The organism is Mycobacterium sp. IDUB_1 (assembly GCF_055419625.1).
Genome location: NZ_JBVAYA010000008.1, coordinates 1 through 57264 on the forward strand (window position 1 = coordinate 1; position 57264 = coordinate 57264).

At 66.5% G+C, this 57264-nt stretch carries 54 protein-coding genes and 1 pseudogene (1 of these 55 only partly in view); 32 read left to right on the forward strand and 23 right to left on the reverse strand.

What is annotated here, in order from left to right; translation table 11 throughout:
- A pseudogene (locus ACZYYX_RS29020) lies at positions 1 to 279 on the reverse strand (HNH endonuclease); the annotation flags it as partial.
- A 146-nt stretch (positions 280 to 425) separates the two neighbouring features.
- On the opposite strand from ACZYYX_RS29020, the gene ACZYYX_RS29025 reads away from it, so the two are divergent.
- The gene (locus tag ACZYYX_RS29025; RefSeq protein ID WP_463818294.1) at positions 426 to 668 is read left to right on the forward strand and encodes a hypothetical protein; all 243 of its coding nucleotides are present in this window, start codon (positions 426 to 428) and stop codon (positions 666 to 668) included.
- A gap of 12 nt (positions 669 to 680) precedes the next feature.
- Here the strand turns inward: ACZYYX_RS29025 and ACZYYX_RS29030 are convergent, their stop codons facing one another.
- Positions 681 to 1781 carry an ROK family transcriptional regulator gene (locus ACZYYX_RS29030; RefSeq protein WP_463818295.1) on the reverse strand — a complete coding sequence of 367 codons (1101 nt, stop codon included), beginning with the start codon at positions 1779 to 1781 and terminating at the stop codon, positions 681 to 683.
- A gap of 145 nt (positions 1782 to 1926) precedes the next feature.
- Here ACZYYX_RS29030 and xylA point away from each other — a divergent pair, with 145 nt between their 5' ends.
- Genes xylA through ACZYYX_RS29050 form a run of 4 tightly spaced genes read left to right on the forward strand, consistent with a single transcriptional unit; the run spans position 1927 to position 6391 of the window.
- The gene (gene xylA / locus ACZYYX_RS29035) at positions 1927 to 3165 is read left to right on the forward strand and encodes a xylose isomerase (RefSeq protein ID WP_463818296.1); all 1239 of its coding nucleotides are present in this window, start codon (positions 1927 to 1929) and stop codon (positions 3163 to 3165) included.
- 56 nt (positions 3166 to 3221) lie between these two features.
- The gene (locus tag ACZYYX_RS29040) at positions 3222 to 4301 is read left to right on the forward strand and encodes a sugar ABC transporter substrate-binding protein (protein WP_463818297.1); all 1080 of its coding nucleotides are present in this window, start codon (positions 3222 to 3224) and stop codon (positions 4299 to 4301) included.
- 6 nt (positions 4302 to 4307) lie between these two features.
- On the forward strand, positions 4308 to 5102 hold the full coding sequence (locus tag ACZYYX_RS29045; protein ID WP_463818298.1) for an ATP-binding cassette domain-containing protein: 795 nt from the start codon (positions 4308 to 4310) through the stop codon (positions 5100 to 5102).
- A 23-nt stretch (positions 5103 to 5125) separates the two neighbouring features.
- Positions 5126 to 6391 (forward strand): sugar ABC transporter permease, encoded by a 1266-nt coding sequence (locus tag ACZYYX_RS29050; protein ID WP_463818299.1) that lies wholly within the window; start codon positions 5126 to 5128, stop codon positions 6389 to 6391.
- Between the two features lie 3 nt (positions 6392 to 6394).
- Here the strand turns inward: ACZYYX_RS29050 and ACZYYX_RS29055 are convergent, their stop codons facing one another.
- The 5 genes from ACZYYX_RS29055 to fadD3 are packed head-to-tail and all read right to left on the reverse strand — an operon-like array spanning position 6395 to position 12120.
- Positions 6395 to 7549, reverse strand: coding sequence for a pyridoxal phosphate-dependent aminotransferase (locus ACZYYX_RS29055; protein WP_463818300.1), 1155 nt, complete (start codon positions 7547 to 7549; stop codon positions 6395 to 6397).
- Positions 7550 to 7558: 9 nt separating this feature from the next.
- Positions 7559 to 8518, reverse strand: coding sequence for an acyl-CoA dehydrogenase IpdE2 (ipdE2, locus tag ACZYYX_RS29060; protein WP_463818301.1), 960 nt, complete (start codon positions 8516 to 8518; stop codon positions 7559 to 7561).
- Positions 8515 to 9468 carry an acyl-CoA dehydrogenase family protein gene (locus tag ACZYYX_RS29065; protein ID WP_463818302.1) on the reverse strand — a complete coding sequence of 318 codons (954 nt, stop codon included), beginning with the start codon at positions 9466 to 9468 and terminating at the stop codon, positions 8515 to 8517. Before ACZYYX_RS29065 ends, ipdE2 begins: the two co-directional genes overlap by 4 nt.
- A gap of 7 nt (positions 9469 to 9475) precedes the next feature.
- Positions 9476 to 10600, reverse strand: a complete 1125-nt coding sequence (locus tag ACZYYX_RS29070; protein WP_463818303.1) for an acyl-CoA dehydrogenase family protein — start codon at positions 10598 to 10600, stop codon at positions 9476 to 9478.
- A complete protein-coding gene (fadD3, locus tag ACZYYX_RS29075; protein WP_463818304.1) occupies positions 10600 to 12120 on the reverse strand; it encodes a 3-((3aS,4S,7aS)-7a-methyl-1,5-dioxo-octahydro-1H-inden-4-yl)propanoate--CoA ligase FadD3 in 1521 nt (506 codons plus the stop codon). Before fadD3 ends, ACZYYX_RS29070 begins: the two co-directional genes overlap by 1 nt.
- A 56-nt stretch (positions 12121 to 12176) precedes the next feature.
- Here fadD3 and ipdE1 point away from each other — a divergent pair, with 56 nt between their 5' ends.
- From ipdE1 to fadA6, 4 genes are read left to right on the forward strand one after another with little or no spacing between them, the layout of a single operon-like run.
- The gene (gene ipdE1, locus ACZYYX_RS29080) at positions 12177 to 13337 is read left to right on the forward strand and encodes an acyl-CoA dehydrogenase IpdE1 (protein ID WP_463818305.1); all 1161 of its coding nucleotides are present in this window, start codon (positions 12177 to 12179) and stop codon (positions 13335 to 13337) included.
- Entirely contained in the window at positions 13337 to 14125 is a 789-nt protein-coding gene (gene ipdF, locus ACZYYX_RS29085; protein WP_463818306.1) for a (5R,7aS)-5-hydroxy-7a-methyl-1-oxo-2,3,5,6,7,7a-hexahydro-1H-indene-carboxyl-CoA reductase, read from the forward strand. The genes ipdE1 and ipdF overlap by 1 nt, the downstream gene beginning before the upstream one ends.
- The gene (kstR2, locus tag ACZYYX_RS29090; protein WP_463818307.1) at positions 14122 to 14730 is read left to right on the forward strand and encodes a TetR family transcriptional regulator KstR2; all 609 of its coding nucleotides are present in this window, start codon (positions 14122 to 14124) and stop codon (positions 14728 to 14730) included. The genes ipdF and kstR2 overlap by 4 nt, the downstream gene beginning before the upstream one ends.
- Complete coding sequence (fadA6, locus tag ACZYYX_RS29095; RefSeq protein ID WP_463818308.1) at positions 14723 to 15883, forward strand: steroid 3-ketoacyl-CoA thiolase FadA6; 1161 nt, start codon at positions 14723 to 14725, stop codon at positions 15881 to 15883. The genes kstR2 and fadA6 overlap by 8 nt, the downstream gene beginning before the upstream one ends.
- Here the strand turns inward: fadA6 and ACZYYX_RS29100 are convergent.
- Both ACZYYX_RS29100 and ACZYYX_RS29105 read right to left on the reverse strand, forming a co-directional pair.
- Positions 15867 to 18566 carry a molybdopterin-dependent oxidoreductase gene (locus ACZYYX_RS29100; RefSeq protein WP_463818309.1) on the reverse strand — a complete coding sequence of 900 codons (2700 nt, stop codon included), beginning with the start codon at positions 18564 to 18566 and terminating at the stop codon, positions 15867 to 15869. The two genes, fadA6 and ACZYYX_RS29100, sit on opposite strands and share 17 nt — an antisense overlap.
- The gene (locus ACZYYX_RS29105; protein ID WP_463818310.1) at positions 18563 to 19399 is read right to left on the reverse strand and encodes an FAD binding domain-containing protein; all 837 of its coding nucleotides are present in this window, start codon (positions 19397 to 19399) and stop codon (positions 18563 to 18565) included. Before ACZYYX_RS29105 ends, ACZYYX_RS29100 begins: the two co-directional genes overlap by 4 nt.
- An 85-nt stretch (positions 19400 to 19484) precedes the next feature.
- Between ACZYYX_RS29105 and ACZYYX_RS29110 the strand changes: the two genes are divergently transcribed.
- A complete protein-coding gene (locus ACZYYX_RS29110; protein ID WP_463818311.1) occupies positions 19485 to 20849 on the forward strand; it encodes a guanine deaminase in 1365 nt (454 codons plus the stop codon).
- Here ACZYYX_RS29110 and hpxO read toward each other — a convergent pair.
- The 7 genes from hpxO to ACZYYX_RS29145 form a co-directional block, all read right to left on the reverse strand.
- The gene (hpxO, locus tag ACZYYX_RS29115) at positions 20839 to 21993 is read right to left on the reverse strand and encodes an FAD-dependent urate hydroxylase HpxO (RefSeq protein WP_463818312.1); all 1155 of its coding nucleotides are present in this window, start codon (positions 21991 to 21993) and stop codon (positions 20839 to 20841) included. The two genes, ACZYYX_RS29110 and hpxO, sit on opposite strands and share 11 nt — an antisense overlap.
- A gap of 6 nt (positions 21994 to 21999) precedes the next feature.
- Positions 22000 to 22317, reverse strand: coding sequence for a hydroxyisourate hydrolase (gene uraH / locus ACZYYX_RS29120; RefSeq protein WP_463818313.1), 318 nt, complete (start codon positions 22315 to 22317; stop codon positions 22000 to 22002).
- 24 nt (positions 22318 to 22341) lie between these two features.
- Positions 22342 to 22842: a 2-oxo-4-hydroxy-4-carboxy-5-ureidoimidazoline decarboxylase gene (uraD, locus tag ACZYYX_RS29125; protein ID WP_463818314.1), complete on the reverse strand. Its 501-nt coding sequence runs from the start codon at positions 22840 to 22842 to the stop codon at positions 22342 to 22344.
- Positions 22839 to 24743 carry a solute carrier family 23 protein gene (locus ACZYYX_RS29130; protein WP_463818315.1) on the reverse strand — a complete coding sequence of 635 codons (1905 nt, stop codon included), beginning with the start codon at positions 24741 to 24743 and terminating at the stop codon, positions 22839 to 22841. Before ACZYYX_RS29130 ends, uraD begins: the two co-directional genes overlap by 4 nt.
- Before the next feature lie 140 nt (positions 24744 to 24883).
- A complete protein-coding gene (locus ACZYYX_RS29135; RefSeq protein ID WP_463818316.1) occupies positions 24884 to 25996 on the reverse strand; it encodes an NDMA-dependent alcohol dehydrogenase in 1113 nt (370 codons plus the stop codon).
- 54 nt (positions 25997 to 26050) lie between these two features.
- A complete protein-coding gene (locus ACZYYX_RS29140) occupies positions 26051 to 26812 on the reverse strand; it encodes a hypothetical protein (RefSeq protein ID WP_463818317.1) in 762 nt (253 codons plus the stop codon).
- Positions 26812 to 27459: a SatD family protein gene (locus ACZYYX_RS29145; RefSeq protein ID WP_463818318.1), complete on the reverse strand. Its 648-nt coding sequence runs from the start codon at positions 27457 to 27459 to the stop codon at positions 26812 to 26814. Before ACZYYX_RS29145 ends, ACZYYX_RS29140 begins: the two co-directional genes overlap by 1 nt.
- A gap of 81 nt (positions 27460 to 27540) precedes the next feature.
- Between ACZYYX_RS29145 and ACZYYX_RS29150 the strand changes: the two genes are divergently transcribed.
- Positions 27541 to 28983, forward strand: a complete 1443-nt coding sequence (locus tag ACZYYX_RS29150; RefSeq protein WP_463818319.1) for an HNH endonuclease signature motif containing protein — start codon at positions 27541 to 27543, stop codon at positions 28981 to 28983.
- 59 nt (positions 28984 to 29042) lie between these two features.
- On the opposite strand, the gene ipdC is transcribed toward ACZYYX_RS29150, so the two are convergent.
- From ipdC to echA20, 4 genes are all read right to left on the reverse strand, one after another.
- Positions 29043 to 30113, reverse strand: a complete 1071-nt coding sequence (gene ipdC / locus ACZYYX_RS29155) for a (3aS,4S,5R,7aS)-5-hydroxy-7a-methyl-1-oxo-octahydro-1H-indene-4-carboxyl-CoA dehydrogenase (RefSeq protein ID WP_463818320.1) — start codon at positions 30111 to 30113, stop codon at positions 29043 to 29045.
- Positions 30110 to 30856, reverse strand: coding sequence for a cholesterol ring-cleaving hydrolase subunit IpdB (gene ipdB, locus ACZYYX_RS29160; protein WP_463818321.1), 747 nt, complete (start codon positions 30854 to 30856; stop codon positions 30110 to 30112). The genes ipdC and ipdB overlap by 4 nt, the downstream gene beginning before the upstream one ends.
- Positions 30853 to 31734 carry a cholesterol ring-cleaving hydrolase subunit IpdA gene (ipdA, locus tag ACZYYX_RS29165; RefSeq protein ID WP_463818322.1) on the reverse strand — a complete coding sequence of 294 codons (882 nt, stop codon included), beginning with the start codon at positions 31732 to 31734 and terminating at the stop codon, positions 30853 to 30855. Before ipdA ends, ipdB begins: the two co-directional genes overlap by 4 nt.
- 72 nt (positions 31735 to 31806) lie before the next feature.
- Entirely contained in the window at positions 31807 to 32562 is a 756-nt protein-coding gene (gene echA20 / locus ACZYYX_RS29170) for a (7aS)-7a-methyl-1,5-dioxo-2,3,5,6,7,7a-hexahydro-1H-indene-carboxyl-CoA hydrolase (RefSeq protein ID WP_463818323.1), read from the reverse strand.
- Between the two features lie 54 nt (positions 32563 to 32616).
- Between echA20 and ACZYYX_RS29175 the strand changes: the two genes are divergently transcribed.
- Both ACZYYX_RS29175 and ACZYYX_RS29180 read left to right on the forward strand, forming a co-directional pair.
- Complete coding sequence (locus ACZYYX_RS29175; protein ID WP_463818324.1) at positions 32617 to 33399, forward strand: SDR family oxidoreductase; 783 nt, start codon at positions 32617 to 32619, stop codon at positions 33397 to 33399.
- A 14-nt stretch (positions 33400 to 33413) separates the two neighbouring features.
- Positions 33414 to 34319: an SDR family oxidoreductase gene (locus tag ACZYYX_RS29180; protein WP_463818325.1), complete on the forward strand. Its 906-nt coding sequence runs from the start codon at positions 33414 to 33416 to the stop codon at positions 34317 to 34319.
- 1 nt (position 34320) lies between these two features.
- On the opposite strand, the gene ACZYYX_RS29185 is transcribed toward ACZYYX_RS29180, so the two are convergent.
- The 3 genes from ACZYYX_RS29185 to ACZYYX_RS29195 are packed head-to-tail and all read right to left on the reverse strand — an operon-like array spanning position 34321 to position 36359.
- Entirely contained in the window at positions 34321 to 34800 is a 480-nt protein-coding gene (locus ACZYYX_RS29185; protein WP_463818326.1) for a nitroreductase family deazaflavin-dependent oxidoreductase, read from the reverse strand.
- A gap of 9 nt (positions 34801 to 34809) precedes the next feature.
- Complete coding sequence (locus ACZYYX_RS29190) at positions 34810 to 35196, reverse strand: DUF8021 domain-containing protein (protein ID WP_463818327.1); 387 nt, start codon at positions 35194 to 35196, stop codon at positions 34810 to 34812.
- Positions 35196 to 36359 carry a steroid 3-ketoacyl-CoA thiolase gene (locus ACZYYX_RS29195; RefSeq protein WP_463818328.1) on the reverse strand — a complete coding sequence of 388 codons (1164 nt, stop codon included), beginning with the start codon at positions 36357 to 36359 and terminating at the stop codon, positions 35196 to 35198. The genes ACZYYX_RS29190 and ACZYYX_RS29195 overlap by 1 nt, the downstream gene beginning before the upstream one ends.
- Before the next feature lie 121 nt (positions 36360 to 36480).
- On the opposite strand from ACZYYX_RS29195, the gene ACZYYX_RS29200 reads away from it, so the two are divergent.
- The 19 genes from ACZYYX_RS29200 to ACZYYX_RS29290 form a co-directional block, all read left to right on the forward strand.
- A complete protein-coding gene (locus ACZYYX_RS29200; RefSeq protein WP_463818329.1) occupies positions 36481 to 37743 on the forward strand; it encodes a cytochrome P450 in 1263 nt (420 codons plus the stop codon).
- A 26-nt stretch (positions 37744 to 37769) separates the two neighbouring features.
- Positions 37770 to 38771: an acyl-CoA dehydrogenase family protein gene (locus ACZYYX_RS29205; protein ID WP_463818330.1), complete on the forward strand. Its 1002-nt coding sequence runs from the start codon at positions 37770 to 37772 to the stop codon at positions 38769 to 38771.
- Positions 38772 to 39935, forward strand: coding sequence for an acyl-CoA dehydrogenase FadE29 (gene fadE29, locus ACZYYX_RS29210; protein WP_463818331.1), 1164 nt, complete (start codon positions 38772 to 38774; stop codon positions 39933 to 39935).
- On the forward strand, positions 39932 to 40882 hold the full coding sequence (locus ACZYYX_RS29215) for a bifunctional MaoC family dehydratase N-terminal/OB-fold nucleic acid binding domain-containing protein (protein ID WP_463818332.1): 951 nt from the start codon (positions 39932 to 39934) through the stop codon (positions 40880 to 40882). Before fadE29 ends, ACZYYX_RS29215 begins: the two co-directional genes overlap by 4 nt.
- Positions 40879 to 41292: a MaoC family dehydratase gene (locus tag ACZYYX_RS29220; protein ID WP_463818333.1), complete on the forward strand. Its 414-nt coding sequence runs from the start codon at positions 40879 to 40881 to the stop codon at positions 41290 to 41292. The genes ACZYYX_RS29215 and ACZYYX_RS29220 overlap by 4 nt, the downstream gene beginning before the upstream one ends.
- Positions 41293 to 41300: 8 nt before the next feature.
- Positions 41301 to 42455: a lipid-transfer protein gene (locus ACZYYX_RS29225; protein WP_463818366.1), complete on the forward strand. Its 1155-nt coding sequence runs from the start codon at positions 41301 to 41303 to the stop codon at positions 42453 to 42455.
- Between the two features lie 400 nt (positions 42456 to 42855).
- The gene (locus ACZYYX_RS29230; protein WP_463818334.1) at positions 42856 to 43719 is read left to right on the forward strand and encodes a LuxR C-terminal-related transcriptional regulator; all 864 of its coding nucleotides are present in this window, start codon (positions 42856 to 42858) and stop codon (positions 43717 to 43719) included.
- A gap of 475 nt (positions 43720 to 44194) precedes the next feature.
- The gene (locus ACZYYX_RS29235) at positions 44195 to 45025 is read left to right on the forward strand and encodes a LuxR C-terminal-related transcriptional regulator (protein ID WP_463818335.1); all 831 of its coding nucleotides are present in this window, start codon (positions 44195 to 44197) and stop codon (positions 45023 to 45025) included.
- 227 nt (positions 45026 to 45252) lie between these two features.
- On the forward strand, positions 45253 to 46167 hold the full coding sequence (locus tag ACZYYX_RS29240) for a LuxR C-terminal-related transcriptional regulator (RefSeq protein WP_463818336.1): 915 nt from the start codon (positions 45253 to 45255) through the stop codon (positions 46165 to 46167).
- Positions 46168 to 46481: 314 nt separating this feature from the next.
- Positions 46482 to 46919, forward strand: a complete 438-nt coding sequence (locus tag ACZYYX_RS29245) for a hypothetical protein (RefSeq protein WP_463818337.1) — start codon at positions 46482 to 46484, stop codon at positions 46917 to 46919.
- Between the two features lie 62 nt (positions 46920 to 46981).
- Entirely contained in the window at positions 46982 to 48511 is a 1530-nt protein-coding gene (locus tag ACZYYX_RS29250) for an AMP-binding protein (protein WP_463818338.1), read from the forward strand.
- A complete protein-coding gene (locus ACZYYX_RS29255; protein ID WP_463818339.1) occupies positions 48508 to 48729 on the forward strand; it encodes a phosphopantetheine-binding protein in 222 nt (73 codons plus the stop codon). The genes ACZYYX_RS29250 and ACZYYX_RS29255 overlap by 4 nt, the downstream gene beginning before the upstream one ends.
- Positions 48726 to 50111 carry a flavin monoamine oxidase family protein gene (locus ACZYYX_RS29260; protein ID WP_463818340.1) on the forward strand — a complete coding sequence of 462 codons (1386 nt, stop codon included), beginning with the start codon at positions 48726 to 48728 and terminating at the stop codon, positions 50109 to 50111. The genes ACZYYX_RS29255 and ACZYYX_RS29260 overlap by 4 nt, the downstream gene beginning before the upstream one ends.
- Entirely contained in the window at positions 50111 to 51682 is a 1572-nt protein-coding gene (locus ACZYYX_RS29265) for a KamA family radical SAM protein (protein ID WP_463818341.1), read from the forward strand. Before ACZYYX_RS29260 ends, ACZYYX_RS29265 begins: the two co-directional genes overlap by 1 nt.
- Before the next feature lie 99 nt (positions 51683 to 51781).
- On the forward strand, positions 51782 to 53248 hold the full coding sequence (locus tag ACZYYX_RS29270; protein WP_463818342.1) for a sugar transferase: 1467 nt from the start codon (positions 51782 to 51784) through the stop codon (positions 53246 to 53248).
- Between the two features lie 25 nt (positions 53249 to 53273).
- Entirely contained in the window at positions 53274 to 54713 is a 1440-nt protein-coding gene (locus ACZYYX_RS29275) for a glycosyltransferase family 4 protein (protein ID WP_463818343.1), read from the forward strand.
- An 8-nt stretch (positions 54714 to 54721) separates the two neighbouring features.
- Positions 54722 to 55744, forward strand: coding sequence for a GDP-mannose 4,6-dehydratase (gmd, locus tag ACZYYX_RS29280; protein WP_463818344.1), 1023 nt, complete (start codon positions 54722 to 54724; stop codon positions 55742 to 55744).
- Positions 55745 to 55786: 42 nt separating this feature from the next.
- On the forward strand, positions 55787 to 56914 hold the full coding sequence (locus ACZYYX_RS29285; RefSeq protein WP_463818367.1) for a glycosyltransferase: 1128 nt from the start codon (positions 55787 to 55789) through the stop codon (positions 56912 to 56914).
- Positions 56911 to 57264, forward strand: the 5' portion of a protein-coding gene (locus ACZYYX_RS29290) for an SGNH/GDSL hydrolase family protein (RefSeq protein ID WP_463818345.1). 351 nt of this gene lie beyond the right edge of the window; the window shows 354 of its 705 coding nt (coding positions 1–354); the start codon lies at positions 56911 to 56913; its stop codon lies off the right edge, out of view. Before ACZYYX_RS29285 ends, ACZYYX_RS29290 begins: the two co-directional genes overlap by 4 nt.

Consider the following 57264-nt stretch of genomic DNA (forward strand, 5'->3'; position numbering starts at 1 on the left):
CATCTCCTCGACCAGCGCCCGAGCGAACCCGAGGTGTTGACCACCGCGGGCCGGGGAATCCAGGCGCGCCAACGCAATCTCCGAGGCCAACCCGCGACCCCGTTTGGCCGCAGGCATCCCGGACGCCTCTTCGGCGGCGCGGCGTTTCTGCGCCCACAATGCGGTCGCCCGCGCCTGCGCCGCGGCCGCCTCCGCCTTCAATCGTTCGCAGCGGGTCACGACCTCGCGCAGCTCAGCCTCTGAGGCCGACCCATCGAAATCGAACACCTGTGCGAACATGTCACCGACACTAGCGCGCCCCACCGACAAGTTCCGTCCGCGATTCCCGCTAGCTGTACCTGACACATGGCGGTCAGCCATGGCGACGACGGCGCGGCCGCGCGCGACGATCGAAGAGTCACGATCCGCCACGTCAGGAGAACGCTATGACCACGAAGGTCGCCCTCACCGCCGCCGTCGCAGGCCTGCTGATCGCCTTGGCACCCGCCGCTGCCGCGGACCCCACCGCCATGGCCGACGGGCGTTCGGGCGGTCCCGGTCAGCCCGTCGGCGCCGACCCGCTCATCCCGTTCGGCACGCTACCGATATCGCCGGTGCGGCTGGGCTACGTCGACAGCGACCATGACGAGGCCAACACCTCTGGCGGCGGAGTCGACACACCGTTCTGAGCGCCTGTCCCGTCAGGACCGCGCTGGATCCGCCAACACAGGAGCGAATGCCAGCTCGGCAGCCCCGATGACGACGGTCTCGCGACCCAGCGTCGCCGGCATGATGCGCACGAGATCGCGGGGGCCGCCCATGCTGCGGCGGCCCAACTCCTCCCGCAGGATCTCGCCCGCGTAGGCGGGGAAGGCACGTAGGAACCCGCCCAGCACCACCAGTCGCGGGTTCAGCATGTTGATCGCATTACCCAGCGCGATAGCCAACGCCCGGGCCTGTCGATGTAGCACTTCGCGTTCGGCATCGGTCGGGCACGGTTGAGCATCGCCGGGTTGGACTCTTTCCAGTTCGGCGATCAGCCTGGCCAAAGGCGCCTGTGTCACTTCGGTTTCCAGGCACCCCGTGCTGCCACAGTGGCAGCTCTCCGCTCCGCCGGTGAAGGTGTGGCCCAGTTCGCCCGCGTACCCCGCGACTCCCTCGAGAAGTCCACCGGCGACGACGAATCCGGCGCCGATGCCCGTGGTTCCCCCGTTGACGTAGATGAGGTGATCGGCGCCCTGGTGCTGCCCGAACAGATGCTCTGCGATAGCCCCGGCATTCGCGTCGTTGGCCGCGTACACCGGTAAACCTGTTGCGGTGCTGAGGAGTTCACCGATCTTGACGTCGTGCCAGTCCAGATTCGGCGCGAGCTGGACCGTCGACTCCGGAGCGTGCACGAGCCCCGGTACCGCGACGCCGATCGCGGTGAGCGCGCTGGTATCCGGCAGCTCGCGCGCGACGCGGTCCACCACGTCGGCGGCCAACGCAACGGTCTCGGCCGGTGTCGGCACGCCCTTCGTCACGCAGCGAACCACCTCCAGCACGTTGCCGCCCATGGCCACCACCCCCACCGTGACGGCGTCGAGTTCCGGAATCACGGTGGCAGCCAGGACGCGCCTGCCGGGGCGCACCACAGGGCTGGGTCGACCCACCTGCGACAGCGGAGCGGCCGGCAGTTCCTCAGCCAGCCCGCGGGCCACCAGTTCCTCGACCAGATCCTTGATGGTCGACCGCGACAACGCCGTGCGGCGGGTCAGTTCGGCGCGGCTCAGCGCACCGTGACGATGTACGAGCGTCAACACGTTCGAAAGGTTCCGCTGGCGCACACCGTCGGCGCCCGCGCCTGGGCGAGTCGATGTCACAGGTCACCTCCCGGCCTTGACAGTGGCACAGGCCACATCTTATGTTCGCGCAGAGAACAAACTACCGTCTCCGAAGGGATTCGACATGACCTCGGTGGAGTCCGGGGCCGAAACGACCCAGAGCCTCACGCCGACAGCGGCGGACAAATTCTCTTTCGGGCTCTGGACGGTCGGCTGGACGGCCAGCGATCCGTTCGGCGTGCCGACCCGCCCGGCACTCGATGTGGTCGAAGCGGTCGAGCGGCTCGCCGAACTCGGCGCCTACGGCCTGACGTTCCACGACGACGATCTGTTCCCGTTCGGTAGTTCCGATGCCGAGCGCCGACGGATGATCGACCGGCTCACCGCCGCACTGTCGGCGACGGGCATGACCGTGCCGATGGTGACCACGAACCTGTTCAGCCAGCCGGTGTTCAAGGACGGCGGATTCACCAGCAACGACCGTGCGGTGCGCCGCTTCGCGTTGCGCAAGGTGTTGCGCAACCTCGATCTGGCCGCCGAACTCGGCGCGCGGACATTCGTGTTGTGGGGTGGGCGCGAGGGCAGCGAATACGATTCCTCCAAGGACGTCCAGGCCGCCTTCGAACGCTATCGCGAGGCACTGAATCTGTTGTGCGAGTACGCCATCGACCAGAAGATGCAGCTCCGCTTCGCGATCGAACCCAAACCGAACGAGCCGCGCGGTGACATCCTGCTGCCGACGGTCGGACATGCGTTGGCCTTCATCGACACGCTGGCTCACCCGCAGATGGTGGGGGTCAATCCGGAGGTGGGTCACGAGCAGATGGCCGGCCTGAACTTCATGCACGGCATCAGCCAGGCGCTCTACAGCGGCAAGCTGTTCCACATCGACCTCAACGGTCAGCGCGGCATCAAGTTCGACCAGGACCTCGTGTTCGGTCACGGCGATCTCGCCAACGCGTTCGCCCTCGTCGACCTCTTGGAGCACGGCGGTGTCGACGGCGCTCCCGCCTACACCGGTCCGCGCCACTTCGACTACAAGCCCAGCCGGACCGAGGACGTCGACGGCGTCTGGGCCTCCGCGGCGGCCAACATGCGGATGTATCTGTTGCTCAAAGAGCGGGCGGCGGCATTTCGCGCCGATCCCGCGGTGGCCGAGGCGATGGCGCAGGCAAAGGTCGATGAGTTGCGAACGCCGACACTGAATCCCGGCGAAACCTACGCCGATCTGCTGGCCGACCGCTCGGCCTATGAAGATTTCGACGCTGACTCCTACTTCGGTGCAAAGGGTTTCGGCTTCGTCGCACTACATCAGCTGGCTCTCGAACACCTTATTTGCGCACGCGGAGGCTATGGACGGTGACGTGCATCACGTTATAAGTTGCCCACGACAACAAAACTGCACCGGAGGCGAATCCCGTGAAACGATCGAGCGCTCTGCTGTCTGCCTTGCTCACCACCACCGTGGTGGCGGCCACCCTCACCGGGTGTAGCAGCTCCGACTCCGGAGGCAACAACGCCCAGGGCGGGCCCGGCAAGATCGGCGTCATCCTGCCCGACACCAAGTCCTCGGTCCGGTGGGAGTCCAAGGACCGCCCCGCGCTCGAGGCCGCGTTCAAACAGGCCGGGGTGCAGTACAACATCCAGAACGCCGAGGGCTCGGCCGATCAGATGGCCACGATCGCCGACGGCATGATCGCCGACGGCGTGACCGTCCTGGCGATCGTCAACCTCGACTCCGACAGCGGCGCCTCCATCCAGCAGAAGGCAGCCGCCCAGGGCGTGAAGACCATCGACTACGACCGGCTCACCCTCGGTGGTTCGGCCGACGCCTACGTCTCGTTCGACAACACCAAAGTCGGTGAGCTGCAAGGCCAGGGACTCGTCGACTGCCTCGGCGGCAAGCCGGCCAACGTCGTGTTCCTCAACGGCTCGCCCACCGACAACAACGCCACGCTGTTCTCCTCCGGCGCGCACTCGGTGATCGATGCCACGCCGAGCATCACCAACGTCGGCGAGCAGGCGGTGCCCGATTGGGACAACGACAAGGCGGTCACGATCTTCGAGCAGCTCTACACCGCGGCTGGCGGCAAGGTCGACGGTGTGTACGCCGCCAACGACGGCCTCGCCGGTTCCGTGATCTCGATCCTGGACAAGAACAAGCGGGCCGGACAGGTGCCGGTCACCGGTCAGGACGCCACGGTCGAGGGGCTGCAGAACATCCTCGCCGGGACGCAGTGCATGACGGTGTACAAATCCGCCACCGAGGAGGCCGGTGCGCTGGCCAAGGTGGCGATCGCCCTCGCCAACGGCCAGAAGCCGGAGACCAACGGCACATCGCGCGACGATCAGGGCAACCGTGACGTGCCGTCGGTGCTGCTGACCCCGAAGTCGATCACCAAGGACACCGTCGACGTCGTGTTCACCGACGGCGGGCAGTCCAAGGACGAGGTGTGCGCGGGGCAGTTCGCGGCGATGTGCTCGGCGGCAGGGGTCTGAGCACACATGAGTGACGGGCTCTCGCGGAACGAGCCGATCCTCGAACTGCGCGGCGTCAACAAGAGTTTCGGCGTCGTGCATGTCCTGCACGACATCGACTTCCGGGTCTATCCCGGGCAGGTCACCGCCCTCGTCGGAGACAACGGCGCCGGCAAGTCGACATTGGTGAAAGCCATCGCCGGGATCCACCCCATCGACAGCGGCACGTACCTGTTCGACGGCAACCCGGTCACCGTGCACGGACCCACCGACGTCTCGGCGCTCGGGGTCGAGGTGGTCTACCAGGATCTCGCGCTGTGCGACAACCTCGACATCGTCGAGAACATGTTCCTGGGGAGGGAACTCACGCGGCGCGGGATGCTGGACGAGGCGCGGATGGAGACCATGGCGCGTGACGCACTCACGTCGCTGTCGGTGCGGACGGTCGCCTCGGTGCGGCAGACCGTGGCGAGTCTGTCGGGTGGCCAGCGGCAGACCGTTGCGATCGCGAAGTCGGTCCTGTGGAACTCGAAAGTGGTTCTGCTGGACGAGCCGACGGCAGCACTCGGGGTCGCGCAGACCCAGCAGGTGATCGAGCTGGTGCGTCGCCTGGCCGATCAAGGGGTGGGGGTCGTGCTCATCTCCCACAATCTCGCCGACGTGTTCGCGGTCGCTGACCGGATCTGCGCGCTGTACCTGGGTCGGGTCGCCGCCGACGTCAAGGCCAGCGAGGTCACTCATGGCCAGGTGGTCGAGTTGATCACCGCCGGCCGGTCGGGCTCTCTCGGGCTGGCCCCGGCCGAAGCCGCCGAATCTCTGTGACACCCGGGAAGGACACCACCGCCATGGCGACAGTCACCGGCGCCACCTCGCACTCGGACTTCGCGATCGACGCACGCTCAGATGCCGGTTTCGCGGACGCGGTGCGCTCTTATGTCCGCCGGGTCCGCGGCGGTGACATGGGTTCTTTGCCTGCGGTTCTCGGCTTGATCGTGCTTTTCGTCGTCTTCGGCCTCGCCAACGACCGGTTCATGTCGGCGTTGAACCTGGCGAATCTCATCACCCAGGCCGGCGCCATCTGCGTGCTCGCGATGGGCCTGGTGTTCGTGTTGCTGCTCGGCGACATCGACCTGTCTGCCGGTGTCGCGGGCGGGGTGTCGGCGTGTGTGATGGCGCTGATGATCGTCGATCTGCGCTGGCCGTGGTGGGCTGCGGTGCTCGCCGGCATCATCTGCGGTGCGGTCATCGGGCTGTGCATCGGGGTGCTGCGGGCCAGGCTCGGAATCCCCTCCTTCGTCGTCACATTGGCGTTCTTCCTCGGGTTGCAGGGTGTGACGCTCAAGCTCATCGGCGAAGGCGGTTCTGTTCGGGTCGACGATCCGGTGATCCGCGGGCTGACCATCGCCAACCTGGCGGTTCCGGTGGGCTGGACGATCGCCGGACTCGTCGTGGTGGGGTTCGCCGCGCTCGAAGTGGTTCAGTACCAACGGAAACGCTCACTGCACCTGGCGCATGCGCCGCTCGGGGTGGTCGCGGCCCGGGTCGTTGCGGTCGCGGCCGTGGTGCTCGGAGTGACGCTCGTCATGAGCGTCAACCGCAGCGTCAACCCGAACGTGCAAATCCGCGGGGTGCCCTACGTCCTGCCGTTGATCGTGGTCCTGCTGATCGTCATGACGTTCGTGCTGCGGCGCACCTCCTACGGCCGGCATGTCTATGCGGTCGGCGGTAACGCCGAAGCTGCTCGCCGCGCCGGCATTTCGGTGAACCGCATCCGTGTGTCGGTGTTCATCGTCTGCTCGTCGATGGCGGCGCTCAGCGGCATCATCGCGGCGTCCTACGCCGGTAAGGTGTCGGCATCCTCGGGCGCGGGCAACACGCTGCTCTACGCGGTCGGCGCCGCGGTGATCGGCGGCACGAGCCTGTTCGGCGGGCGCGGTCGCGCCGTCGACGCTGTGATCGGCGGCGTCGTGGTGGCGACCATCGCCAACGGTCTCGGCCTGCTCAACCAGTCGTCCTACATCAACTTCCTGGTCACGGGTGGTGTGTTGCTGCTCGCCGCGAGCGTGGATGCGATCTCGCGGCGACGACGCTCGTCGACCGGGCTGGGCTGAGCCTCACCGCAGCCACGCGCCGATGCGCCGCAGCGCTTCCTCGATGTCGGCGGTTGGGCCGGCGAAGGACAGCCGCACCGATGCGCCACCGCGCACCGTGTCGAAGTCGACCCCCGGTGCGATGGCAACGCCGGTGTCGGACAACAACGTCGAGCAGAAGCGCAGCGATTCGGTGGTCAGGTGTGAGATGTCGGCGTAGACGTAGAACGCGCCGTCGGTGGGCGCAAGCCGATCGATGCCGAGTGCACGGAGGCCGTCGAGGAGCAGTGTGCGATTGGCCGCGTAGCCGTCGAGCAACGCCTCCGACTCGGCGATGGACTGCTCGGTGAACGCGGCGACGGCCGCCAGCTGCGGAAGGACCGGCGGGCAGATGGTGAAGTTCCCGGTCAGGCGGTCCACCGCCCTGCGCAACTCCTCAGGCACCAGGAGCCACCCCAGCCGCCACCCGGTCATCGCGAAGTATTTCGAAAAGCTGTTCGCCACAACGGCTTCCCGCGACGTCTCCCATGCGCAACTGGTCTCGGGCGCGCCGGGGTACACCAGGCCGTGATACACCTCGTCACTGATCAGGCGCACGCCGGAGCCGGCGCACCACGCCGCGATCGCCGCGAGTTCCGCCGGCGGGATCACGGTCCCCGTGGGGTTGGCGGGGCTCGCCACGATCACTCCGGCGACGGGCGGGTCGAGAGCGGTGAGCATCTCCAGTGTCGGCTGGAACCGGGTGTCGGGTCCACAGGGCAGTTCCACGACCTCGCACCCCAGCGCGGTGAGGATGTTGCGATAGCAGGGATAGCCGGGGCTGGCGATGGCGACGCGATCACCAGCGTCGAAACAGGCCAGGAACGCCAGCAGGAATCCGCCCGAGGAGCCGGTGGTGATCACCACGTCGTCGGGATCGACCGCGAGGCCGTGGCGGTGGTCGTAGGTCGCCGCGATCGCCGTGCGCAGCTCGGGGATACCGAGGGCGACGCTGTATCCGAGCCGGTTGTCGTGAAGCGCTGCAACGGCCGCGTCGCGGACCGCGCTCGGCGCGCCCGCGCTGGGCTGCCCGGCGGACAGGTTGACGAGATCCCCGTGTGTGCGCTGCCGCTCGGCCGCGGCCAGCCAGACATCCATCACGTAGAACGGGGGGATGCCGGACCGCAGGGACACGCTCATCCCGTCAGGCTAGAACAGTTCCGATTCGAGGCGACGCACCTGTTCTCGCACAGACCCGAGCAGCTGCGCGCTCCCGTGGGCGCGCTTGAAGTACAGCTGGATGTCGCTCTCCCAGGTGATCGCGATTCCGCCGTGCATCTGGACGGCCTCGGCAGCGACTCCGGTGAGCGCCTCGCTGGCGGCCAGCCGGGCGCGCGCTGCCGATACCGGGGACGGCCCCCCGGTGCACTCCTGGACGGCCTCGTCGACGATCGCGCGGGCCGCCTCCACGGCAACGTACTGATCGGCCATCCGGTGCTTGAGCGCCTGGAAGCTTCCGATCGGCCGACCGAACTGCACCCGGTCTTTGGTGTAGGCGACGGTCAGGTCGAGGCAGCGCGACGCGGCGCCCACCTGTTCGGCGGCGACGAGGATGGCGGCCAGGTCGGCCAACCCGGGGTCGGGTCCGAGAACCACGGTGTCCGAGGGGGCCACGGCCGCGAGCGGGCGGGTGATGTCCATCGCCACCGCCGGGGTGGTGCTGAAAGTCCGCCAGTGAGTGAGCTTCTCCCCGTCGGCGGCGATCACGACGTCGGCGACGTTGCCGTTGACGACGTAGCCCGGGTCGAACACGACGGTGCCGATGGAGCGTCCTTCGGCCAGCGCCTCGAGCAGATCTGCCGGCGGCTCGTCGAGGGACAGCAATGCGAGCTGGGCGAGTGTGGTGCCCAGCAGCGGCGTGGGCACCAGCCGCTTACCCAGTTCACCCAGCACCACCGCCGCGTCGGCGAGTTCACCGCCGGCGCCGCCGAGTTCCTCGGGTACCACCAGGGCCGCTGCGCCGACCTGCTCGCACAGCATGGTCCACAGCGCCTCGTCGTACCCGCATTCCGATGCGGCCGCCGTGCGGACCGCCTCTGGGGAGGCGTGTTTGTCGACCAGTGCTGCGACGGTGTCGCGCAACAACTCTCGTTCGTCACTCGACGTCACAATGCCTCCAACAGTCGTCGACGATGCCACGTGGGGTCACCCCAGGCCGGCCGCAGGGCCTGCGCCCGCAGCAGCAGCAGCGACAGGTCGTGTTCCTGGGTGTATCCGATCGCGCCGTGGGTCTGCAGAGCCGACCGCGCGGCGAGCAGTGCCGCGTCCGCCGCGGCGACTTTCGCGGCGCTGACGTCGCGCGCCGTATCGGGTGAACTGTCGGCCAGGGCCAGCGCGGCCCCGTACAGAAGGGGGCGCGCCATCTCGACGGCGATCAGCACGTCGGCCAGCTTGTGTTTGATCGCCTGGTAGGTACCGATGACGGCGCCGAATTGGCTGCGCTGCTTGGCGTAGGAGACCGAAGCGTCCAGCATGGCCTGCGCCGCTCCCACCAGCTGCGCGGCGGTCGCCAGAGCGCCGAACTCGAATGCGCGCGCCACGTCGGCGGGGCGTGTGTCGCCCGCCGCGGTCACCTCGAACAGGTGCCGGCTCGGGTCGACGGATGCGTGCCGCTCACCGGGTGTGGTGTCCCCGACAGTCCCGTCGGCAGCCAGCAGCACGAGCCCGGCGGTGTCGGCGTCCACGGCGCGGGGGACCCGCGGGGGTGCGGCGACCGTGGCGATCAGTTCACCAGAGGCCAGTGCGCCCGAGCGCTCGTCGTCTGCGAGCAGAATCGGCGCGACGGCAATGGATTCGGTGACCGGTCCGGGAACGTTCCACCGGCCCAGGCGTTCCAGCGCCACCACGAGGTCCACCGGGTGGGCGTCGATGCCGTCGTACTGTTCGGCCACCATCAACGCGGTCACGCCCAGATCGGACAGCTGCGCCCAGATCTTGCGGCCGGGTGCGGTGTCACCGGCCGCCCACGCTCGGACAGCGTCCGGAATGTTGGCCGCACCCAGGGCGGCGTCGATACTCGCGGCGAAGTCCCGCTGCTGGTCGTCGATCTCGAAGTTCACGTCTCGTCTACTTTCGGGGCAGGCCTAGCAGCCGCTCGGCGATGATGTTGCGCTGGATCTCGTTGGTGCCCGCGTAGATCGGGCCGCCGAGCGCGAACAGCAACCCCTCGGTGACGCTGTCCATCAGCTCTCCGTCCGCACCCCGCAGGTCCAGCGCCGTCTGGTGCAGTGCCACGTCCAGGTCGGACCAGAACACCTTGGTGATCGACGACTCGGCGCCGAGCTCGCCGCCCGCCGCCACCCGTGTCACGGTGCCGAACGTGTGCAGCCGGTAGGCCTGCGCCTTGATCCACGCGTCGGCCACGCGATCGATGAACTCCGGCTTCGGATCGTTCTTCCACTGCGCCACAAGACGTTCGGCGGGCGCGAGGAACCGTGCGGGGCTGCGCAGCGACATGCCGCGCTCGTTGCTCGACGTGCTCATCGCGGCGCGCCAGCCGTCGTGCACACCGCCGATGACGTCCTCATCGGGGACGAACACGTCGTCCAGGAAGATCTCCCCGAAGCCCGTGGCACCGCCGAGTTGCGCGATCGGCCGTACCGTCACGCCGTCGGCCTTCAAGTCGAACATCACGTACGTCAGGCCCTTGTGCCGCTGTGCCTCGGGATCGGAGCGGAACAACCCGAACGCGCGCTCCCCGAACACCGCGCGCGAACTCCAGATCTTCTGGCCGTTGAGCAGCCAGCCGCCGTCGGTGCGGGTGGCGGTCGAGCGCAGTGACGCGAGGTCACTGCCCGATTCCGGCTCCGACCATGCCTGGGCCCAGATCTCCTCGCCGCTGGCCATTTTCGGCAGGATGCGCTTCTGTTGCTCTTCGGTGCCGTGCGCGAACAACGTGGGCGCGAGCATCGAGGTGCCGTTGGCGCTGGCCCGTCCCGGCGCACCGGCGCGGAAGTACTCCTCCTCGAACACGATCCACTGCAGCAGTGTGGCGTCGCGGCCGCCGTAGCTCTGCGGCCAGGTGATCACCGACAGTCCGGCGTCGAACAGGATCTTGTCCCAGCGGCGGTGCTGTTCGAATCCCTCGGCGATGTCGTAGGACTCGGTGGGGAAGTCGCCCGTGTGGGCCTCGAGGAACTCGCGGACCTCGGCGCGGAACGCCTCGGTGTCCTCATCGATGTGGAGGTCCATCAGTTCCCCTCTCGCAGTTGCGGTTTGACCACCTTGCCGCCCGGGTTGCGCGGCAGCGCGTCGAGGAACTCGACCGAGCGTGGGGTCTTGAAGTTGGCGAGGTGGGCGCGCGCGTGGTCGATCACCGTCTGAGCGTCCAGCGCGGCGCCGGGCAATGTCACGACAAAGGCCTTGCCGACCTCGCCGAGACGCTCGTCGGGCACGCCGATGACGGCGACCTCGGCGACACCGGGAAGCCGCGCGAGGACCTGCTCGATCTCGGCGGGGTAGACGTTGAAGCCGCCGCAGATGTACATGTCCTTGAGACGATCGGTGATCTTCAGGTTGCCGGCGTCGTCCAGCTCGCCGACGTCTCCGGTGTGTAGCCACCCCTCGGCGTCGATCGCCGCGGCGGTCGCATCCGGATCGTCGAGGTATCCGAGCATGACGTTGGGTCCGCGGAGCAGCACCTCTCCGTGGTCGGCGATCCGCAGGTCGAAGTCGGCGATCGGGCGGCCCGAGGTGGTCGCGACCGTCACCGCGTCGTCGTCGGCGCGGCACATCGTCCCGAAGCCGGCCGCCTCGGTGAGCCCGTAGGCGGTCAGGACGATGTCGATGTCGAGTTCGTTCTGCATCCGCTCGATCAGCACGACCGGGATGGTGGCGGCGCCGGTGACCGCGAAACGCAGAGAACCCAGGTCGAATTCGGCACGGCGAGGGTGGTCGAGCAGGGTCTGGTAGATGGTCGGTGGCCCAGGCAGCACGGTGATGCGGTGTTCCTCGACGGCTCGCATCGCGGCCTCGGGGTCGAAGGTCAGGGCGGGGAACAGGGTGGCTCCGGTCTGCAGGCAGGCCAGGATGCCGGCCTTGTAGCCGAAGTTGTGGAAGAACGGGTTGATGCAGAGGTATCGGTCGGCGCTGGTGAGCTGTCCGCACGCCGCCCATGCCGCCGATGCGTCGAGCGATTGCCGGTGCGCGCAGCGCACACCCTTGCTGCGTCCGGTGGTGCCGGAGGTGAACAGGATGTCGGAGACGTCGTCGGCGCCGACGGCTGCCGCACGCGCGTCGACGTCGGCCAGATCCGTTCCGGTGGCGACGAACTCGTCCCAGGTGCCGTCGTCGGTGTCGATCGGGATGCGGACGACGTTGCGCAACGCAGGCAGTGCCGGACGCTCGATGCTGGCGGCCTTGTCCGCGCCGAGGAACTGACCCGAGGCGAACAGCAGCGGCGCGGCAGTGCGCGCCAGGATGTCGGTGGCCTCGCTGGCGGTGTAGCGGGTGTTCAACGGGACGAGCACGCCGCCGGCGTGGTGGATCGCCAGACAGGCGACCACCCAGTGCCACGTGTTCGGTGACCAGATCGCGACGCGGTCGCCCGGCTCGATGCCGGCTGCGATCAGCGCGGCCGCAGCCTGGCGGACCTCGGTGCGCAACTGCGCGAATGTCAACGTTCTGGCGGGCGTGACCACCGCGGGGTGGTCGGGGAGTTCGCGTGCGATGTGGTCCAGAACCGCGGGAGTGGTTCTCGCGGCGGTGGTCATGGAACTCCTTGGGGATCGGTTACCCGAGCAAGTGCTTGGTAGGTTAGCCTACAGGGGTGATTGAGGTCCAGGAGTTCAGGGCGCAGGTCCGCGACTGGCTGGCCGAGAACCTGGTCGGCGACTACGCGGCACTCAAGGGGTTGGGCGGTCCGGGTCGCGAGCACGAGGCCTTCGAGGAACGGCTGGCCTGGAACCGGCATCTGGCGGCCGCGGGTCTGACGTGTCTCGGCTGGCCGGAGGAGCACGGCGGCCGCGGGCTGTCGGTCGCGCACCGCGTCGCGTTCTACGAGGAGTACGCGAAGGCCGATGCGCCCGACAAGGTCAACCACCTCGGCGAGGAGCTGCTCGGCCCGACGCTGATCGCCTACGGCACCCCCGACCAGCAGCAGCGCTTCCTTCCGAAGATCCTCGACGTCACCGAGTTGTGGTCGCAGGGCTACTCCGAGCCCGGCGCGGGCAGCGATCTGGCCAATGTGTCGACAACGGCCGTGCTCGACGGTGACCACTGGGTCCTCAACGGGCAGAAGGTGTGGACGTCGCTGGCGCACTGGGCGCAGTGGTGTTTCGTCGTCGCGCGCAGCGAGAAGGGGTCCAAGCGGCACGCTGGACTGTCCTTTCTCCTGGTGCCGCTGGATCAGCCGGGCGTCGAGATCCGCCCGATCATCCAGCTCACCGGCGACTCCGAGTTCAACGAGGTGTTCTTCACCGACGCCCGCACCGATGCCGACCTCGTGGTCGGCGAACCCGGTGACGGGTGGCGGGTGGCGATGGGACTGCTGACGTTCGAGCGCGGGGTGTCCACCCTGGGACAGCAGATCCGTTATGCGCGTGAGCATTCCAACCTGGTCGAGGTGGCAAAGAAGACCGGCGCCGCCGACGATCCGCTGATCAGGGAGCGGCTGACCCGGTCGTGGGCGGGGCTGCGCGCGATGCGCTCGTACGCGCTGGCCACGATGGACGTCGGACAGGACAGCCAGGCCGCCGGAAAAGACTGTGTATCGAAGCTGCTGTGGGCCAACTGGCACCGCGAGCTGGGGGAGATCGCGATGGACGTGGTCGGAATGGCGGGCCTGACGCTGCCCGAGGGAGAATTCAGCGAGTGGCAACGGCTGTTCCTGTTCTCGCGCGCCGACACGATCTACGGCGGCTCCAACGAGGTGCAGCGCAACATCATCGCCGAGCGTGTGCTCGGCTTACCCAGAGAGGCCAGACCCTGATGGACCTGTCCGTCGCCCCGGCGGAGATCGAGGGGCACAACCTGCTGGCCGGCAAAGTGGTCCTGGTCACCGCTGCTGCGGGCACCGGGATCGGGTCGACGACTGCCCGGAGGGCGCTGGCCGAAGGCGCCGACGTCGTCGTCTCCGACTACCACGAGCGCCGATTGGGGGAGACCCGCGACGAGCTGGCCGGTCTGGGGCTCGGCTCGGTGCACTCGGTGGTCTGCGACGTGACGTCCACCGAGGCGGTCGATGCGCTGATCGCCGGCGCCGTCGAGAAGGCGGGGCGTCTCGATGTCCTGGTCAACAACGCCGGGCTCGGGGGCCAGACCCCGGTGATCGACATGACCGACGACGAGTGGGACCGCGTTCTCAACGTGACGCTGACGTCGGTGATGCGCGCGACGCGCGCCGCGCTGCGCCACTTCCGCGACGCCGGGCACGGCGGTGTGATCGTCAACAACGCCAGCGTGCTGGGCTGGCGGGCGCAGCACTCCCAATCCCATTACGCCGCAGCCAAAGCCGGTGTCATGGCGCTGACGCGCTGCAGCGCGATCGAGGCGGTCGAGTACGGCGTGCGCATCAACGCGGTGTCGCCGAGCATCGCCCGGCACAAGTTCCTCGAGAAGACGTCGAGCTCCGAGCTGCTCGATCGACTGTCGCAGGGTGAGGCGTTCGGCCGGGCCGCCGAACCGTGGGAGGTCGCAGCCACCATCGCGTTCCTGGCCAGCGACTACTCCAGTTACCTCACCGGCGAGGTGATTTCGGTGTCGAGTCAGCACCCATGAGCGCAGGAGCCACCAACACCCGTCGCGACGAGCTCCTCGCGCTCGCCGCGACGATGTTCGCCGAACGTGGGCTGCGCGCCACCACCGTTCGCGACATCGCCGACTCTGCAGGAATCCTCTCGGGCAGCCTCTATCACCACTTCTCGTCGAAAGAGGAGATGGTCGACGAGGTGCTGCGCGGGTTCCTCGACTGGCTCTTCGACAGGTACCGGGAGATCGTCGAAACCGAGACGAACCCGCTCGAACGGCTCAAGGGGCTGTTCATGGCGTCGTTCGAAGCCATCGCGACCCGGCACGCCGAGGTGGTGATCTACCAGGACGAGGCCAAGCGGCTCTCCGCGCAACCCCGGTTCGCCTACGTCGAAGAGCGCAACAAAGAGCAGCGCAAGATGTGGATCGACGTCCTCACCCAAGGCATCGAGGAGGGGTGCTTCCGCCCCGACGTCGACGTCGACCTCGTCTACCGATTCATCCGCGACACCACCTGGGTGTCGGTCCGGTGGTATCAACCGGGCGGCCCGCTGACCGCGCATGAGGTTGGCCGGCAATACCTTTCGATCGTTCTCGGTGGCATCACCCCCACAGAAGGAGTTCACAATGGCTGAAGCGTATGTCATCGACGCCGTCCGCACCGCCATCGGCAAGCGCAACGGATCGTTGGCCGGGGTACATCCGGTCGACCTCGGTGCAGCCGGATGGCGCGGCCTGTTCGACCGCAACGACGTCGATCCCGGCGCGGTCGACGACGTGATCGCCGGCTGCGTCGATGCGATCGGCCCGCAGGCCGGCAACATCGCGCGGCTGTCGTGGTTGGCGGCCGGCTTCCCCGAGGAGGTGCCGGGCGTGACCGTCGACCGGCAGTGCGGGTCCAGCCAGCAGGCCATCTCGTTCGGAGCGCAGGCGATCATGTCGGGCACCGCGGATCTCATCGTGGCCGGCGGCATGCAGAACATGAGCCAGATCCCGATCAGCTCGGCGATGACCGTCGCCGAGCAGTTCGGATTCACCTCGCCCACCAACGAATCCAAGAGCTGGCTGCATCGCTATGGCGACCAGGAGATCTCTCAGTTCCGCGGGGCCGAGCTGATCGCCGAGAAGTGGGACATCAGCCGCGAGGACATGGAGCAGTTCGCGCTGACCAGTCATCAGCGCGCGCAGGCCGCGATCCGCGCCGGTCATTTCGACAACGAGATCCTCGACGTCAAGACCGATGCGGGTGGCTTCCGGGTGGACGAGGGACCGCGCGACACGTCCCTGGAGAAGATGGCCACACTCAAGACGCTCGTCGACGGTGGCCGGCTGACCGCAGCGATGGCCAGCCAGATCTCCGACGGCGCCAGTGCGGTGCTGCTCGCCTCAGAGCAGGCGGTCAAGGATCACGGGTTGAAGCCCCGTGCGCGCATCCATCACATCAGCGCACGCGGCGCCGATCCGGTGTTCATGTTGACCGGCCCGATTCCCGCGACCCGCTATGCGCTGGACAAGGCGGGGCTCTCGATCGAGGACATCGACACGGTCGAGATCAACGAGGCGTTCGCGCCGGTGGTGCAGGCCTGGCTGAAGGAGACCAAGGCCGACCCCGAGAAGGTCAACCCCAACGGCGGGGCGATCGCGCTCGGTCACCCGCTCGGTGCCACGGGGGCAAAGCTTTTCGCGACCATGCTGAACACGCTGGAGCGCACCGGCGGCCGCTACGGCCTGCAGACGATGTGCGAGGGCGGCGGCACGGCCAACGTCACGATCATCGAGCGGCTCTGACCGCACGCCACACCCTGGCCGGCGTCATCGGAAGCCGGTGCAGCCGTGCGCCGGTCGCGCGTGCGATGGCGTTGGCGATTGCGGGGGCGACGGGGTTGTAGGGCGATTCACTCATCGACTTGGCGCCGAAGGGTCCCAGGGTGTCGTAGGTGTCGGCGAAGTAGACCTCCGTCACCGGTACGTCGGCCAGCTGCGGCAGATGGTAGTTGCGCAGGGTGGTCGTCGACACCGCACCGTCGGGACCGACGTGCATCTCCTCGTACAGTGCCGAGCCGATGCCCTGTGCCACACCGCCTTCCACTTGACCGCGGCACTGCTGCGGGTTCATCACCACCCCGGCGTCGGCGGCCTGCACATTCTGCAGGATGCGCACCTCACCGGTCTCGACGTCGACGGCGACGCGGACGGCGTGCACGTTGAACGCGACGGAGCGGGGGGTTCCGCCATGCCGCCCGTGGCCGACCAAAGGCACTGGCAGTTCCGCGAAGTCGATCAGCTGCCCCGCGCAGTGCACCCCGTTTCGGGTCAGTGCGCACGCACCGCGAGGAACGCCGGTGAGCTCCGAGGCGGCCGCCTCCAGCTGGGAGCGCAGCTTCTGCGCGGCCACGAGCGTGGCCTGTCCCGCCACCACTGTTCCGGCGGAGCCGAACGCGCCGGTGTCGTATCCGGTTGTCGCCGTGTTGGATTGATCGATCCGGATGTTGCCGACGACGGTGTTGAGCGCGGTTGCCGCGATCTGTGTGTGCACGGTCGTGGTGCCGTTGCCGAACTCGGCGGTCCCGACACGCAGCGTGTAGATCCCGTCTGCGTCTATGCTCACCGCGGCCTCGGCGTGGTGGCCCCGCGGCGGGATCGTGGCGATCATCGCGATCGCCATTCCCTCACCCGTGCGCCACTGCGGCCCGGTCGGCGTGGGGACGCCGTTGCCGCGGCGCAGCGCCGCCTGAGCGAGATCGAGGCACTGGTCGAGCCCGTAGCTACCGAAAATCAGGTCGTCGTCGAGCACGTGGGCGTCGACGAAGTCGTCGCCCGGCACGACCACGTTGCGTCGGCGGAAGTCGAACGGGTCGATGCCGAGGCGCTCGGCGAGCTGGTCCATCGCGGATTCGATCGCGAAGATCAGCTGACCCAGCCCGTAGCCGCGGAAGGCACCCGACGGCAGGTTGTTCGTGTACACCGCGCGAGCGTCGACTCGCTTGTTCGCGCACCGGTAGACCGACATCGATTCCCCGCAACCGTGGAACATCACACCGGGGCTGTGGTTGCCGTAGGCGCCGGCGTCGAGGAGCACGTCGACCGCGAGTGCGGTCAGTGTGCCGTCGGCGTCGGCGGCCGCGGTGACGTCCACCCGGAACGGGTGCCGGCACGGCGCGGTGGTGAATTCGTCGCTGCGAGTGAATTCGTAGCGCACCGGCTCGCCCAATCGCAACACCGCCAACGCGACCAGGTCCTCGACGAGCATCTCCTGCTTGCCGCCGAATCCGCCGCCGATGCGTTTGGTGAACACCTGCACCTCGTCGGTGGGCAGCCCGAACAGGTGGCACAGTTCGTCGCGCACCAGGAACGGGACCTGTGTGCTGGTGCGGATCACCAGCCGGCCGGTGTCGTCGCGCCATCCGGTGCAGCCGTGAGTTTCCAAGTGGGCGTGCTGGACCCGTTGCGTGTGCCAGCGGCCGCGCACCACCGCACCGCCGTGCGCTGCCGTCAGTCCGGCGTCGATGTCGCCGACCCCGCCGTGCAGCTCGGCGACCAGGTTGCGGCCCGGGTCGGCGATCCTGGAGTCCGCCCCCTTGTCGCCGTGCAGCAGCGGGGCACCGGGTGCCGTGGCCTGCTCGGGGTCGAGCACGGTGGGCAACTCCTCGTAGGTGACGACGAGTGCGCGACAGGCCTTTTCAGCCGCAGCCGGGGTCTCCGCCACCACCGCGGCCACCCGTTGCCCGACGAATCTGACGACGTCGTCGAGCAGCACCGTGTCGTCTGGATCGTCCTCACGGTTCTCGTGTCGCGCGGTTGAGAAGCGCACCGGAGGACTGTCGGCGTGGGTCAGCACCAGTCGGACACCGGGAACGGCTTCGGCAGCGGAGGTGTCGATGGCCACGATGCGCGCATGCGGCACCGGGCTCGTCAGCACCGCAAGGTGCAGCAACCCCGGCGGCGCGAAATCCATGGTGTATTCCTCGGTTCCGGTGACCACCCGCACCGCAGCCGGTGCGCTGATCGACCGTCCGGCGTCCTGGCCGTCGGATTTCTCGACGTTCACCGTCCCCGCGAGCGCATCGGTGATCGCCCGATATCCGGTGCAGCGGCAGAGATTGTTCTTCAGCTGCTGAGGGAGTTGCCCGGGGTCCGCGGTCGGCAGCGAGGCGGCGGTGGTCACCATGCCGGCCGTGCAGAAACCGCACTGGAACCCGGCTGCCTCGACGAAGCGGCGCTGCATCGGATGCAGGTCGCCGGGGTCGCCGAGACCCGCTGCGGTGGTCACCTCCCGACCGGCCGCCCGGAACGCCGGATACACGCATGAATGCACGGCCGCGCCGTCGACGAGCACCGAGCACGCTCCGCAATCGCCGGCGTCACAGCCTTTCTTGACCTCGAAGTGGCCTCGCTCCCGCAGAAAGGTGCGCAGGCACTGCCCGGGGCGCGGATCGTCTTCGTGGGCGCGGCCGTTGACGGTGACCCTCATGTCAGCTCAGCGACGATCTGGTCGGCCAGCTGCTGTGTCATCGCGGCCCGCCAGTCGGGATCACCATGGGCGTCACGGGTCCACGCGTCGTCCGGGATCACCGACAGCGCTGCGCGCAGCGCGTCGGGAGGTGGCGAGGTGGCGAACCGCATGACGTATGGCCGGACCGTCGAGGCCGTCACCGAGATCGTGAGTGCGCCGCCGTCGGCCGGGGTGTCGCGGCGACCGATGACGACCACACCGGAGCGCCCCAGCGGTGACGTCGCCAGCTTGCGGTACGCGACCCGGCCGCGCAGCGCCGCCGCGGGGATGTGCACCGAGCGCAGGATCTCGCCGGTGTCCAGCACGTTGGTGGTGACGCCGGTGACGAAATCGGCGACGGGCACGGTACGGGTGTCGCCGCCCGGCCGCCAGATCAGCGCTGTGGCGTCCAGCGCCGTGGTCAGCGAGATCATCGAGCCTGCGGGCAGAGACAGGCAGATGTTGCCACCCACCGTTGCGGTGCGCCAGATCTTGAATCCGGCCACCAGTGCGGTGCAGCACTGCGCGAACAGCGGCGCAGCGGTCCAGTCGTCGGGCAGGGTGGTCGACGACCTCGTGGACAATTCGGTGACCTCTGCCAGGGTGGCTGTGGCGGCGATCTCGATGCCGTTGTCGGACAGGGTGATCGGTGGCCACCTCAGCGCGGTGATGTCGATCAGACGGGTGACGTGCGGCTGTGGTTCGGAGAAGAGCCACGTGCCGCCGGCGAGGATCGCGTCCGTGGGCCCCAGCGGCCACACCTCGTCGCGCGATCGCGGGGTGTGCACCGCCTCGACGGTGTTGAGGTCCATGACTGCACCGTAGATCGCGGGGGGTCGCGGTGCAGGCCAAGCCGCCGAACTGCGGGGATGCGGCAACGCTGGGACAATCGGAGGTGTGCGTGCCTACCGCGGTCATCTGGTGCACGTCGGCGGCGCGCCCGAGCTCGGGCAGGCGAGCGAGCATCTCGTGTCGGTGCCCGACGGCGTGCTGGTCGTCGACGACGACGGTGTCATCGTGTTCAGCGGTGCGTACGCGCGACTGCCTGCGGAGGCGGCCGGCGCCGACGTGATCGACTGCCGGCCGGGTTTCCTGCTGCCGGGGTTCATCGACACACACATCCATTTCCCGCAGACCTACTGCACCGACTCCTATGGCGGCGGGCAACTGCTGGACTGGTTGCAGCGCTGCATCTTTCCCGCCGAGGCGAGGATCGCTGACGCGGAGCTGGCCCGCCGGACGGCGCGCGACTTCTGTCGGCGCAGAGTCGAGGTCGGGACCACGACGGCGCTGGTGTTCGGGTCGGCCTTCCCCGACGCGCAGGACGCCTTGTTCGAGGAGTCCCTGCGGGTCGGGCTGCGCACCATCTCCGGTCGCGGTATTCAGACGGTGGGTCCCGACGCGGCGGGCCCGCTGCTCACCGACGAGTCGACCGCGATCGAGCTGTCGGCGAGGGAGATCGACCGGTGGCACGGGGCCCATCCGCTGCTGCAGGTCGCCGTGGTGCCGCGATTTGCGCTGTCGGTGACCGCGCACACCCTGGCGGCGCTCGGCGAGCTCTACGATTCGGTGCGCGCCGCGGGGGTGTACTTCCACAGTCACCTGTCCGAGAACCTCCTCGAGATCGATGCTGTCCGTACCTCGTTGGACGTGTCCTGCTACCTCGACGCCTACGACGGGCGGATCGGCCGGACGGGCGCGCCGACGCTGCTCGGGCCACGCAGCGTGCTCGCGCACGGCGTGCACTGCACCGACGGCGAGTTGGCCCGGCTGGCCGACACCGGCACCTCGATCTCGCACTGCCCGACCTCGCAGCAGTTCCTGGGGTCGGGCACCATGCCGTGGCAGCGGACCACTGGGAGCGGGGTGACGGTGGCGTTGGGCAGCGATGTCGGCGCCGGTGACGAGTGGTTGATGGCCCGCGTCGCCAACGACTGCTTCAAGGTGCACATCAGCGAGCCGGGGGCTGCAGGGTTGTCGATCCCGCCGGCTCAACTGTTGTTCACGGCCACTCTGGCGGGGGCCAGGGCTCTTGACATCGAGGATCGGGTGGGCAATCTGGATGCCGGCAAGCAGGCCGACTTCCTGGTGATCGATCCGCAGCGCCAGCCGCTGCTGCCCGAGCTGCTCGAGCGGGTGGACCCCGAGGATGCAGACCGGCTGCTGTTCACCCTGCTGCTCGGCATGCGGGAGGCCGCGATCGCGGAGGTCTTCGTGCAGGGTCACCGGCTCATGGCGGACGCGTCGATGCCTACCGCGTGAGGGGCCCACCCATGATGTTCCCCACGATCCCGCGAATGATGTTGCTGCCGTCCTCGTTTCGGAGCTCGTCGTACCAGGCGGCGGTTGCCTCCGGATCTTTGGCGTGGGTCACGTCGCACCGGCGCCGCGCACGCAGCACCAGATCCCCGGCCCGCTCGCTGCGCGCGTACTGGTAGGACAGCAGTGCGGTGTGCACATCGCCGGGGTGGTCACGCAGCGCCCACTGCAGCGCCACCGCGTCCTCCATCGCCGAGCAGCCGCCCTGCCCGATGTCCGGTGTCGTGTTGTGGGCGGCGTCGCCGAGCACCGCTACGCGCCCCTTGACCCAGGTGTCGAAGGGGTCGAGGTCGAGGATCTCCACGCGATTGGTGGTGGCGGGATCGAGGACGTCGATCAGCCGGTGCACTCCGGGCGCCCAGCCTTCGAAGTGCCGTCGCAGCATCTCCTTGACGTCGCCGCCGATCGCGGATGGCGCTCCGACGATGTCGAAGAAGAAGTAGAACCTGCCACCGGCCACCGGCATCACCGAAACCCGTTGTCCGTCAGCCACATAGGTGGTCCACTCGGTGGCCGGGCCGATCTCCTCGTCGACCGGTACGAGCCCGTTGACGTTCACGTAGCCGGCGTAGCGGCGGGTGACCGGCCCGCCCAAGACGTACTCGCGGGTGATGGAGTTCGCGCCGTCGGCACCGATGATCAAGTCCGCGGACACGGTGGTCCCGTCGGCGAACGTCGCTACCGCGGCATCGACCCCGTCCTCGACGGACACCATCTTCATGCCGAATGCGATGTCGTCCATGCCGTAGTGATTCATCAGCATCGACTGCAGCTCCGCGCGGGCGATGGGGTAGGGCCGCTGTCCCACCTCGTCGATCAGCGGTTGCATCGAGAATCGGCACATGGTCGCCCCGCTGTGCCCGTCGATGTAGCTCATCGTCTCGACGCGCCCGCCCAGGGCGGCCGTCTCCTCGGCCAGGCCCAGGTAGTTCAGGCACTTGACGCCGTTGGACCACACCGAGATCGCCGCGCCGACGGGCTTGTTCTCGGTGACGCGCTCGTAGACGTGGGTCTCGACGCCGATCTCCCTCAACGCGATCGCCGCGCTCATGCCACCCATCCCCGCACCGATGATCACGGCCTTCACAACTGATCAGCTCCCTCTGTAGGTGGAGTAGGCGTACGGCGACAGCAACAGCGGAACGTGGTGGTGGGCCTGGGCGTCGGTGACCTCGAAAGTGATCACGACCTCGGGGTAGAAGCCGGTGACTCCCTGAGCGGTGAAATAGCCTGCGGTGTCGAACCGTAACCGATACGTACCGGCCTCGAGGTCGGCGGCCAGCTCCCCGATGCGGCCGTCGTCGTCGGTCACGCCGGCGGCCACCTCGCCACCGGAGCTGCGCAGCGTCACCGCGACGCCGGTGGCGGGCCGGCCCGTGGTGGCGTCGAGGACGTGGGTGGAAAGACTCATGGGATCAGCATCCCCGATCGGGGCTCATGCGGGCGGCTCGCTGAGCAGACGTTCCAGCCGGAGCCGATTGATCTTCGCCAGCTCGCTACGCATGACCCGGCGTTCGGTGTCCGGGTCGTTGTGCAGCCGCTCGGTCAGGATGTCCAGCAGCTCCTCGGCCGAACGCCCGCTGGCGCAGACGAGGTACACGTACCCGAACCGGTCTTCGTATTCCCGATTCTTGGCCGCCAGCTGCGCCTTGATGTCGGCGTCGGCGCCGGCGACACGGGCCTGCTCGCGGGCCGACGACGGGTTGTCCACGGCGGCACCGATCCGCGGATGACCGTCCAGGGCGGCGTCGAGTTCGGCGTCCGGTAGCTCGGCCAGTACCCGATCGGCACGGTCGTAGAGGGCGTCGGCGTCGCGAAACGGTGCGGCGGCCAGCACCCGTCGCGCCCAGATCGGTGACGAGCACACTTCGAACAGCAGATGCATCTGCGCTCGCTCCGAGGCCGCGTTGAAGTGCGTCAGCCCGACGGCCCTCACGAGAGTTCGTTGAGCCTGCTGAAACGCGCAGCGGCAACGGGATTGGCGTCGGCGACCAGGTCGGTGAACCGGTGGTTGACGATCTTGGCGACTTCGATCAGGGCGAACGCCTTCTCCGCCGACGGCGAGTTGTCCATCCGGGACCAGCCGTTGCGCAGGACGCGGTCGAAGCGCTCGGTCTCCTTGGCGCAGATGATCAGCGGGAAGCCGAAATGGCTGCGGTAGGCGGTGGCCAGCTCCACGACGTCATTGTGGTCGTCGTCGTCGAGGTTGGACAGGGCCACGTGGTCCACGGCGAGCACCTGGCCCGTCTCGTCTTCGGCGCCCAGATCGGGGAACGCGCCCAGCAGCTCGGCCTGCTGCTCGGACGAGCCGGTGAGCACCGCGTCCTGGAAGGCTTCACGCAGCGCGGTGGTGTCGGCGAACGGCCGCTGGTCGTAGGCGCGTTCGACGGCCCACGGCACGTCCTGGAGGACGTGGCCGAACACCTCGGTGAACCGCTCCTTGGTCATCGCGTTGACCTCACCGAGCGTGATGGAGCCGCCGCCGGCCACTCGCGGGCCGCCCGAACCGGTGTGGAAGAACACGATGTTCAGCAGGATCGCGCTGACCGCGCCGATGCTGATACCGCTGCCGAAGATCAGGTCGACCCCGGTGGGCATGGCCTTGGCGATGTCCGGGTAGGCCGTCACCCACAGCGCGAGCGCCAGGCTCGTGGTCACGATGATCAGGTTGCGGTGGTCGGTGAAGTCGACTTTGCCCAGGGTCTGGATCCCGACGACGGCGACCGTCGCGAACAGCGTCAGCGCGGCGCCGCCCAGCACGGGATTGGGGATCGAGGCGACCACGGCGGCGACCTTGGGCAGGAAGCCGAGCAGGATCATGAACACCCCGGCGGCCGCGACCACCCAGCGGCTCTTGATGCCGGTGAGCCGGACCAGGCCGACGTTCTCGGAGAACGCGGTGTAGGGGAAGGAGTTGAAGACACCGCCGATGGTGGTCGCCACCCCGTCGGCGCGCAGCACGTTGCCGATGTCGGAGGCCTTCACTCGCTTGCCGACGATCTCGCCGGTGGCGATGGTGGAACCCGTCGATTCCACGGCGGTGATCATCAGCACGATGATCATCGTCAGGCAGGCGACGAAGTCGAACTTGGGCATGCCGAAGAGGAACGGTGGCGTGAAGCCGATCGCCGAGGCTTCGCCGACCCGATCGAAGTTCATGTCGCCCAGCGCGAATGCGACCGCGCAGCCGACCACCAGACCGAGCAGGACGGCGATGGTCGCCAGGAAGCCGCGGAAGATCCGCTGGATCGCGACGATGATCGCGATGGTGCCGACGGCGTAGAGGAACCACCGGATGTTGGTCGGGTCGGGTTCGTGGGTGTTGGGGTTGGTGACGGCGTCCATGGCGCCGACGGGCACCAGGCACAGGCCGATGATCGTGATCAGGGTGCCGGTGACCACGGGTGGGAAGAATTTCAGCAGTTTGATGAACACCGGCGCGATCAGGAACGTGAACACGCCGGCGACGATCACCGCCCCGTAGACGTAGAGCATGCTCGACGCGCCGCCGCCGTGAGCCATGCCGATCGCGATGATCGGCGACACCCCGGCGAACGTGACGCCCTGCAGCAGCGGCAGGCGGACACCGACGTTACGGAACCCGACGGCCTGGATGATCGAGGCGATACCGCAGGTGAACAGGTCCGCCGTGATCAGCTTGACGAGTTCTTCCTGGGACAGTCCGACCGCCCCGGCGATGATGATCGGCACGAGGACCGCGCCGGCGTAGAACGCGACGACGTGCTGGAACCCATAGGTGGCGAGCTTCGGGACGGGCAGCACCTCGTCGACGGGGTGAGTGCGCTTGCTCGTGCCGCGGGCGGTCGGTGTCGACATCGGATCAGAATCCGACAGGTTCGCTCACTTCCGGTGACGCGCACGTTTCCGGGATGTTGCAGGTCCCGTTTTTTCTCGCGAACAGACGCGATCTCGCGCGTGTCGCCCCCGAAACGCCCGAGATCGCGTCTGGTCGCCGGTCAGTGGTCGTGCAGGATCACGCCGCGCACGTTGCGTCCGGCGCGCATGTCCTCGTAGCCCTCGTTGACCTCGGCCAGCTTGTACTCGTGTGTGACGGTCTCGTCGAGCAGCAGCTTGCCCTCGCGGTAGAGCGACAACAGCCGCGGGATGTCCGCGCGCGGGTTGGCCTCGCCGTACAGGCTGCCGAGCAGGCGCTTCTGGAACAGCGTGAACATCATCAGCGACAGCGATGCCTGGTTGTCGGCCATCGTCGACAGGGCGGTCACCACGACCGCGCCGCCCTTGCGGATGATGTTGACCGCGTCATCGATCATCGTGCCCTCGAGCAGGCCGACGGTCAGTATCGCGGAATCGGCCATCACCCCGCGGGTCAGCTCGGCGACGAGCGCGGTCGCCTCGGGCAGCGACGTCACGAAATGCGTGGCGCCGAGCTGTAAAGCCTTGGCGCGCTTGTCTTCCACAGGCTCGACGACGACGATCTTCTCGGCACCGGCCAGTCGCGCGCCCTGCACCGCGCCGCTGCCGATTCCCCCGAACCCGATCACCACGACAGTGTCGCCGGGTTGGACGTCGGCGGTGTTGACGGCCGATCCCCATCCGGTTGTCACTCCGCAGCCGAGCAGGCACGCCCGCGAGAGCGGGACGTCGTCGTCGATCTTGACGATGGAGGCTTCGGGCACGGTGCCGTACTGGGAGAACGTGCCCACCAGCGACATCACGCCGATGTTCTGCCCGCGGGCGCGCCGCCTGTAGGTGCCGTCGATCTGCGTGCCGGCCATGATGATCGCGCCGAGGTCGCAGAGGTTCTGGTGACCGGTCGAGCAGAATCGGCAGCGGCCGCAGGCCGGAAGAAACGACGCGACGACGTGGTCGCCCGGGGCCAGGTTGCGAACGCCCGATCCGACTTCGCGGACGATCCCGGCGCCTTCGTGACCGCCGATCATCGGCAGCGGGAAGGGCAGGTCACCGGTGCGGATGTGCTCGTCGGAGTGGCACAGGCCGGTGGCCTCCCAGGACACCAGCACCTCGCCGTCACCGGGCGGATCGAGATCGATCTCCTCGATGCTCCAGTCGGAGCCGTACTCCCACAGAATCGCGGCGTTGGTCTTCATCGGCCGAGTCTAAGAAGCGCGTCGGCCCGCCCGCGGCGGATTCGCCCGACAGGTTCAGATCGCCGTCAGGGCCAGGCCGGCCAGTGCGATCAACCAGCTCGCGAAGCTGCCGACCAAGAAGTACTCGGTCACCTCATCGATGCCGGAACCGATGCCGGAACCGATATCCGTGTCGCCGGTTCCTGCGGATTCCTTGCGCGCGGCGCTGAGTTCGGGGAAGCGGATGATGCCCTTGGCCGCGATGACCGCCGAGGCGGCGCCGAACTGGCCGCCGAGCGCCAGCCCGACGATCAGCAGCCGCTCCATCGGGCCCAGCAACCGGCCGCCCTTGAGGCGGTCGGACGGTTGGGGCTCGCCGGCCGGGCGGACCGCACCGACCGCGCCGAGGACGAGCCGCACCAGCTGGTTCGCGGTGACCAGCTGCAGCAGGACGACCCCGACGATCATCAGCGCCCGGCCCGGGTCGACCTCGGCCAGGCCGATCCACGGCAGCCACCACCCGATCGGACCGGCCACCGGGGACGCCCAGCCGCTGAACACGACGATCAGTACGGCGCCCGCGCCGAACACCGTGAGGGCACGACCGTGCCGCGTCCCGGTGTGCTCGGCGGCGTCGCCGAGGATCACCCAGACGACGGAGACTGCTGCGGCGGCGACGAGGAGGACGACGTCGCCGAGGTGCCAGAGCCCGGCCAAGGCGGCGCTGCCGAGCACGGCGACCGGACCAGCGACCAGTGCCGGCCACCGGTGTGCGCTGAGCTTGCGGCAGATGTCGGCGACGCCGACGGCGATGAGGAACACCGCCAGCGCGCCCATCACAGCTCCCGTAGTTCGGTGGCGGCCGCGAGGAGCAGATCGAGCCCGGCCCGGCCGGCACGCTGGGACACCGCCGAGGCGCTGATGCCCTCCGCCATCGCCAGCTCCTTCTTGGTTCGTCCTGCGCGCATCCCGGCGAGTATTCGCAGAGAGCGTTCGTCAAGCGATCCAAGCAGATGGTCCCGACACATCAGGGCGGCATTGATGGCGCGCGGTTCGGCACCGTCGCCGGTGTCGTTTCGGAATGCGGTGCGCACGTACGTCATTCCTGGTTGCTGCTGGGTGGCCGCGGTCCATTCGATGGCTGCGCGCGCAGCCCACCAGCCCGGTCCGTCCTGGATCCCGGAGTTTTCGTCGAGGGTGGTGACGTCGCCCCAGCCGAGTCCGAACCGGATGTCGACGTCCGGTGCCAGCGTCAGCCGCAGCGTGAGTGCGGCGTCGATCGCGAGCCCGACGGTGGGATACGCGCCCTGGAATTCGTCGCCCACCGTGAGGGCGGGTGCATCGACGGCGCCCTCGGCCACGGTGGCCAGCGCCGCGGTGACACGGCGGTGCAGACCGCGCCGGTCGGCGAACGTACGGGAGCTCACGACGTCACCGATGAGCGTCGCACGGGGCACTGAAGCCTGTAGCTTCACTTCATCCATATGAAGACTATAGCTTCATTCTTGCGATATGAAGCTGTCAGCTTTCGCCACAATCGCATAGCGAGGTTTGTCGGTGGTCGAATGTATGTTCGAAGTATGTCGGGGGTGCGGGAGGCGGTGGCGGTCTTGCGGGCCGCTGTCGACGGCGTGCTCGCTGCCGATCTGGACCTCGCGACGGCTGCGGAGCTCACGGAGCTACTCGACGAGGTGGAATCGGCGGGCTGCCGGTTGCCGGCGGCCCGGCATCGGGCGTTGGCGCGGCTGCAGGTGGAGACCACCCCGCATGCGATGGGGGCGAAGAACTGGAAAGACGTGCTGGCGATCCGCTGGCGCATCAGCGGCCCAGAAGCGCATCGCCGGTTGACCGAGGCCGCGCTGCTCGGGCCGCGGGTGTCGCTGACCGGAGAGCCGTTGCCGCCGGTGTTGCCCGCGACGGCGGCGGCCCAAGCTTCGGGTCGGATCACGCCCGAGCATGTGGAGATCACCCGTAAAGCGGTGGACAAGCTGCCCGGGTTCGTCGACACGGTCACGCGCGAGCAGTTCGAGGCCGATGTCGTGCGCATCGCGGTCGGTGCCGGCCCCAAGGCCACTCAGGATGCCGCGGATCTGGAGTTGTTTCTGCTCGATCAGGACGGCCCCGAACCCGACGACACCGAACGGGTCCGCAAACGCTCGCTCACGAAATCTCGGCAGGGTTGCGACGGCATGACGGCGTGGTGGGCGGATCTGACGCCGGAGGCGGCCGCGGTGTGGGAGGCGATCTTCGCCAGATACGCCGCCCCCGGGATGTGCAACCCCGACGATGACGAACCCTGTATCTCGGGGACGCCGACGCAGGCCCAGATCGACAACGATCACCGCAGCCTCGCCCAACGCCAACACGACGCGCTGCTCGTGGTGGGGCGGATCGCGTTGATGAGCGGGGAGGTGGGTCAGCTCAACGGGTTACCGGTGGCGGTGATCGTGCGCACCACCCTGCAAGACCTCGAATCGAGGGCCGGGATCGGGGTGACCGGTGGTGGGACCCGGCTGCCGATCAAAGACGTGATTCGGATGGGCGCGCACGCGAGCCACTATTTGGCGGTGTTCGACCGGGCCACCGGCTCCGCGCTGGACCTGTTCCGCACGCGGCGGGTGGCGTCGGTGGCGCAGCGGGTCATGTTGATCGCGCGTGAGGGTGGCTGCACCAAACCGGGCTGCCGTGTCGGCGCCTACGGATGTCAGGTCCACCACGTCACCGCCGATTGGGCTGCGGGTGGGCTGACCAACATCGACGACCTCGGCCTGGCCTGCCCACCTGACAACCGCTCCGTTGGCCCCGGCGGCTGGAGCACCGCGATGAACACCCGCCACGAGGTGGAATGGACCCCACCACCGGAGCTGGACACCGGACAAGCCCGGGTCAACACCCACCACACCCCCGAACGACTCCTCCGCCCACCCGAGGACGACGAGCCCACCCAAGCGTCGGCCGACGCCGCAGAACCCGGCGGACCCGCACCACCCGACAACCAAGTCGCCTGAGGGCCGCGAATGGATGATCGCCGCGTCCGGAATGGACTGTGCTCGCGACCGGATGCCACTTACTGCGTGATGCAGCCGGTGGCCTTCTCCAAGTGCTCGATCGCCTCGGCGACGATCGCAGGAACCAGTTCCGCGCAGGACGGTAGGTCGTCGATGATCCCGGTGACCTGTCCGGAGGCGAGCACACCCGCGTCGGTGTTGCCCTCCACCAGCCCGGCTTTCAGCAACATCGGGGTGTTGGCGGCCATCACCACCTGGGCCCACGTCAGGTCCTTGCCGTGCCGCATCGCCATGCCGTCACGCAGCATCGACCGCCACGTCATGCCACTCATCTTCTTGAACTTCTGCGCGTTGCCCACCGCGGCAGCCAGACCACGCACCGGTGACCCGCTCTCCAGTTTCTCCACCAGCCCCGTGCGCAACACGCGGTGCGGCATGCCGTCGACCCGGGTGGAGACCACTGTTCCGTCGAGCGCGGTGTGCAGATAGCGCTGCTTGACGGCGTCCGGCACGGTCGAATCGGTGGTGAGCAGGAACCGGGTGCCCATGGCGACCCCCGCCGCGCCATAGGACAGCGCGGCTGCCAGGCCCCTGCCGTCGAAGAAACCGCCCGCGGCGATGACGGGCATCCCCGTGTCGGCGACCGCATCGAGCACGGAAGGCAGGAGCAGGGTCGTGGCGATCGGACCGGTGTGGCCACCACCCTCGCCGCCCTGCACGATCACTGCGTCGGCACCCCAGGCCGCTACCTTCTTCGCGTGCTTTGCCAACCCGACCGACGGAATCACCACGACACCTGCATCTTTGAGCTTGGCGATGAGATCGGGTTTCGGAGCCAGGGCGAAGGAGGCGACTTTGACTCCTTCGCTGATCAGGAGGTCGACGCGGTCGTTCGCGTCGCCGGCGTCGGCTCGGATGTTGATGCCGAACGGTTTGTCGGTGGAGGCCTTGACCTTGGCCACCGCGGTCTTGAGCTCGTCGAGGGTCATCGTCGCCGAAGCGAGAATGCCCAGCCCGCCGGCATTCGAGGTGGCCGCCACCAGGCGCGCACCCGCAACCCAGCCCATCCCGGTCTGCACGACCGGATGCTCGATGCCGACCAGCTCCGTCAGGGGAGTCTGCAGCTTCACTTGACTTCCTTGTCACGCAACGACTTCGGGTCGATCACCTCGCGCAGGATCCGCAGCTCGTCGGCGGTCGGCAGTCGCGTCGTGTCGGCATCATCGAGTCCGTGCACCTCGAACGAGGTGTTCTCGGTGACCTGCTCGGGTTCGATGCCCGGATGCAGAGACACGGCCCGCATCTGGTGGTCGGGTCCGTTGAAGTCGAAGACGCCGAGGTTGGTGATCACCCGGAAGACGTTGACGAATCGATAGGCGGGGTTGTCGGGATCTACTTTGTCCCAGCCGATTCCGGAGACGATGTCCACGGATTCGCCGAACACCCGTGTCGAGTGGTTGCCGACCCAGTAGCTGGTGGCGTGGTTGATCGTGTTGCCCGGCGCGCCGCGCACGCCGAACATCTGCCGCTTGGGGTGCTGCAGCGGTCCGAAGGCCGACAGGTTCTGATTGCCGTAGCGATCGATCTGGTTGGCGCCCATCACGACGTGGCGACGGCCCCATGACAGCGTCTCGAACACCCGGCCGAACGGCATCCAGCCTTCGATGGTGGCGGCCGCTCCGATTGCGGGTGTGTCGGAGATCAGCCGCGCTTCGCCGTCGGTGAGCAGGATGTCGGGGGAGAACGTCAGACGAGCGAGCCGTGCGCCGATCGAGACGATCGTGGTCATCGGGCTGACCATGATCTCGCCGGCGTCGCGGAACAATTCGGCGCACGCGACGGCGCACACCTCTGCGCGGGTTGCCGAGATCACTGGACCGCCTCCTGGAACTTGCGCACCGCTGCCTGATAGTCGGATTCACTTCCGGACAGATACGTGTCGACGAACGCAGACCACGTCTCGTCGGAGCCTGCCGCCTCGGCGTAGTGCCGCTGGAACTTCTCGTCGCGGCGGTAATCGGGCTCGGCGGTGGTGAAGTGCGCTCCGTTCGGCGCCTCGACGACGCTGTCGACCATCATTCGGTTGATCAGCAGCGCCTGCGGTGGAACGGATTTGACGAGCTCGTCGGTCGGCACCACTTTCTCCACCGACAGGAACCGGCGCTGTGCCGACATCAGGAAGAGATCGTCGAAGTACGGGTCGATACCGGTGTAGGCCGCATTGCCCTGTGCGTCACCGACATTCATGTGCACGAACGCGGCGTCCAGGTTCAGCGCGGGCATCGCGACGAGTTCCTCGTAACCCCCGCCCGGGGCCGGATACGGCGACTTCACGGTCTTGAGTTCGTCGCCCCAGAACGCGCGCACATCGCTGCCCAGCCCGGCGCGGATCGGCAGGAACGGCAGCCGCTGGGCGGCGGCCTGCAGGCCGCAGCGGAGCATGCCCTCGTCCATCTCCCTCGCCTCGATCGCACCGGAGGTGCGAGCCTTGGCGAACCACGGGTCGTAGAAGGGCGGGGAGTCCAGGGACACGAAGCCGTAGTAGGCCCGCGTGACCTTGCCCGCCGAGCAGAGTAGGCCCAGATCTGGTCCGCCGTAGGTGACGACGGTCAGATCGGTGACGTCGGTGCGCAGCAGCGCGCGCACGAAAGCCATCGGCTTGCGCCGCGAACCCCAGCCGCCGATGCCGATCGTCATACCGCTCTCGACGGACGAGACGGCGTCATCGAGTGACGTTCTCTTGTCTGACACTATTCCCCCGCTCGCTTCGCTCGTGCCCGCCGAATCACTATTTCCCCGCTCGCTTCGCGCGTGCCCGCCGCATCACTTCGACCCCTTCTCCGTGCCCGCGAACGCATCCCGATGTTCGTCGGAGACGCCGGCGAGGTTGAGCTCGAAGGTGAAGCCTTGCTCCATCCGGTAGCGGGCGGTGACCGGTTGCACGTCGATGAAGTTGAGTGCTTCCTTGGCCGCGCGGATCACCCGGGTGTCCTTGGACGCGATGTCACGCGCTACCCGCAGGGCCGACTCGTCGAGGTCGGCACGCGGCACGACCTCGTGCACGGAGCCGAAGTGGTGCAGCGTGTTCGCGTCGACTGTTGCCGCGGTGAAGAAGAGACGACGCATCATGTGTTGGGGCACAAGGCGAGACAGGTGGGTCGCGGCGCCGAGTGCGCCGCGCTCGACCTCGGGCAGCCCGAACTTCGCGTCGTCGGAGGCGACGATGACGTCGGCGTTGCCGACCAATCCGATGCCTCCGCCGACGCAGAAGCCGTTGACTGCGGCGATGACCGGAACCGCGCATTCGTAGACAGCCCGAAACGCCTCGTAGCAACCACGATTGGCGTCGATCAGCGCGGTGAAGCCTTCGGTGTTCTGCATCTCCTTGATGTCGACGCCGGCGTTGAAGCCGCGTCCCTCGGCCCGAAGGATCACCACGTGCGTGGTCTGGTCACGCCCGGCGGCGGTGATCGCGTCGGCGAGTTCGAACCAGCCGCGCGACGGAATCGCGTTGACGGGTGGGTAGTCGACGGTGACCGAGACGATCCCCGGCTCCACCGTCGCGGTGGTGATCGGCATGCGCAACTCCTGGGGTGGCTACCTAAGCAAGCACTTGCTTGGTACGCTAGCACAGTGACCGACGCATCCGACAGCGCCATCAGCCTTGCTCTCAGCGGCCGCGTGGTGCTGGTGACCGGTGGTGTGCGCGGTGTCGGGGCCGGCATCAGCACGGTGTTCGCCGATCAGGGTGCCACCGTTGTCACGTGCGCTCGCCGTCCCGTCGACGGGTCACCGTTCGAGTTCCGCGCCTGCGACATCCGCGACGACGGTGCGGTGGCCGCGCTGATCGCCGGCATCGTCGCCGATCACGGCCGGCTCGACGTCGCGGTCAACAACGCCGGCGGATCGCCGTATGTGCCTGCCGCCGAGGCCTCTGCCACGTTCAGCCGCAAGATCGTGGAGCTCAACCTGCTCGGTGCACTCTCGGTTGCCAGTCATGCCAACACCGTGATGCAGCAGCAGGATTCGGGTGGAGTGATCGTGAACATCTCCAGCGTCAGTGGGCGTCGGCCCACACCGGGAACCGTCGCCTACGGCGCGGCCAAAGCGGGGATCGAGAACATGACCGCCACGCTCGCGGTCGAGTGGGCGCCCAAGGTGCGGGTGAACTCCGTGGTGGTCGGAATGGTCGAGACCGAGCAGGCCGAACTCTTCTACGGAGATGCCGATTCGATCGCCGCGATCTCCCGCACCGTGCCCCTGGGCAGGCTCGCCCGACCGAGTGACGTGGGTTGGGCCACGGCGTTTCTCGCTTCGCCGGCAGCCTCCTACATCAGCGGGGCGTCGCTGGAGGTGCACGGTGGCGGGGAGCCGCCGCACTACCTGGCCACCACCACCGCCGACATCAAAAAGTAGAGGAGACAACGGGAATGGGACTGCTCGACGGCCGCGTGGTCATCGTGACGGGTGCGGGTGGCGGTATCGGCCGCGCGCACGCACTGGCTTTCGCCGCTGAGGGGGCCCGCGTCGTCGTCAACGACATCGGGGTCGGTCTCGACGGATCGCCGGCCGGGGGCGGCAGTGCCGCCCAGTCCGTCGTCGACGAGATCGTCTCTGCCGGAGGCGAAGCCGTGACCAGCGGTGCCAACGTCGCCGACTGGGCGCAGGCCGAGGGGTTGATCCAGACTGCTGTCGACGCGTTCGGTGGACTCGACGTCCTGGTGAACAACGCCGGCATCGTGCGCGACAGGATGTTCGCCAACACCAGCGAAGAAGAGTTCGACGCGGTCACCGCGGTGCATCTGAAGGGCCACTTCGCCACCATGAAGCACGCGGCCGCGTACTGGCGCGCCAAGTCGAAGGCGGGCGACGCCGTGGACGCCCGCATCGTCAACACCAGTTCGGGGGCGGGCCTGCAGGGCAGCGTCGGACAGGCCAACTACAGCGCGGCGAAGGCCGGGATCGCGGCACTCACGCTCGTGGCCGCCGCCGAGATGGGGCGCTACGGCGTGTCCGTCAACGCGATCGCGCCGTCAGCGCGCACCCGGATGACCGAGACGGTGTTCGCGGACATGATGTCCACGCAGGGTCGGGATTTCGATGCGATGGCGCCAGAGAACATCTCGCCTCTGGTGGTGTGGCTGGGCAGCGTGGAATCCCGCGACGTCACCGGGAAGATGTTCGAGGTCGAAGGTGGCAAGATCCGCGTCGCCGAGGGATGGGCGCACGGACCGGAGATCGACAAGGGCGCCAAGTGGGACCCGGCCGAACTGGGCCCGGTGGTCGCCGATCTTCTCGGCAAGGCCCGCCCGGCGGTACCGGTGTACGGGGCCTGACTCAGGCCGGATCACAAATGACGATCGGAATCTTGCGATCGGTGTAGGAGCGGTAGTTCTGGAAGTCCGGATACATGGCGTCGAGCTTGGGCCAGTATTCGTCGCGTTCAGCGTCGGTGGCATCGCGGGCGACCAGTTGTAGGGTTTCCTTCTTGGTCTGGAAGGTGATCTCGGGATTGGCCCGGAGATTGAGGTACCACATCGGGTTGGTGGCTCGGCCGCCTTGTGAGGCGACGAGCACGATGCGACGGCCCTCCTGGAGAAACAGCAACGGACTGTCCCGGGCCTCGCCGGTTTTGCGGCCGATTGTGGTCAGGATGCCGACTTCGGCACCGCGCAAGAACTTGTTGCCGAGCCTGCCGCCTGACTTCTTGAACAGCCACGTATTGGCCTTCGACATCCATTTGATCGCGGTGCCGACCTTGGCCGAGTTGAGGCCTTCGATCTGCTTGGGACTCAGCGGGCGAGGCGGATTGGCCATGGATGCACCTTATCGCGACAGGAAGGGGCGGATCGAGGCGTTGATGTGGTGGATCTGCGCGCGACCCGCCGGGTCGTCAGCGGGGATGAGGAACGTCTCGTCGATGCGGGCGCCGACGCTGCGGCCGCCCAGCTTGGGTTTGGTCGAGAGCTCGAACTGCGCGCGCACCGTGTCGCCGTCGATCGTGAACTCCGGTGCGGAGACCTTCTCGATGACCCGGTACTGAAGACCTCGATTGAGGCTGCGGCGCAGATGATCTCCCGAGAAGCCGGTCTTGAGCCCGACCTCGACGCGGGTGCATCCGGGCGCAAACGGCACGTCGTCGGCGCGGTGGCTGGCCAGTGCGCTGATGTATGCCTGCGCCGCGGCGATGCGCTCGGCGTCGGGAACCGCCATCAGATGCGCTCGATGATGGTCCCGGTCGACAGCGCACCGCCGGCGCACATGGTGATCAGCGCCGTCGTCTTGTCGGTGCGCTCCAGCTCGTGCAGTGCGGTGGTGATGAGCCGGCTGCCGGTGCTGCCCACGGGATGCCCCAGCGCGATCGCTCCACCGCTGACGTTCACCGTGTCCATGTCGGGCTCGTGGACCCGGGCCCAGGACAGTACGACGGATGCGAACGCCTCGTTGATCTCGGTGATGTCGATGTCGCCCATCTTCATCCCGGCCTTTTCGAGCACCTTGGCGGTCGATTGCACCGGCCCGTCGAGGTGGTAGTACGGCTCGGCGCCGACCAAGGCCTGGCTGACGATCCGCGCCCGGGGCCGCAGGCCGTGTGCCTTCGCGACCTCTTCGTCCATCCAGAGCACCGCCGCCGCTCCGTCGGAGATCTGCGACGACGTGCCCGCCGTGTGAATACCGCCCTCCATCACCGGGTTCAGCGATGCCAGGGCCTCGAGCGTGGTGTCCCGCAGCCCCTGGTCGCGGGTGACTGGCGCCCTCTCGGCGGTGGGTTGCTTGTTCTCGTCGAGCACCGGAGCCTCGATCGGGCTGATCTCCCGGTCGAAACGTCCTTCGGCCCACGCCTGCTTGGCTTTGCGCTGGGAATCGAACCCGAAGCGGTCGATGTCCTCACGGGTGATGCCGCGGCGCTTGGCGATTCGCTCGGCCGCCTCGAACTGGTTGGGCATGTCGATGTCCCACGACTGCGCGCGGATCTTCGACCGGTCCGGTCCGGCGTTGGCCCCCAAGCCGACCCGGCTCATCGCCTCGACGCCGCACGCGACGCCCATGTCGATGGCCCCCGCCGCGATCAATCCGGCGATCAGGTGGTTGGCTTGCTGGCCGCTGCCGCACTGGCAGTCCACGGTGGTGGCGCCGACGTGCTCGGGCAGACCCGCGGTCAGCCACGCCACGCGGGTGATGTTGTTGGACTGTTCGCCGTATTGCGTGACGCAGCCGCCGATCACCTGTTCGATCCCGGCGGCGTCGATGCCGGCCTTGTCGACGAGCGCCTTCTGGACCGCGCCCAGCAGCTCGGTGGCGTGCAGCCCGGACAGCCAGCCGTTGCGCTTCCCGATGGGGCTTCGGGTGGCTTCGACGATCACAGGGTTACCCATGGCGTCAGGCTAGAACACGTTTCATTACTCTGACAAGCGGCGATGCCGCTGTGCCTTTTATCTGCGGTGGAGGCATGTTTTACTGGCACTAGAACACGTTGCAATTGAGGAGCGCTTCCCTATGCCAGGCCCGAACACCTGCCCGATCAGCCCCCACTTCGACTTCCTCGACGCGAGTCTCAATCTCGAGCGTCTACCCGTCGAGGAGTTGGCAGAACTCCGCAAGTCCGAGCCCGTCCACTGGGTCGACATCCCCGGCGGCACCGGCGGCTTCGGCGACAAAGGCTACTGGCTCGTCACCAAGCACGCCGACGTCAAGGAGGTGTCGAAGCGCAACGACATCTTCGGCAGCTCGCCCGACGGCGCGATCCCGACGTGGCCGGCGGACATGACGCGCGATGCGATCGACCTCCAGAAGGCTGTCCTGTTGAACATGGACGCGCCGCAGCACACCCGGCTTCGCAAGATCATCTCCCGTGGCTTCACCCCCCGGGCCATCGGACGCCTCGAGGAGGAACTGCGGGCGCGCGCCCAGAAGATCGCCGAGTCGGCCAAGGCCGAGGGCACCGGTGATTTCGTCGAGCAGGTGTCCTGCGAACTGCCGCTGCAGGCGATCGCCGAACTGCTCGGCGTCCCGCAGGACGACCGCGACAAGATCTTCCGCTGGTCGAACGAGATGACTGCAGGCGAAGATCCGGAGTACGCCGACGTCGACCCCGCGATGTCGTCGTTCGAACTCATCACCTATGCGATGAAGATGGCCGAGGAGCGGGCCAAGAACCCGACCGAGGACATCGTGACCAAGCTGATCCAGGCCGACTTCGACGGGGAGAAGCTCTCCGACGACGAGTTCGGGTTCTTCGTGGTGATGCTCGCGGTTGCGGGCAACGAGACCACCCGCAACTCGATCACCCACGGCATGATCGCGTTCTCGCAGAATCCCGATCAGTGGGAGCTCTACAAGAAGGAGCGCCCGGAGAGCGCCGCGGACGAGATCGTGCGCTGGGCCACCCCGGTGTCGGCGTTCCAGCGCACCGCGCTCGAAGACACCGAGCTGGGCGGAGTGAGCATCAAGAAGGGTGAGCGAGTGGTGATGTCCTACCGCTCGGCCAACTTCGACGAGGACGTGTTCACCGATCCGGATAGTTTCGACGTCATGCGCAACCCCAATCCGCACGTCGGTTTCGGCGGCACGGGCGCCCACTACTGCATTGGCGCCAACCTGGCGAAGATGACGATCAGCCTGATCTTCAACGCCGTGGCCGATCACATGCCGGATCTCCGGCCGATCGGTGAGCCCGAGCGGTTGAAGTCGGGCTGGCTCAACGGCATCAAGCACTGGCAGGTGGATTACAACGGGCAGGGCTGTCCGGTCAGTCACTGACGCATCGAGACTCGAGGAGGAGTCGGGTGGATTTCACTCCAGACGAGGGTCAGCAGGCTGTTGCCGACGTGGTGACGTCCGTGCTGGACCGCGACAACACATGGGACGCACTGGTTTCCGGAGGCGTTCTCGCGCTGGCCGCCCCCGAGCGCCTGGGTGGTGACGGCCTCGGCATCGCCGAGATCGCGACCGCCCTGACCGAGATCGGCAGGCACGGCACCATCAGTGCGGCGCCGGTCACGCTCGCTGCGGCCGCGGTGCTGCTCGATGTGGCGTCTACGGCGCAGCAGGATCGCTGTCTCGCCGGCCTGGCCAAGGGTTCGGTGCTCACCGTCGCCCTAAACGAGCCGGGTTCATCTCAGCCTGATCGACCAGCGACCACGTTGTCGGGAGGCGCGCTCAACGGCACCAAGCTCGCCGTCGGATACGCCGCCGAGGCCGAATGGTTGCTCGTCACCGCGGATTCGGGCGTCGTCGTGGTGCGTGGGGACGCCGACGGTGTCTCGACGACGAAGACGCCCTCGGCGGCCGGGGCCGACGAATACGTGGTGACGTTCCGCGACGTAGCGGTCGCCGACGACGACGTGCTGGCCGGTGCCGACGCGCACCGGGTGAACCAGGTTGTGCTGGCGTGCTTCGGTGCCTTCGCGGCGGGGCTGGTGGCCGGGGCCCTGCGGTTGACGGCGGATTACGTTGCCACGCGCGAGCAGTTCGGCCGGCCGCTCTCGACATTCCAGACCGTGGCGGCGCAGCTGTCCGAGGTGTACATCGCCTCCCGCACGATCTCGCTGGTGTCGACGTCGGTGGTGTGGCTGCTGTCCCAAGGCCTCGACGCCGATGACGACCTCGCGATCCTCGGGTACTGGCTGACGTCCCAGGCGCCGCCGGCGATGCGGCTGTGCCACCATCTGCACGGCGGGATGGGCATGGACATCACATATCCGATGGACCGCTATTTCTCCTCGATCAAGGACCTGACCCGCGTGCTCGGCGGCCCGACGCATCGTCTCGATCTGGTGGGAGCGTAAATGTACATCGAACTGACCCCTGAGCAGCGGGCACTGCAAGCCGAACTCCGCCAATACTTCTCAACGCTCATCACGCCCGAAGAAGCCGAGGCGATGACGTCGAACCGGCACAACGAGGCCTACCGCGCCGTCATCAAACGGATGGGTTCGGACGGCAAGCTCGGTGTCGGTTGGCCCAAGGAGTACGGCGGCCTGGGCTTCGGCCCGATCGAGCAGCAGATCTTCGTCAACGAGGCCAACCGCGCCGACGTCCCGCTGCCACTGGTCACGCTGCAGACCGTCGGCCCCACGCTGCAGGTGTACGGCACCGACGAGCAGAAGAAGAAGTTCCTGCCCGGAATCCTCTCCGGTGACATCCATTTCGCGATCGGCTATTCCGAGCCGGACGCGGGGACCGACCTGGCCTCACTGCGGACGACGGCAATCCGGCACGGCGACGAGTTCGTCGTGAATGGCCAGAAGATGTGGACCACCGGCGCGCACGATGCCGACTACATCTGGCTGGCGTGCCGCACCGATCCGGAAGCGGCCAAGCACAAGGGCATTTCGATCCTCATCGTCGACACCAAGGATCCCGGCTTCTCCTGGACGCCGATCATCCTGTCCGACGGAGCGCACCACACCAATGCGTCGTACTACAACGATGTACGGGTCCCCGCCGACATGCTCGTCGGCGAGGAGAACGGTGGCTGGAAGCTGATCACCACCCAGCTCAACCACGAGCGGGTCGGGCTCGGTCCGGCCGGCCGAGTCGCGGGCATCTACGACCAGGTGCATGCGTGGGCGTCCAAACCGGGTTCGGACGGGGTGACGCCGATCGAGCAAGCCGACGTGAAAAGGCTTCTGGGCCAGATCAAGACAATCTGGCGGGTGAATGAGTTACTGAACTGGCAGGTGGCTGCGTCGGGCGAGACCATCGCTATCGCCGACGCCGCGGCCACCAAGGTGTTCTCCACCGAGCGCATCCAGGATGTCGGTCGGCTCGCCGAGGAGATCGTCGGCCGCTACGGCAATCCCGCGGATCCGGAGACCGGTGAGCTGCTCGACTGGCTGGACAAGATGACCAAGCGGAACTTGGTCATCACGTTCGGCGGCGGGGTCAACGAGGTGATGCGTGAGCAGATCGCCGCCTCGGGGCTGAAGGTCCCGAGGGTTTCACGGTGAGCGATCTGCGCGCCGGTATCGACGAGATCACTGCCGCGGGCAGGAGCGAGCCGCGCCGCGGTCCCGATCCGGTGAACCTGCCGATGATCCACCACTGGGTGGATGCGATCGGTGACACGAATCCGATCTACGTCGACGAGGCCGCCGCCAAGGCCGCCGGCCATCCCGGCATCGTCGCGCCGCCGGCGATGATCCAGGTCTGGACGATGGGCGGGCTCGGTGTGGGTCGCTCCGATGATGATCCGCTGTCGAGGATGATGGCGCTCTTCGACGATGCCGGCTTCGTCGGCGTGGTCGCCACCAACTGCGAGCAGACCTATCACCGGTACCTGCGTCCGGGCGATGAGGTCGAGATACACGCCGAGATCACCGATGTGGTCGGACCCAAGCAGACCGCGCTGGGCGAGGGCTACTTCATCAACCAGCTGATCACCTGGACCGTCGGCGACGGCGAGAAGGTCGCCGAGATGAAGTGGCGCATCATGAAGTTCGCGCCGAGCAAGGCGGACGGCCCGGTGGTGCCCGAGGATCTGGACCCGGACAAACTGATGCGTCCGGCGTCATCGCGGGACACCAAATTCTTCTGGGACGGGGTGGTGGCCCACGAGTTGCGCATCCAGCGTCGTCCCGACGGCAGCCTGCAGCATCCGCCGGTGCCCGCGGTGTGGGCCGACAAGGACGAGCCGGTGGACTACCTCGTGGCCAGCGGCAACGGCTCCGTGTACAGCTACGTCGTCCACCACGCGCCCAAGGTGCCGGGGCGCACCCTGCCGTTCGTGATCGCGCTCGTGGAACTGGAGGAGGGGGTCCGCATGCTCGGCGAGCTCCGGGGTGTCGATCCCGCCGATGTGAAGATCGGAATGCCTGTCACGGCAACCTATCTCGACTTCCCCGACAGCGACATCAGCCCCGCCTGGACCCTGTACGCATGGGAGCCGCGATCATGAGTGCACCGACCGTGCCGTCCTTCGAGGTGGGCACCACGCTGCCCGAGCTCGCCCTCTATGCAGACCCGACGTTCATCGTGTCCACAGCCATCGCCACCCGTGACTATCAGGACGTCCACCACGACCGGGACAAAGCGCAGGCCAAGGGTTCCAAGGACATCTTCGTCAACATCCTCACCGATACCGGGCTGGTGCAGCGCTATCTCACCGACTGGGCCGGTCCCACCGCGGTGATCAGATCGATCTCGCTGCGTCTCGGTGTGCCGTGGTACGCCTACGACACGGTCACGTTCCGCGGTGAGGTGACCGCCGTCGACGGCGATCTCGTCACCGCCAAGGTCACGGGCAGCAACAGTCTGGGACATCACGTGATCGCCACGGCCACATTGTCGTTCGGTGGTGCCCGGTGACCGGGGGACTGTCCGGCCGGGCGGCCATCGCCGGTATCGGCGCCACGGACTTCTCGAAGAACTCAGGGCGCAGCGAACTGCGTCTGGCGGCCGAGGCCGTGCTCGACGCGCTCGACGACGCGGGGTTGGCACCGTCGGACGTCGACGGTCTGGTGACGTTCACGATGGACTCCAACCTGGAGACCGCCGTGGCGCGCGCCACCGGTATCGGCGAGCTCAGCTTCTTCAGCCAGATCGGCTACGGAGGTGGAGCGGCGGCCGCGACCGTGCAGCAGGCCGCGCTCGCGGTGGCCACCGGTGTCGCCGAGGTCGTCGTCGCCTACCGCGCGTTCAACGAACGCTCGGAGTTCCGCTTCGGTCAGGTGTCGACGGGTCTGACGGCCAACGCGGACTCTCGTGGGGTCGAGTACAGCTGGTCCTATCCGCACGGGTTGAGCACCCCTGCCGCATCCGTGGCCATGATCGCGCAGCGTTATATGCACGAATATGGCGCCACGAGTAGTGATTTCGGGGCCATCTCGGTGGCCGATCGTAAGCACGCCGCCACCAATCCCAAGGCGCACTTCTACGGTAAGCCGATCACCATAGAGGATCATCAGAACTCCCGGTGGATCGCCGAACCGCTGCGCCTGCTGGATTGCTGCCAGGAGACCGACGGCGGCGTCGCGATCGTGGTCACCACACCCGAGAGGGCGAAAGGCCTGAAGCACCGGCCCGCCGTCATCGAGGCTGCCGCACAGGCCGCCGGCGCCGACCAGTTCACGATGTACTCCTACTATCGCGACGAACTCGGACTGCCCGAGATGGGGCTCGTCGGTAGGCAACTCTGGCAGCAGTCGGGGTTGAATCCGGCCGACATCCAGACGGCCATCCTGTACGACCACTTCACCCCGTACACGCTGATCCAGCTCGAGGAACTGGGCTTCTGCGGTAAGGGTGAGGCGAAGGACTTCATCGCTGGCGGCGCGATCGAGATCGGCGGCAGGTTGCCGATCAACACCCACGGCGGTCAGCTGGGGGAGGCCTACATCCACGGAATGAACGGCATCGCCGAGGGTGTGCGCCAGCTCCGCGGCACCTCCGTCAATCAGGTTCCTGACGTCGAACACGTCCTGGTGACCGCGGGTACCGGCGTCCCGACCTCGGGACTGATTCTCGGCTGACGTTTCCAGCAAATTTATGACGCGAAAGTGACAGATCCCGGAGCTTTCAGGCGTGCATCATCGTCCGAGGACAGCGCGCACGTTGCGGTGATTTCGTTGTCCGATTTGCGCACTGCCGTCATCGCGCAGGTGCGGGGTCTCGTGGTCGCTAGGCCTACTAGCAGGCAAAACAGTCGGTGTTTGCGGAGGCGTCAACATATTGGGTGGTTGCCGACACAACTAGTAATCGGATTTCAAAAAATTCACACTTGACTGCAAATCTAGCAAACTTACATAATGTAGATGTCCGAGGCGCGGCGAAGGGGGGCGCTATGGCGTCAGGGGAGCATTCGGGTGAGGCCATGCGCTACGTGGCAGGGATTCGCGACGGACGAAAACGCGGGGCCCGACGATGACTCAGATGTGGGACTCGGTCGGCACTCCTGTACCAGCGGTTCGCGACAGATGGGGTGACCACAGTTCGCGCGATGACGCCCGCAGTGACGGCGAGATCGCGGCACTCCTCGACAGCGAAGGTGGACGGCAAGGCGTGTGCACGCCGAACTTTCCGTCGAGTCTGCCGATCACTGAGTCTGAACGGCGCCGAGCCCGCCTCGGCGGAGCCACTTCCGCCGACGGGGTACATCTGGAGTTGCCGGTCGAGGACATCCTGATCGTCGATGACTCCCGCCTCCAGCGCGAGAACCTCGCGACCATCCTTGCCGGCGACGCAGTGGCGCGGCCCGCCATGGCATGGAGTCTCGATTCACTGAGCGCAGCCCTGTCCAGACCGCCACGTATCGTTCTGCTCAATCTTCTGACATACCAGAGCATCTCACTGCTGCATTGCGTACGACAGCTGTGCCCGACAGCCAAAGTGATCGTCATAGGGATCGTCGATGAGGACGAGACCGATGTCATCGCGTGCGCAGAAGCCGGCGTCGCCGCTTACCATCTACGAAGCGAGTCCCTGGGTGAGCTGCGAAACCTGATCGCCAGGGTCGCATTTGGAGAGTCTGTGTGTTCGCCCCGGATCTCGGCGATCCTGCTCAGGTACCTGTCGACCGCGGCAACCGAGCGGCGGTCCGTTCCCGGTGATCCGGATCTGACCGCGCGCGAGATGCAGATCCTCCGGATGCTCGAGCAGGGTCTGTCCAACAAGGACATCGCCGACGAACTCTGCATCGCGGTGCACACGGTGAAAAACCACGTACACAGCGTCCTGGGGAAGCTCGGTGTCCGTACGCGCGCTGAAGCGGCGGCCTTCTGCCGGTCTCTGCGCTGACTACGTCACCTGTGGGATCTAGACCGGGTCCCGCGTGACAAATCGCTCCATCGATCCATGTACGCGGGCCCCGTCGCTGCCGATAGTTGACGTGCGGGGTGTGGGTTAGCGGATTTCGCTTAGCCCGATGCATCTGAGTATCGCCGACTCTTCCTCGCAGCTGCTGAGGGGAGGTGGCATGTCTGTTCGTCGGAACAACACGGCTTCGCATCGAGCTTCCCGCTTCACCACGCGCCCCGTTCGACGGTCCCACGACATCATCAGCAGCGATGGCAGCGATGCCATTCCAAGAACCGGTGCCGACCCCGGCGCCCGCTCAGTCGACCGCCCCCCCGTTCGGTCGACTCGTCGGGGTCGGCACCCTTCACGGCAGGAGCTGCGGCGCCAACGGCGCCGTCAGCGCCATTTGTGATTGCCGCGATGATGCTCGCACCGACGACCCATGCGCCTCCGAGGCCGATCGAGGAACCATGCAGTGCTGACTACGCCGACGGAAGTGACGTCGATTCGTTTGATGATCAACAAGATTGTGGGAAGCAATCGAAGCCGGACTCGATGGTCTGCGTCCGCGGCGGACGCGACGGCCCCCGTGGCCGAACGTGACTCGCGCGCAGCAGTCCTGGGCAAGGTGTTGATCGTCGATGACTGCGCGCTGTATCGCGAAGCATTGGCTTCGGCACTGAGATCGAACGGAATACCGCGCGTCCGCACTACCTGGGACCTGCCCTCCCTGATCGGTGCCCTGGAATCCGCTGCACCGCAGATGATTTTGCTGAACATGAGCGCCGACAAGGTACACACGTTCCTGCGGGCCGCTCGTAAATTGAGGCCAGAGGTCCCCGTGGTCGCGGTCGCGACTCCCGAAGACGACCCGAACATGATCTTCGCGTGTGCCGAGGCGGGAGTGGCGACCTACCACATGAAGGCTGATTCGTTGGCCGACCTCGTGGTGTTGATCCATCTCGTAGCGGAGGGACAAACGTGGTGCCCGCCGCAAATCGCAGCAACGCTCCTTCGAAGGGTGCCCACTGTCGCTGGTTCACGACGATCTGCAACCAAGGATTCAGGACTCACGGCGCGCGAGATCCAGGTCTTGCACATGCTGGAACTAGGCTGGTCGAACCAGGACATCGCGCGCGAATTGTCCATTGCGGTTCATACCGTGAAGAATCACGTGCACAACCTGCTGACAAAGCTGGGGGTCAACACCCGCGCCGAGGCTGCTGCGGCGTTCCACAGGCTGCGGGTGGACCATGGCGACCGTCGGGGGCCTGTATCCCGATCTAGTCAAAGTTGGCTCCGATGACCCATGTACGGCAGTTCTGACGACCCCGATAGTGGTTGGTGCCAGACGAGTTAGCTCTGCATCGCGTTCTCGGTGAGTCGGCGAACGGATCACACTGTGATCAACCCTCTCCCGCGACACACGTTGACACAGCCGGTATCCGGGGGGAGGGCCAGTGATGACACAGCTGCGTGTGGGGCGAGACGGTGGGATTGTGCCTTCGTCTCGAGTCGGAGGTGGGACTCGAGATGAATGAGCTTCCGCCTATCCGCCCACTGCTGTCGTCCTGGAATGATGACGACATCGCAAGGGCCGACGATCTGGCCCCATTCGACGGTGACCGTCGCGGAGCAACTTATGATCGGCATCCCGTCGGTAGACGCTCGCCCGACGGTCCACTGGCACTGCAGCATTCGACCGTCGAGTTCCTGGACCGGCTCGTGCGAAAAGACGACGGAGCGGACGCGCGCCACACGGTAGTGAGCGCACTCCAGTCGCACCGTGACGTCCGGATTCTGATCGTCGACGACTGCGCACTCCATCGCGACTGTCTGGTGGGTGTTCTGGCGGCACAGCCAGGCGTGGTAGGGGTCAGCGTGGCATGGGATCTGACGTCGTTGGTTGACGAAATCAAAACCTCACTCCCGCAGGTCATCTTGTTGAACATGGCAACCACTGATAGCGCGATGTTGTTACGACACGCATCGAGATTTGGCCCAGATGTGCGCGTGGTCGCCGTCGGTGTCTCCGAGGAGGACGAATCGGGCATCGTCGCGTGCGCGGAGGCCGGCGCAGCGGGCTATCACCTCCGTACGGAATCTCTCGACAACCTGCTTGTGTTGATACACAGAGTTGCTGCTGGTGAATCATTTTGTTCGCCAGCGGTGTCGGCAATATTGCTCAGGCGTCTGTCGACCTTGGCTTCACAGCGTCGGCGGCCCGCAGCCAGGGAACTACCTCTCACCGCTCGGGAGATCCAGATCCTCCGCATGTTGGAGGCGGGACTGGCGAACCGCGAGATCGCGGGCCGGCTCTGTATCGCCGTCCACACTGTGAAGAATCACGTGCATAGTGTGCTGACCAAGCTCGGTGTCAGCAGCCGGGAAGAGGCCGCCGCGCTCGCCCGCAACATCTTTGCAGCGGAGGACTTCTCGTCGTACTAGATCTCGATTCAGTTCCGGGTCCAGTCCGAAAATCGCTCTCATGGTCCATGTACGAACGGTAGCGAGGTCGTCAATAGTGAAGATGTGTTTGCGGGGGAAGATGAAAGTCGTTGCGAGACAGCGATGGCGATAGGGAACCGGCTGGGGCCGGACGAGTCCCTCTCGCATCGGAGTGCATCGCACGGCGCAGTCGACAACGACGCATCGCGTGCACATGTTTCGCTTGTGAACTGTCAGGATCCGTCTCTCGCAACAGGGTCGTCCATCGCGGATTACCGACACACATCCGCTGGCGACGAACGAGGAGTTTGGTGATGTGCGGAATCATCGCCTGCCGGACACACCGGCCGGCATTGGACAACCTGCGGGTCGGGTTACGAAGTAGTTCCCTTGAGGCGCTGCTGGGTCGGTGTGCAGGAACCAAGTTCACCGGGGTGGGGATCGGTCACACGCGAAGGGCGTCCAGCCTGCGCGCCGGGCTCGCTTGCGCCGGAAACAGTTTCACGACCCCGGTCGACAGTGAAGTTCTCTGTCACCTCATCGAGGTTCGGCGGCGCGACGGCGGTGACCTCGTCGATGCGGTGCGCAGCCGGGTCCGGGGCTCCTGGGAGATTGCGGTCCTGGAAAGAGACACCGACCGAATTGTGCTTGTCGCCAGCGGTTCTCCACTCCTCGATGAACTGACGAACACGCGACGGTGGCCCTGTGCAGATGTGCCACAACATATCGCCAAGCGGGTGACAGTCCCATGAACCCGCAACTGCAGCGAGCGATCGAGTCGTCGGTCGAACGAAGCCTCGATAGCTGGAAATCCATGTCTCACGACGCACTGTCGACCGCGCATCTCGCCCAATGCGAAGCCGAGCACGTAGCAGACGTCATCGATGATTTCATTGCCGCAGTGCGCGACTGGCCTGACCGGCCCGCGCTGGTGCACAACGGGACGGCCATCACCTACCGGGAACTCGAGGATCAGGTTCGTGTCGCGGCCTTGCATCTGCACGCGGAGACCCCTGGTGTCAACAGGCTGCCCGGTCGTGTCGGTGTCTTGGCCTCCCACCATCCAGCTGTGGCGCGTCAGCTGTTGGGAGTGTTGCAGGCCCAGGCCACATATTGCCCCATCGACGCCGCGCTGCCGGCCGGGCGGGTGCACGCGCTCACTACGGCGATGGGTGTCGACCGTCTGCTGTCCGCGGCCCAGGCTCCGCGGGTGGAGGCCGACAGCGACCTCCCGGAGTTGCGCTGGCGTCCGAGCGACCCCGCGTATGTTCTGTGTACCTCCGGCTCGACCGGCACACCCAAGCCCGTCGTGGTTTCGCGCTACGCGCTCACCGTCACGGTGCGGGCACTGCGTTCGCTTTTCGCCCTCACCCCTGCCGACCGTGTGTTGCAGTTCGCCTCGCTTGGTTGGGACACGTGCCTGGAGGAGATCCTGCCCGCCCTGACTGCGGGGTCGGCTCTGATCTTCGACGAGGCTGCTCACTGCGGCTCGTTCCCGGCTTTCGTGCGCATGATCGCAGAACAGGCGATCACCGTCATCGATCTGCCCACGGCGTTCTGGCATGAACTCGTACTCTTCCTGCACGAGGAGCGGGTCTCCCTGCCGGACAGCGTGCGGCTCGTCGTGATCGGCGGCGAGCGAGTCGATCCCACTCGTCTGCAGCAGTGGCGGGGTCTCGGTCTCGACGATGTCTGCTTGCTCAACACCTACGGGTGCACCGAGACGACGATGATCACGCACGCGGCACAACTGAGCGGTCCCGGAACAGAACCCCAGATCGGGGCGCACGCGGAGGCGCCGATCGGTCGTCCACTGCCTCACGTGCGTGACCATGTCACCGACGACGGTGAGCTGCTGGTGTCCGGCCCGGGGTTGGCCACCGGGTACCTCGACCTGCCCGAGGCGACTGCCTCCGCGTTCGCGTTCGCAGACCATGGAACGGGGCCGGCTCGCTGGTTCCGCACCGGGGACCTGGTCAGCCGTGCCGAAGGCGGCCCGTTGTTTTCGCATGGTCGCGCCGACGAACAGCTCAAAGTACTCGGTGTGCGCGTCCATCCTGCCGAGGTGGAGACCCAGCTGAACACCCATCCGGCGGTCACCGGCGCCGTCGTGGTCGGCGAGCGCGTCTTGGGGCGAACGTCGTTGACGGCCTACGTGGTTGCGAGTCGACCGACCACCGGCTCCGAACTCAAGGCTTACCTCCGTGAGCGCCTACCAGCACAATTCGTGCCATCCCGCGTGAATTTCGTCGATGCGCTGGCGTACAACGCCAACGGAAAAATCGATCGCGCGGGACTACGGCGAGCTGTCGTGAACAGAAACAACCAAGGAGCGAAACGGTGAGTCCCGATCATATCGTCCAGATCTTCCGGCGAGTCCTCAGAACCACCGAGGTGGACGAAGACTCCGACTTCTTCGAGCTCGGGGGTGACTCGCTGTTGGCGACCAGGGTGCTGAGCGCGATCGCTCGCGACTTCGGAATAGAACTCGTGTATGACGACCTCGTCGAGAACCCCACGGCGACATCGTTGTTCGACCTCGTCGCTGCCGTGGCGCCATGACTCGGGCAGATGCGCACGTCATCGTGGTCGGAGCCGGCCTCGCGGGCTTGATCGCGGCCCGCGACGTGGCCGCATCTGGCGCCGAGGTCACCGTCCTGGAGGCACGCGACCGTGTGGGCGGTCGTATGCGCGGTGTGCCGGTGTCCCCGGATGTCGTCGCCGACGGGGGTGCGGCTTATCTCGGACGGCAGCACACCGAGCTGCTCCACCTCGTCAGCGAGTACGGACTGAACCTCGTGTCCACTGGTATGACTGGTGAGAGCACCTTCCTGATCGACGGCCAACGCACGACGACCGCGAGCAGGATGCCGCCGCTGGACGCCATCGCACTCGGCGAGCTGTTCGACCGTCTCGATGATCTGGTTGAGACAGTCCGGCCGAATGCACCGTGGCTGACACCCGATGCCCATCGCCTCGACCATCTGTCTGCGCAACGGTGGCTTGTCGACGGGATCGCGCGTCCAGATGCACACGCCTTCTTCCCCTTGTTTCTCGGCGAGATGATGGCCGCCGATCCCGCGGCAATCTCTGTTCTACACATGGCTTTCTACCTTCGGTCGGGTGGGGGAATCCGATATCTGAACGCTTTCGAGGGCGGGGCGCAGCAGTGGCGAATCGACGGTGGCGCTCACCTGCTCACCAAGGCCCTGGCTGATCAACTCGGTGATCGGGTGCACCTGAATCACCCGGTCGTGGCCATCGATCAGGACGATGACGGTGTGGTGGTGCGATGCATCGTCGACACCGACCACCCAGAGGTCGAGTTTCGTGCTGATCGCGTGATCGTCGCCTTACCGCCACTTCTGGCGCAGCGCATCGACTTCCGTCCGGCTCTGTGCACGCCTCGCGCAACCGCCGCCACGGGTCGCGGCTGCGCCATCAAGGTCCACTTGGGCTACCGAGCTCCGATGTGGCGTGAGGGGGGACTGTCCGGGTGGTCGGTGAGCACCAGCGGGCCGCTGCTCTCGACGGTCGATGACTCGCCACCCGACGAATCCGCGGGGGTGCTGACGGGATTCGTCACCGGAGCTGCAGCATCCGCCTTCTCTGCGTTGCCACCGGGCGATCAGGAGGCTGCAGCACTCGCCCATATCGGGCGGCTCTTCCCTGAGCTTCCTCCACCGGTTACCTGCTCCGTGACCGACTGGCTGGCCGAAAAGTACAGCGGGGGCTGCTACGCCGCGCTGTTCGGTCCCGGCGACTGGCTTCGCCTCGGGCCGGTACTGACCGAGCCGCATGGCCGGATTCATTGGGCAGGTACGGAAACCAGCCTGGAGTACTTCGGCTTGATGGAAGGCGCGATCAGATCAGGGCAACGGACCGCGGCCGAAGTGATCGGTACAGCACATGCCAGAAACAACTCGCGGAAGGCGCTGGTCTGATGACAACAGTCGTCGAAAGTGACGAGACCGGCGTCACCGCGGTCGCCGAACAGCCGTACATGTACGTGCGCAAGTTGTTGGTCGAGCCGGACTGGCGGCGGTACCCGGGTTGGGCGAATGTATCCCCCTCCGACTGGCACGATCCGCAATGGCAGCGCGCGCACTCACTCAAGAACATCGGTCAACTCCGCGCGGTGGTGGGCGAACTCCTCGAGGAGAAGTTCTATGCCGACCTGGCCGCCGACCAGCGGCATCGGGCGACGATGTCGATGCTGTTGCCACCGCAGATGCTGAACACCATGGCACCGCAATGGGATTCGGCGCAGTCACTCACTGAGTTGTTCTACGCCGATCCGGTCCGGCGCTACATGCTTCCGGTGTTCAGCGACCGTCAACCCGAATGGTGTTCGCATCCCTACGCAGAGCGAGACTCGCTGCACGAGAGCGATATGTGGGTCGTAGAAGGATTGACCCATCGATACCCGACCAAGGTCCTCGCTGAATTGCTGTCGACGTGTCCGCAGTACTGCGGACACTGCACGCGGATGGATCTGGTCGGCAACTCGACGCCGTCGGTGACCAAGACCAGGTTGACGCTTCAGCCCGCCGATCGGCAACGACAGATGCTGGATTATCTGCGAGCTACACCCACGGTCCGTGATGTCGTGGTCTCGGGGGGTGATGTCGGTAATGCTCCCTGGCCGCGACTGGAATCGTTCGTCACCCAATTGCTCGAGATCGACACGATCCGAGACATCCGACTGGCAACCAAGGCCTTGGCTGCACTGCCGCAGCATTGGCTGCAGCCGAAGGTGCTTGACGGGGTCAGCCGGGTGGCGCGCCTCGCAGCCGAGCGCGGCGTCAATCTGGCGCTACACACGCATATCAATCATGTGCAATCGGTGACCCCCCTCGTCGCCGCCGCAGCCCGCGGTCTGCTCGACGCCGGGCTACGGGATGTGCGAAACCAGGGTGTCCTGATGCGCGGAGTCAACGCCACCACTGAAGACCTTCTCGATCTGTGCTTTGCGTTGCAGGGTGAGGCCAACATCCTTCCCTACTACTTCTACATGTGCGACATGATTCCGAACGCCGAGCACTGGCGAACACCGCTGTGGCAGGCTCAGCAGTTGCAATTGTCGATCATGGGTTATCTGCCCGGCTTCGCCACACCACGTGTGGTCTGCGACGTTCCCTTCGTCGGAAAACGGTGGGTACACCAGGTCGTTCGTTACGATCAGAACCTCGGAATCTCCTACTGGAACAAGAATTACCGCACCGTTCTGGAGGGTGCGGACGGTGACGCTCTGAACCGGGCGTACCCGTACTTCGATCCGATCGACACCCTGCCGGCGCTGGGTAAAGCCTGGTGGCGCAAGAACGGCCATCACGCTTGGGACGCAGCTGTTTCCGCTGCCGAGATGGACTCCTCCGCGCCCGCCCCGGTCGGCGGCACCGTATGTGAATCGTACGGTGCCGCCGCTGGCACGAACGCGCAGCAGGAATCCGCTTCCCCCGCAGAGAAGCCTGCGTTGATCCCGTTGCCGCAAGGAGGCGCTCGATATGCATGACATGGCGACCACCCAAGGTGGCGCAGCATGACTGCACCCCCCCTCGTTCGTCGATTCAGATCATCCATCAGTTCCCGGTCGGAGTCTGCGGACCGAGTGATGAAGCAGGTCAAGGAAACCAAAGCGCGCGCGTACCAATGGAAGAAGTCGCACAGAAGGCACGTGGTCGTGACGGATGCCGTTGCTGTGGTGGTTGCCGTAACGGTTGCGCAGTTCGCGCGCTTTGGGCTGCCGGACCTGAACGGCTCCACGATAGGCGACCACTGGCGAGACGTGACTGCGTGCTCGATCATGCTTGCAGTCATCTGGCTGGCCGCCCTGGGGTTGCAGGAGTCTTGGGATCTTTCGCTGACGGGAATCGGCTCGGAGGAGTACCGCCGTGTAATCACCTCTACTGCATGGGCTTTCGGGATCATCGCTGTCACAGATCTGCTCCTGCAGCTCGGATTGGTCAGGGGTTACCTGGCCATCGCACTCCCGTTGGGGCTGGCGGGATTGCTGGCGGGCAGACACCTTTTGAGACGTGATCTCGCCAACAAGAGATCACGTGGTGCGTTCACGAGCCAGGTCGTCGTGCTCGGAAAGCCACGTTCAGTGATCGCGCTGTGCAACACCTTCAGCCGGTGTAGTCATGCCGGATATCGGGTGGTCGGCGCCTGCCTGCCTGACTACGAGGGCAAAGTCGGTTTCGAGATCGACACACGGACCGGGCCTGTGCCGGTACTGGGGGATCAGAATTCGGTGGCGGAGGCGGTGCGACTCACCAACGCGGATGCGCTCGCCGTCACCTCTGCTGAGCACCTCGGCCACGAGCACATGCGGACCTTGACGTGGCAACTCGACTCGTTGGGAACCGACCTGATCGTCATGCCAGGCATGGTCGACATCGTCGGTCCCCGCCTCAAGATCCGACCGATAGACAACATGCCGCTTTTCCACGTGGCACGGCCCCGTCATGATGGAGCGCTTCACTATCACAAGCGCTTCTTCGACCTCGTCCTGGGAGCAGTCGCTTTGCTCCTGCTCAGCCCCGTCATGGTGGTGGTTGCCGCGGCGATCAAGTGGCACGACGGTGGTCCGGTGTTCTTCTGCCAGGAACGCGTGGGTTACAACGGAGTCCAGTTTCGGATAGTCAAGTTCAGAACGATGAAACCGGAGTCCGAGAACCAACTGGATGCGGAACGGATCGTCTGTGGGCAGTCCGACGGCATCTTCTTCAAGTCGGCTACCGACTCGCGAATCACACCGATCGGCCGGTGGCTCCGCAAGACCAGCATCGACGAGATCCCCCAGCTTCTCAATGTTCTCGCAGGCTCGATGAGCATCGTCGGTCCTCGACCGCTGGTGCCGGGCGAGGGATCGTCTGTGGAGTACTTCATCGAACGCCGGGGACTCGTCAAGCCGGGCATAACCGGTCTGTGGCAAGTCTCGGGGAGGTCTGACGTATCTGCTGCAGAGCGCATTCGCCTCGACCACTTCTACGTCGACAACTGGTCCTACGTCCAGGATTTGGTGATCATCCTGCGGACGGTACGGACGATCATCCAAGGCCACGGAGCGTACTAGGGCCATGACACAGAACGGATCGATCATGAAGTCGTCACCTGTGATGCGCGCCGAGAAGCTCGACGTGCATGCTGACGGCGCAGTACCTCACCAAAGCATGGCGGATTCCGCGTCCCGCTACGATCCCGATTCCAGCACCGGCTCGCTGTCTGGTCTCCGAGTGTGCGTGGTCGCATGTCATTTCCGCCCTGAGTCATCGGGCAGCGCGCCCTACAACTCGTTGCTCGTCGACACTCTTGCTGATGCCGGGGCAGCCGTGAAGGTCGTCACCGGTGTTCCACACTATCCGCACTGGTGTGTGGTCGACCCGCAGTATCGGGCAGGCCTGCGATGGCGTGAATCACCGACCCGCGCATCAGGTACCGGCTCGGTCGACATCGTGCGACTGCGTCACGCGGTTCCCCGGAATCCCGACCTCCTCGGGCGAATGCGCCTCGAGCTGAGCTTCGCTGCGCTGAGCGCGCCTACTGTCGCCGCGGCTGATTCAGACGTAGTGATCGCTGTGACGCCGCTACTGGGCGCCGCGGTGGCGGGCGTGATAGGGCGGCGGCGGCGGCCGTTCGGCGCCATCGTGCACGACCAAGTGGGTAAGGCTGCTGTCCAATCGGGAAGTGCGGGTGCCAAGCTCTCGAATCTCATTGCTGCAGCCGAGTATTCGGTACTGCGCCGCGCCGATCGCATCGGCGTGATCACGGAGGGGTTCAGGCCCGCGCTGATTGCGGGCGGAGTGGACGATCGACGGATCGTCAACGTTCCGCTGTTCTCGCACGTGACTCGTGCGGACCTCACCCCAGCGGCGGCACGGCGCGCACTCGGCTGGCCTGACACCGGCCGTCTCACGGTGGTGCACACCGGGAACATGGGGATGAAGCAGGGCCTGGAGCACGTCCTGGAGGCCGCCCGAGTTGCCGCGGTGCGGTATCCGGGAGAATTCGAGTTCGTCTTCGTGGGGGACGGCAACACGAGGCAGGCGTTGGAACAGCAGGCCTGCGGACTGGACGGGGTCAGGTTCGTCGATCCGGTGTCCGACGCGATCTACCCACTCACGCTGGCTGCGGCAGATGTCCTGCTGGTTCACGAGCGTCCCGGGGTCAGGGAGATGTCGCTTCCCAGCAAGCTCACCTCGTACACGACCGCTGCGCGACCGATCATCGCCGCGGTCGCCGAAGACGGGATCACCGGATCGTTGTTGAGCTCCCGCGACGCAGCGCTACTCGTGCCGAACGGTGATCCGGAAGCGCTCATCAGCGGCCTGTGCGGGATCCGGTCCAACGATGTGCTGCGTGCGCGGCTCGTCGGTAGCGCTGCGCGGCTCGGGGAGTCGGAGTTCTCCGAGCGTCGCGGCCGACAGCATTTCGTCACGTTCGCCAGAGCACTCGCCGACCAAGACTCACGTGCCCCGATCGAGAGCGTCTGCTCAAGCCCTCGACGCGGTCATCAAGCAACCTTTCGGAACAAAGGATGAGACACGACATGAAAAAGGCTGTCATCACCGGGATCACCGGCCAGGACGGGTCGTACCTCGCCGAGCTGCTGCTCGACAAGGGTTACGAGGTGCACGGCCTGATCCGTCGATCGTCGACGTTCAACACATCGCGGATCGACCATCTTTACGTGGACCCGCATGATCCAGATGCCCGATTGCACCTCCACTACGGCGATCTCAGAGACGGGGCCCGCCTGGTGACCTTGCTGTCGCAGATCTCGCCTGACGAGGTCTACAACCTCGGTGCGCAATCACACGTGCGGGTGAGCTTCGACGAGCCGGAGCACACCGGCGACACGACAGGCATGGGGTCGATTCGGTTGTTGGAGGCGGTCCGGCTCTCAGGAGTGCAGTGCCGGTTCTATCAGGCGTCGAGTTCGGAGATGTTCGGAGCATCACCGCCCCCTCAGAACGAGGACACATTCTTCTATCCGCGTTCGCCCTACGGAGCCGCCAAGGTGTACTCCTACTGGATCACCAAGAATTACCGTGAGGCCTACGGCATGTTCGCGGTGAACGGAATTCTGTTCAATCACGAGTCTCCTCGCCGCGGCGAGACATTCGTGACCCGCAAGATCACCCGTGCGGTTGCGCGGATCAGAGCCGGGCTGCAGGAAGATCTCTATCTGGGCAATCTCGACGCCGTCCGTGACTGGGGTTACGCGCCGGAGTACGTGGACGGCATGTGGCGGATGCTTCAGGTCGACGAGCCGGACGACTACGTGCTGGCGACCGGCCAGGGCCACACCGTGCGGGATTTCGTGAGCATCGCATTCGAGAGGGCAGGGCTCGATTGGCAGGATCATGTGAGGTTCGACCAGGGGTATGTCCGACCCACTGAGGTCGACTCGCTCATCGGCGATGCATCGAAGGCAGCGCGTGTCCTGGACTGGAAAGCCGAGGTGCGGACTCCCGATCTCGCCGCGATCATGGTGGACGCCGATATCGAAGCGTTGCGTTGCGCGGGCACGCCGTGGGTGGACAGGCCGCAGTCAGTCGGCCGGATCTAGCGAACCGATCCCATGACAACGTGGACAGGCGATGCGGGCGGCATGCGGATACTGCATGCGGTCACGTTGCTGACTCCGGATAACGCGTACGGCGGACCCGTCCGGGTCGCTCTCAACCAGGCCTCGGCACTACGCATCCGTGGCCACTCGGTGACGCTCGCGGCGGCCGAGCGAGGGTTCGATGTGAGACCCACAGGTGCCGAAGGAAACCCGCTTGTCGCCCGGCGCACTGTGCGGTTGGTTCCCCGCGTGGGCTATGCAGGTCTGTCTGCTCCCGGTCTCCTGGCGTGGTTTCTCAAGGAACACAACGACTTCCAGGCCGCACACGTCCATCTCGCACGTGATCTCGTCCTCCTTCCGCTGGCTGTGGCCATGATGCGGGTGAGACTGCCTTATGTGCTGCAGGCACACGGCATGATCCTGCCGGGAGCGCATCCACTCGCGCCGTTGATTGACCGCGCCATCGTTCGGAAGCTGCTGTGCCGCGCGCACGAAGTCTTTTACCTCACCACTGATGAACGCGACGCGCTCGATGAGATCGCCGGTGGAAACGCTCGGCTGACTCCGCTGCCGAATGGCGTACCGCTGTATCCCGCCGCGACGCACTCTCGGCGGGTACCGGAGGTGATGTATCTGTCACGGCTGCATCCACGCAAGCGACCCACCGATTTCGTCACCGCCGCACTGGAGTTGAACGCGCGAGGGGTATCGGCGACCTACACTCTCATCGGACCGGACGAAGGCGAAGGCCGGAGGGTGCAAGAGGCTGCCGCCCAGACGCCCAACGTCAACTGGGAAGGCCCGGTCGAGAGCGGAGCGGGGCCTGCGCGCATGCGGCAGGCATCGATATTCGTGTTGCCGTCGCTGGCCCCGGAGCCCTACCCGATGGCAGTACTCGAAGCGATGTCTGTCGGCCTGCCGGTAGTCGTGACCGATCAGTGCGGGTTGGCGCCTCTGGTCCGAAAGTACCGGTGCGGCATCGTCATCGAGCCAGGTGCGCCGCGCATTGCCCGGGCAGTGGAGTACCTGCTGTCAGCCCCTGACGTTGCGAGGTCAATGGGTGAACGCGGGCGCAGTGCCGTCAAGCACGACCTCGGTATGTCGTATGTGGGCCAACGTTTGGAGACGAGCTACTCCGCCGCGTCGCACGATCGCAGGTGGCTTCCATGACGTGGTGGTATTCCTCGTGGCGATCTGCGATCGGGACTGTGGTGCTGGGGCTTCTGCTCGTGGCGGCGACGGCCACCGTGACGGTGGTTCTCACCAGCGATGGTGGGGAACCGGTATCCGTTCCTGCTGATGGACCGCTGCGGATCTCGGTGATCGGTGATTCGTACAGTGCAGGCGCCGACAACGACGTGACCTGGCCGTCGCTGGTGGCCGCCGCGTCGCCGCTCAGCATCTCGAATGTCGCAGCGGCTGGCTCGAGTTACGCCGGCCGTGCGGGGCAGAGCGGACGCTTCGCCGACCAGGTCGACAAGGCACTCGCGGCCAAGCCTGATGTGATCGTGGTGTTCGGC

Coding starts and splice junctions, on each gene's coding strand:
- fadE29 (WP_463818331.1), top strand. CDS start 38,772: ATGTACATCGAACTGACCCCTGAGCAGCGGGCACTGCAAGCCGAACTC.
- ACZYYX_RS29230 (WP_463818334.1), top strand. CDS start 42,856: ATGTGGGACTCGGTCGGCACTCCTGTACCAGCGGTTCGCGACAGATGG.
- ACZYYX_RS29200 (WP_463818329.1), top strand. CDS start 36,481: ATGCCAGGCCCGAACACCTGCCCGATCAGCCCCCACTTCGACTTCCTC.
- gmd (WP_463818344.1), top strand. CDS start 54,722: ATGAAAAAGGCTGTCATCACCGGGATCACCGGCCAGGACGGGTCGTAC.
- ACZYYX_RS29275 (WP_463818343.1), top strand. CDS start 53,274: ATGAAGTCGTCACCTGTGATGCGCGCCGAGAAGCTCGACGTGCATGCT.
- ACZYYX_RS29050 (WP_463818299.1), top strand. CDS start 5,126: ATGGCGACAGTCACCGGCGCCACCTCGCACTCGGACTTCGCGATCGAC.
- ACZYYX_RS29070 (WP_463818303.1), bottom strand. CDS start 10,600: ATGGACCTCCACATCGATGAGGACACCGAGGCGTTCCGCGCCGAGGTC.
- ACZYYX_RS29195 (WP_463818328.1), bottom strand. CDS start 36,359: ATGGGTAACCCTGTGATCGTCGAAGCCACCCGAAGCCCCATCGGGAAG.
- fadA6 (WP_463818308.1), top strand. CDS start 14,723: ATGGCTGAAGCGTATGTCATCGACGCCGTCCGCACCGCCATCGGCAAG.
- ACZYYX_RS29220 (WP_463818333.1), top strand. CDS start 40,879: ATGAGTGCACCGACCGTGCCGTCCTTCGAGGTGGGCACCACGCTGCCC.
- kstR2 (WP_463818307.1), top strand. CDS start 14,122: ATGAGCGCAGGAGCCACCAACACCCGTCGCGACGAGCTCCTCGCGCTC.
- ACZYYX_RS29140 (WP_463818317.1), bottom strand. CDS start 26,812: ATGGGCGCGCTGGCGGTGTTCCTCATCGCCGTCGGCGTCGCCGACATC.
- ACZYYX_RS29135 (WP_463818316.1), bottom strand. CDS start 25,996: ATGAAGACCAACGCCGCGATTCTGTGGGAGTACGGCTCCGACTGGAGC.
- ACZYYX_RS29240 (WP_463818336.1), top strand. CDS start 45,253: ATGAATGAGCTTCCGCCTATCCGCCCACTGCTGTCGTCCTGGAATGAT.
- ACZYYX_RS29270 (WP_463818342.1), top strand. CDS start 51,782: ATGAAGCAGGTCAAGGAAACCAAAGCGCGCGCGTACCAATGGAAGAAG.
- ACZYYX_RS29260 (WP_463818340.1), top strand. CDS start 48,726: ATGACTCGGGCAGATGCGCACGTCATCGTGGTCGGAGCCGGCCTCGCG.
- ACZYYX_RS29145 (WP_463818318.1), bottom strand. CDS start 27,459: ATGGATGAAGTGAAGCTACAGGCTTCAGTGCCCCGTGCGACGCTCATC.
- ACZYYX_RS29130 (WP_463818315.1), bottom strand. CDS start 24,743: ATGTCGACACCGACCGCCCGCGGCACGAGCAAGCGCACTCACCCCGTC.
- ACZYYX_RS29245 (WP_463818337.1), top strand. CDS start 46,482: ATGTGCGGAATCATCGCCTGCCGGACACACCGGCCGGCATTGGACAAC.
- ACZYYX_RS29250 (WP_463818338.1), top strand. CDS start 46,982: ATGTCTCACGACGCACTGTCGACCGCGCATCTCGCCCAATGCGAAGCC.
- ACZYYX_RS29025 (WP_463818294.1), top strand. CDS start 426: ATGACCACGAAGGTCGCCCTCACCGCCGCCGTCGCAGGCCTGCTGATC.
- uraH (WP_463818313.1), bottom strand. CDS start 22,317: ATGAGTCTTTCCACCCACGTCCTCGACGCCACCACGGGCCGGCCCGCC.
- ACZYYX_RS29045 (WP_463818298.1), top strand. CDS start 4,308: ATGAGTGACGGGCTCTCGCGGAACGAGCCGATCCTCGAACTGCGCGGC.
- ACZYYX_RS29190 (WP_463818327.1), bottom strand. CDS start 35,196: ATGGCGGTTCCCGACGCCGAGCGCATCGCCGCGGCGCAGGCATACATC.
- ipdF (WP_463818306.1), top strand. CDS start 13,337: ATGGACCTGTCCGTCGCCCCGGCGGAGATCGAGGGGCACAACCTGCTG.
- ACZYYX_RS29100 (WP_463818309.1), bottom strand. CDS start 18,566: ATGAGGGTCACCGTCAACGGCCGCGCCCACGAAGACGATCCGCGCCCC.
- echA20 (WP_463818323.1), bottom strand. CDS start 32,562: ATGCCGATCACCACCGCGACGGTGGAGCCGGGGATCGTCTCGGTCACC.
- ACZYYX_RS29105 (WP_463818310.1), bottom strand. CDS start 19,399: ATGGACCTCAACACCGTCGAGGCGGTGCACACCCCGCGATCGCGCGAC.
- ACZYYX_RS29180 (WP_463818325.1), top strand. CDS start 33,414: ATGGGACTGCTCGACGGCCGCGTGGTCATCGTGACGGGTGCGGGTGGC.
- ACZYYX_RS29285 (WP_463818367.1), top strand. CDS start 55,787: ATGCGGATACTGCATGCGGTCACGTTGCTGACTCCGGATAACGCGTAC.
- xylA (WP_463818296.1), top strand. CDS start 1,927: ATGACCTCGGTGGAGTCCGGGGCCGAAACGACCCAGAGCCTCACGCCG.
- ACZYYX_RS29150 (WP_463818319.1), top strand. CDS start 27,541: ATGTATGTTCGAAGTATGTCGGGGGTGCGGGAGGCGGTGGCGGTCTTG.
- ACZYYX_RS29055 (WP_463818300.1), bottom strand. CDS start 7,549: ATGAGCGTGTCCCTGCGGTCCGGCATCCCCCCGTTCTACGTGATGGAT.
- ACZYYX_RS29185 (WP_463818326.1), bottom strand. CDS start 34,800: ATGGCCAATCCGCCTCGCCCGCTGAGTCCCAAGCAGATCGAAGGCCTC.
- fadD3 (WP_463818304.1), bottom strand. CDS start 12,120: ATGACCACCGCCGCGAGAACCACTCCCGCGGTTCTGGACCACATCGCA.
- ACZYYX_RS29265 (WP_463818341.1), top strand. CDS start 50,111: ATGACAACAGTCGTCGAAAGTGACGAGACCGGCGTCACCGCGGTCGCC.